General features: G+C 62.8%; 53 protein-coding genes (2 of these 53 cut by a window edge). 27 read left to right on the plus strand and 26 right to left on the minus strand.

From position 1 onward, the window contains the following. The 4 genes from M6G53_RS01500 to M6G53_RS01515 form a co-directional block, all read right to left on the minus strand. Positions 1–2,076, minus strand: the 5' portion of a protein-coding gene (locus tag M6G53_RS01500) for a molybdopterin cofactor-binding domain-containing protein (RefSeq protein ID WP_253328453.1). It extends 1,497 nt beyond the left edge of the window; only the first 2,076 of its 3,573 coding nucleotides appear in the window; it begins with the start codon at positions 2,074–2,076; its stop codon lies off the left edge, out of view. Next, the gene (locus M6G53_RS01505; RefSeq protein WP_253328454.1) at positions 2,069–2,611 is read right to left on the minus strand and encodes a (2Fe-2S)-binding protein; all 543 of its coding nucleotides are present in this window, start codon (positions 2,609–2,611) and stop codon (positions 2,069–2,071) included. The genes M6G53_RS01500 and M6G53_RS01505 overlap by 8 nt, the downstream gene beginning before the upstream one ends. Before the next feature lie 85 nt (positions 2,612–2,696). Continuing rightward, a complete protein-coding gene (locus tag M6G53_RS01510) occupies positions 2,697–3,170 on the minus strand; it encodes a MarR family winged helix-turn-helix transcriptional regulator (RefSeq protein WP_253328455.1) in 474 nt (157 codons plus the stop codon). 66 nt (positions 3,171–3,236) lie between these two features. After that, entirely contained in the window at positions 3,237–4,295 is a 1,059-nt protein-coding gene (locus M6G53_RS01515; protein WP_253328456.1) for a 2,5-dihydroxypyridine 5,6-dioxygenase, read from the minus strand. Positions 4,296–4,622: 327 nt separating this feature from the next. On the opposite strand from M6G53_RS01515, the gene M6G53_RS01520 reads away from it, so the two are divergent. The 5 genes from M6G53_RS01520 (at position 4,623) to M6G53_RS01540 (ending at position 9,425) form a co-directional block, all read left to right on the plus strand. Further along, positions 4,623–5,774 carry an FAD-dependent monooxygenase gene (locus M6G53_RS01520; protein WP_366519469.1) on the plus strand — a complete coding sequence of 384 codons (1,152 nt, stop codon included), beginning with the start codon at positions 4,623–4,625 and terminating at the stop codon, positions 5,772–5,774. Then, positions 5,771–6,565 (plus strand): alpha/beta hydrolase, encoded by a 795-nt coding sequence (locus M6G53_RS01525; RefSeq protein WP_253328458.1) that lies wholly within the window; start codon positions 5,771–5,773, stop codon positions 6,563–6,565. The genes M6G53_RS01520 and M6G53_RS01525 overlap by 4 nt, the downstream gene beginning before the upstream one ends. A gap of 15 nt (positions 6,566–6,580) precedes the next feature. Continuing rightward, positions 6,581–7,333 (plus strand): maleate cis-trans isomerase family protein, encoded by a 753-nt coding sequence (locus M6G53_RS01530; RefSeq protein ID WP_436286507.1) that lies wholly within the window; start codon positions 6,581–6,583, stop codon positions 7,331–7,333. A 9-nt stretch (positions 7,334–7,342) separates the two neighbouring features. Continuing rightward, entirely contained in the window at positions 7,343–7,972 is a 630-nt protein-coding gene (locus tag M6G53_RS01535; protein WP_253328459.1) for an N-carbamoylsarcosine amidohydrolase, read from the plus strand. Between the two features lie 142 nt (positions 7,973–8,114). Further along, positions 8,115–9,425, plus strand: coding sequence for an MFS transporter (locus M6G53_RS01540; RefSeq protein WP_253328460.1), 1,311 nt, complete (start codon positions 8,115–8,117; stop codon positions 9,423–9,425). A gap of 71 nt (positions 9,426–9,496) precedes the next feature. Here the strand turns inward: M6G53_RS01540 and dcp are convergent, their stop codons facing one another. Continuing rightward, positions 9,497–11,698, minus strand: a complete 2,202-nt coding sequence (gene dcp / locus M6G53_RS01545; protein WP_253328461.1) for a peptidyl-dipeptidase Dcp — start codon at positions 11,696–11,698, stop codon at positions 9,497–9,499. Between the two features lie 106 nt (positions 11,699–11,804). Next, entirely contained in the window at positions 11,805–12,719 is a 915-nt protein-coding gene (locus tag M6G53_RS01550) for a LysR family transcriptional regulator (protein WP_253328462.1), read from the minus strand. A gap of 103 nt (positions 12,720–12,822) precedes the next feature. On the opposite strand from M6G53_RS01550, the gene M6G53_RS01555 reads away from it, so the two are divergent. Then, positions 12,823–13,986, plus strand: coding sequence for an MFS transporter (locus M6G53_RS01555; protein ID WP_253328463.1), 1,164 nt, complete (start codon positions 12,823–12,825; stop codon positions 13,984–13,986). Here the strand turns inward: M6G53_RS01555 and guaD are convergent. Continuing rightward, the gene (gene guaD / locus M6G53_RS01560; protein ID WP_253328464.1) at positions 13,971–15,287 is read right to left on the minus strand and encodes a guanine deaminase; all 1,317 of its coding nucleotides are present in this window, start codon (positions 15,285–15,287) and stop codon (positions 13,971–13,973) included. The two genes, M6G53_RS01555 and guaD, sit on opposite strands and share 16 nt — an antisense overlap. A gap of 187 nt (positions 15,288–15,474) precedes the next feature. Between guaD and M6G53_RS01565 the strand changes: the two genes are divergently transcribed. The 6 genes from M6G53_RS01565 to ydfG all read left to right on the plus strand — a co-directional run bounded on the left by M6G53_RS01565 (position 15,475) and on the right by ydfG (position 21,254). Then, on the plus strand, positions 15,475–15,657 hold the full coding sequence (locus M6G53_RS01565) for a hypothetical protein (RefSeq protein WP_253328465.1): 183 nt from the start codon (positions 15,475–15,477) through the stop codon (positions 15,655–15,657). Positions 15,658–15,715: 58 nt separating this feature from the next. After that, on the plus strand, positions 15,716–16,240 hold the full coding sequence (gene fecI, locus M6G53_RS01570; RefSeq protein ID WP_253328466.1) for a ferric citrate uptake sigma factor FecI: 525 nt from the start codon (positions 15,716–15,718) through the stop codon (positions 16,238–16,240). Further along, positions 16,237–17,193: a ferric citrate uptake sigma factor regulator FecR gene (gene fecR / locus M6G53_RS01575; RefSeq protein WP_253328467.1), complete on the plus strand. Its 957-nt coding sequence runs from the start codon at positions 16,237–16,239 to the stop codon at positions 17,191–17,193. The genes fecI and fecR overlap by 4 nt, the downstream gene beginning before the upstream one ends. Positions 17,194–17,308: 115 nt before the next feature. Continuing rightward, positions 17,309–19,660, plus strand: coding sequence for a TonB-dependent Fe(3+) dicitrate receptor FecA (fecA, locus tag M6G53_RS01580; protein ID WP_253328468.1), 2,352 nt, complete (start codon positions 17,309–17,311; stop codon positions 19,658–19,660). 199 nt (positions 19,661–19,859) lie between these two features. Continuing rightward, entirely contained in the window at positions 19,860–20,381 is a 522-nt protein-coding gene (locus M6G53_RS01585; protein ID WP_253328469.1) for a GNAT family N-acetyltransferase, read from the plus strand. A gap of 123 nt (positions 20,382–20,504) precedes the next feature. After that, positions 20,505–21,254 (plus strand): bifunctional NADP-dependent 3-hydroxy acid dehydrogenase/3-hydroxypropionate dehydrogenase YdfG, encoded by a 750-nt coding sequence (gene ydfG, locus M6G53_RS01590; protein WP_253328470.1) that lies wholly within the window; start codon positions 20,505–20,507, stop codon positions 21,252–21,254. A 36-nt stretch (positions 21,255–21,290) separates the two neighbouring features. Here ydfG and M6G53_RS01595 read toward each other — a convergent pair whose 3' ends face one another. Further along, complete coding sequence (locus tag M6G53_RS01595) at positions 21,291–21,617, minus strand: YnfA family protein (RefSeq protein WP_004938563.1); 327 nt, start codon at positions 21,615–21,617, stop codon at positions 21,291–21,293. 148 nt (positions 21,618–21,765) lie between these two features. Between M6G53_RS01595 and M6G53_RS01600 the strand changes: the two genes are divergently transcribed. Both M6G53_RS01600 and M6G53_RS01605 read left to right on the plus strand, forming a co-directional pair. Continuing rightward, positions 21,766–22,134: a DUF1283 family protein gene (locus M6G53_RS01600; protein WP_019455910.1), complete on the plus strand. Its 369-nt coding sequence runs from the start codon at positions 21,766–21,768 to the stop codon at positions 22,132–22,134. 89 nt (positions 22,135–22,223) lie between these two features. Further along, positions 22,224–22,523 carry a DUF1161 domain-containing protein gene (locus M6G53_RS01605; protein WP_253328471.1) on the plus strand — a complete coding sequence of 100 codons (300 nt, stop codon included), beginning with the start codon at positions 22,224–22,226 and terminating at the stop codon, positions 22,521–22,523. A gap of 47 nt (positions 22,524–22,570) precedes the next feature. Here the strand turns inward: M6G53_RS01605 and M6G53_RS01610 are convergent, their stop codons facing one another. Beyond that, entirely contained in the window at positions 22,571–24,058 is a 1,488-nt protein-coding gene (locus M6G53_RS01610) for an MDR family MFS transporter (protein WP_253328472.1), read from the minus strand. A 295-nt stretch (positions 24,059–24,353) separates the two neighbouring features. Between M6G53_RS01610 and clcB the strand changes: the two genes are divergently transcribed. Next, positions 24,354–25,655, plus strand: a complete 1,302-nt coding sequence (gene clcB / locus M6G53_RS01615; RefSeq protein WP_253328473.1) for a voltage-gated ClC-type chloride channel ClcB — start codon at positions 24,354–24,356, stop codon at positions 25,653–25,655. Here the strand turns inward: clcB and M6G53_RS01620 are convergent. After that, on the minus strand, positions 25,652–26,044 hold the full coding sequence (locus tag M6G53_RS01620) for a helix-turn-helix domain-containing protein (RefSeq protein WP_253328474.1): 393 nt from the start codon (positions 26,042–26,044) through the stop codon (positions 25,652–25,654). The two genes, clcB and M6G53_RS01620, sit on opposite strands and share 4 nt — an antisense overlap. 69 nt (positions 26,045–26,113) lie before the next feature. Here M6G53_RS01620 and M6G53_RS01625 point away from each other — a divergent pair, with 69 nt between their 5' ends. After that, a complete protein-coding gene (locus M6G53_RS01625) occupies positions 26,114–26,608 on the plus strand; it encodes a DUF2938 family protein (protein WP_253328475.1) in 495 nt (164 codons plus the stop codon). Between the two features lie 5 nt (positions 26,609–26,613). Here M6G53_RS01625 and bioD read toward each other — a convergent pair whose 3' ends face one another. The 3 genes from bioD to M6G53_RS01640 form a co-directional block, all read right to left on the minus strand. Next, positions 26,614–27,279 carry a dethiobiotin synthase gene (bioD, locus tag M6G53_RS01630; protein WP_253328476.1) on the minus strand — a complete coding sequence of 222 codons (666 nt, stop codon included), beginning with the start codon at positions 27,277–27,279 and terminating at the stop codon, positions 26,614–26,616. A gap of 144 nt (positions 27,280–27,423) precedes the next feature. Beyond that, a complete protein-coding gene (mlc, locus tag M6G53_RS01635; RefSeq protein WP_253328477.1) occupies positions 27,424–28,641 on the minus strand; it encodes a sugar metabolism global transcriptional regulator Mlc in 1,218 nt (405 codons plus the stop codon). 139 nt (positions 28,642–28,780) lie between these two features. Then, positions 28,781–29,674 (minus strand): LysR substrate-binding domain-containing protein, encoded by an 894-nt coding sequence (locus tag M6G53_RS01640; RefSeq protein ID WP_253328478.1) that lies wholly within the window; start codon positions 29,672–29,674, stop codon positions 28,781–28,783. Positions 29,675–29,821: 147 nt separating this feature from the next. On the opposite strand from M6G53_RS01640, the gene M6G53_RS01645 reads away from it, so the two are divergent. Next, positions 29,822–31,090, plus strand: a complete 1,269-nt coding sequence (locus M6G53_RS01645) for an MFS transporter (RefSeq protein ID WP_253328525.1) — start codon at positions 29,822–29,824, stop codon at positions 31,088–31,090. A gap of 51 nt (positions 31,091–31,141) precedes the next feature. Here M6G53_RS01645 and M6G53_RS01650 read toward each other — a convergent pair whose 3' ends face one another. Together M6G53_RS01650 and M6G53_RS01655 are read right to left on the minus strand one after the other, a co-directional pair. Further along, the gene (locus tag M6G53_RS01650; RefSeq protein ID WP_436286508.1) at positions 31,142–32,428 is read right to left on the minus strand and encodes a glycoside hydrolase family 10-like protein; all 1,287 of its coding nucleotides are present in this window, start codon (positions 32,426–32,428) and stop codon (positions 31,142–31,144) included. A 128-nt stretch (positions 32,429–32,556) separates the two neighbouring features. After that, positions 32,557–34,353: a glycoside hydrolase family 3 protein gene (locus M6G53_RS01655; protein ID WP_253328479.1), complete on the minus strand. Its 1,797-nt coding sequence runs from the start codon at positions 34,351–34,353 to the stop codon at positions 32,557–32,559. A 332-nt stretch (positions 34,354–34,685) separates the two neighbouring features. Between M6G53_RS01655 and tus the strand changes: the two genes are divergently transcribed. Further along, a complete protein-coding gene (tus, locus tag M6G53_RS01660) occupies positions 34,686–35,624 on the plus strand; it encodes a DNA replication terminus site-binding protein (RefSeq protein ID WP_253328480.1) in 939 nt (312 codons plus the stop codon). On the opposite strand, the gene M6G53_RS01665 is transcribed toward tus, so the two are convergent. The 3 genes from M6G53_RS01665 to M6G53_RS01675 form a co-directional block, all read right to left on the minus strand. Beyond that, positions 35,614–35,982: a VOC family protein gene (locus tag M6G53_RS01665; RefSeq protein ID WP_253328481.1), complete on the minus strand. Its 369-nt coding sequence runs from the start codon at positions 35,980–35,982 to the stop codon at positions 35,614–35,616. The two genes, tus and M6G53_RS01665, sit on opposite strands and share 11 nt — an antisense overlap. Positions 35,983–36,071: 89 nt before the next feature. Then, entirely contained in the window at positions 36,072–36,761 is a 690-nt protein-coding gene (locus M6G53_RS01670) for a helix-turn-helix transcriptional regulator (RefSeq protein WP_253328482.1), read from the minus strand. A 1-nt stretch (position 36,762) separates the two neighbouring features. After that, positions 36,763–37,653, minus strand: a complete 891-nt coding sequence (locus M6G53_RS01675; protein WP_253328483.1) for a LysR family transcriptional regulator — start codon at positions 37,651–37,653, stop codon at positions 36,763–36,765. Between the two features lie 102 nt (positions 37,654–37,755). On the opposite strand from M6G53_RS01675, the gene M6G53_RS01680 reads away from it, so the two are divergent. Further along, positions 37,756–38,421 carry a peroxiredoxin-like family protein gene (locus M6G53_RS01680; protein ID WP_253328484.1) on the plus strand — a complete coding sequence of 222 codons (666 nt, stop codon included), beginning with the start codon at positions 37,756–37,758 and terminating at the stop codon, positions 38,419–38,421. Positions 38,422–38,462: 41 nt separating this feature from the next. Here M6G53_RS01680 and fumC read toward each other — a convergent pair whose 3' ends face one another. Continuing rightward, on the minus strand, positions 38,463–39,860 hold the full coding sequence (gene fumC, locus M6G53_RS01685) for a class II fumarate hydratase (protein ID WP_253328485.1): 1,398 nt from the start codon (positions 39,858–39,860) through the stop codon (positions 38,463–38,465). Between the two features lie 390 nt (positions 39,861–40,250). On the opposite strand from fumC, the gene manA reads away from it, so the two are divergent. Both manA and M6G53_RS01695 read left to right on the plus strand, forming a co-directional pair. Continuing rightward, positions 40,251–41,429, plus strand: coding sequence for a mannose-6-phosphate isomerase (manA, locus tag M6G53_RS01690; RefSeq protein WP_253328486.1), 1,179 nt, complete (start codon positions 40,251–40,253; stop codon positions 41,427–41,429). A gap of 141 nt (positions 41,430–41,570) precedes the next feature. Beyond that, positions 41,571–43,103 carry a YdgA family protein gene (locus M6G53_RS01695; RefSeq protein WP_253328487.1) on the plus strand — a complete coding sequence of 511 codons (1,533 nt, stop codon included), beginning with the start codon at positions 41,571–41,573 and terminating at the stop codon, positions 43,101–43,103. A gap of 44 nt (positions 43,104–43,147) precedes the next feature. On the opposite strand, the gene M6G53_RS01700 is transcribed toward M6G53_RS01695, so the two are convergent. Next, positions 43,148–44,299: a serine hydrolase domain-containing protein gene (locus tag M6G53_RS01700; RefSeq protein ID WP_253328488.1), complete on the minus strand. Its 1,152-nt coding sequence runs from the start codon at positions 44,297–44,299 to the stop codon at positions 43,148–43,150. 102 nt (positions 44,300–44,401) lie between these two features. Here M6G53_RS01700 and M6G53_RS01705 point away from each other — a divergent pair, with 102 nt between their 5' ends. After that, on the plus strand, positions 44,402–45,310 hold the full coding sequence (locus M6G53_RS01705) for a LysR family transcriptional regulator (RefSeq protein ID WP_253328489.1): 909 nt from the start codon (positions 44,402–44,404) through the stop codon (positions 45,308–45,310). A 26-nt stretch (positions 45,311–45,336) separates the two neighbouring features. Here the strand turns inward: M6G53_RS01705 and blaSRT are convergent, their stop codons facing one another. After that, positions 45,337–46,473, minus strand: coding sequence for an SRT/SST family class C beta-lactamase (gene blaSRT, locus M6G53_RS01710; RefSeq protein ID WP_253328490.1), 1,137 nt, complete (start codon positions 46,471–46,473; stop codon positions 45,337–45,339). A gap of 206 nt (positions 46,474–46,679) precedes the next feature. Here blaSRT and M6G53_RS01715 point away from each other — a divergent pair, with 206 nt between their 5' ends. Next, on the plus strand, positions 46,680–47,561 hold the full coding sequence (locus M6G53_RS01715) for a LysR family transcriptional regulator (RefSeq protein WP_253328491.1): 882 nt from the start codon (positions 46,680–46,682) through the stop codon (positions 47,559–47,561). Here the strand turns inward: M6G53_RS01715 and M6G53_RS01720 are convergent. Next, entirely contained in the window at positions 47,558–48,589 is a 1,032-nt protein-coding gene (locus tag M6G53_RS01720) for a Mal regulon transcriptional regulator MalI (protein ID WP_253328492.1), read from the minus strand. The genes M6G53_RS01715 and M6G53_RS01720 overlap by 4 nt on opposite strands. 223 nt (positions 48,590–48,812) lie before the next feature. Between M6G53_RS01720 and malX the strand changes: the two genes are divergently transcribed. Both malX and M6G53_RS01730 read left to right on the plus strand, forming a co-directional pair. Then, complete coding sequence (malX, locus tag M6G53_RS01725; RefSeq protein ID WP_253328493.1) at positions 48,813–50,432, plus strand: maltose/glucose-specific PTS transporter subunit IIBC; 1,620 nt, start codon at positions 48,813–48,815, stop codon at positions 50,430–50,432. Then, positions 50,425–51,606, plus strand: coding sequence for a MalY/PatB family protein (locus tag M6G53_RS01730; RefSeq protein ID WP_253328494.1), 1,182 nt, complete (start codon positions 50,425–50,427; stop codon positions 51,604–51,606). The genes malX and M6G53_RS01730 overlap by 8 nt, the downstream gene beginning before the upstream one ends. Before the next feature lie 32 nt (positions 51,607–51,638). Here M6G53_RS01730 and M6G53_RS01735 read toward each other — a convergent pair whose 3' ends face one another. Then, positions 51,639–52,007, minus strand: a complete 369-nt coding sequence (locus M6G53_RS01735; RefSeq protein ID WP_253328495.1) for an NUDIX hydrolase — start codon at positions 52,005–52,007, stop codon at positions 51,639–51,641. Beyond that, entirely contained in the window at positions 52,004–52,600 is a 597-nt protein-coding gene (locus M6G53_RS01740; RefSeq protein WP_253328496.1) for an NUDIX hydrolase, read from the minus strand. The genes M6G53_RS01735 and M6G53_RS01740 overlap by 4 nt, the downstream gene beginning before the upstream one ends. 97 nt (positions 52,601–52,697) lie before the next feature. On the opposite strand from M6G53_RS01740, the gene M6G53_RS01745 reads away from it, so the two are divergent. Continuing rightward, positions 52,698–53,453: a DeoR/GlpR family DNA-binding transcription regulator gene (locus M6G53_RS01745; protein ID WP_253328497.1), complete on the plus strand. Its 756-nt coding sequence runs from the start codon at positions 52,698–52,700 to the stop codon at positions 53,451–53,453. Positions 53,454–53,589: 136 nt separating this feature from the next. Beyond that, positions 53,590–54,588, plus strand: a complete 999-nt coding sequence (gene add, locus M6G53_RS01750) for an adenosine deaminase (RefSeq protein ID WP_253328498.1) — start codon at positions 53,590–53,592, stop codon at positions 54,586–54,588. Positions 54,589–54,620: 32 nt separating this feature from the next. On the opposite strand, the gene M6G53_RS01755 is transcribed toward add, so the two are convergent. Continuing rightward, entirely contained in the window at positions 54,621–55,625 is a 1,005-nt protein-coding gene (locus M6G53_RS01755) for a bile acid:sodium symporter family protein (RefSeq protein ID WP_253328499.1), read from the minus strand. A 74-nt stretch (positions 55,626–55,699) separates the two neighbouring features. Then, a protein-coding gene (locus M6G53_RS01760) for an oxidoreductase (RefSeq protein ID WP_253328500.1) crosses the window boundary here: on the minus strand, positions 55,700–56,265 show its 3' portion. The gene runs 475 nt beyond the window's last position; the window shows 566 of its 1,041 coding nt (coding positions 476–1,041); its start codon lies beyond the right edge, outside the window; it ends in the stop codon at positions 55,700–55,702.

The following is a 56,265-nucleotide window of genomic DNA, read 5'->3' on the forward strand; positions in this document are numbered from 1 at the left end:
CACGTCCACCTCCGGCACCTCCGGGAAGGTCAGGATCGGGTAAGCCCCCCATTCTTTGGCAGAGACCGTCGATTCCTCAAAGGTCACGCGCTCTTTCAACACCCGGCTGGTCGATTGCAACACGTTGCCGTGAATTTGGTGGCGCACGCCGTCCGGGTTGACCATCATGCCCGCATCGTGGCCGACCACGATGCGCGTCACCGCCACTTCGCCGCTGGATTTGTCGATCGCCACGTCGGCCACCCAGGCGGCCCAGGCCGCGCCAAAGCCGGGAAATTTGCTGTGGATGTAGCGGGCATAGGCAAAGCCGCGCCCGCGCAGCACGCCGTCTTCCGCCGGGGTCTGCATCGGTTCGGTATGCGGCGTCCAGCCGGCGCGCTCTGCGGTGCTGCGCATCAGCTCACTGGCGCGTTCGTCATGGATATAGCGCAGCCGGTATTCCAGCGGATCGACGCCGGCAGCGTGGGCCAGCTCATCGATATAAGATTCGTGGGCGAAGGTGTTCGGCAAGGCGGAAACGCCGCGCATCCAGGAGGCACGCACGATCGGCGCCATGTCCTCGATGCTGACGCGCAGCGCCGGATACTCATAAGGCGGCACCGAGGTGCGGTCGCCCATTTCATAGGCCACCGGCAGCGGCTCGACCCGGCTGGTCAGCAGCAGCGCCAGCGTCGGTGCGCCGTTGGAAGGATAATAGGTGCGAAAGTCGTAGGCGACCGGGTGCCCGGCGGCGTCCAGCCCGCCGTCCACCTCCATCAGCTGCGCCGTGCCCTTCGGTTCCCACACATGTTCTTGTTCGCGGGTCAGCTGCACCCGCACCGGCCTGCCCACCGCGCGCGACAGCAGTGCCGCGTCGGCGCAGACGTCATCGGCGCAATTGCGGCCATAGCAACCGGCCGCCTCCATGCGAACGATCTCGATCTGCGCTTCCGGGTATTCCAGCAGCCAGGCCAGATCGGCGCGCAGCAGGTGCGGGTTCTGGCTGCCTGACCAGACCTGCAGGCGCTCCGGCCGGTAGTCCGCCAGCGCGCAGGAAGGGCCAATCGAGGCATGCAGCTGATACGGCCACAGGTAGCTGCGGGTGAAACGCCTGTCGGCCGCCGCCAGCGCCGCGTCCACATCGCCGGTATCGTGCACCACCCGGGTCGAATGCGGGTTGTCGCGCAGCGCCTGCGCCACGTCGGTCATCTGCGGCAAATTGCGCCGCCAGTCTTTCCAGCTGACCTGCAGCGCCTGCGCCGCCTTGATCGCCTGCTCTTCGCGCTCGGCGACAATGCCGATGAAATCGCCGATCACCACCAGTTTGACGATGCCGGGAATATGCACGATCGAGGTTTCGTCCACCGCCAGCAGGCTGGTGCCGACAAATTCGCCGCTGTCGTACCCGGCATAGGGCGGCCGCACCACCCGGCCGTGCAGCATGTTCGGCAGGCGCATATCGTGTACGTAGGTGGTTTCGCCGGTCGCCTTGGCCGGGATATCGACGCGCGCGGCGCTGGTGCCCACCAGGCGATACTCCGCCTGCGGTTTCAGCGGCGCGTCGCCGGAAATCGACAGTTCGACATGACCGCCGGCCACCAGCTCGGCGTAGCTGAGCGCCTGCCCCTGCGGGCTGCGGATCACGCCCTCCTCCAGCGCCAGCTGTTCTACCGGCGCATCGAAGCGCTGCGCCGCCTGGCGCAACAGCCAACGGCGCGCTTCGGCGGCGGCGTTGCGCAGCGGCACGGCGGAGATCTGCAGCGTGGCGCTGGCGATGGTGGCGCCCTGATTCGGCGCGCGCGCGGTATCGCCCAACACCATTCGCACCTGATCCATGCGCAGGTACAGCTCTTCGGCGACGATCTGCCCGAGCGCGGTGCGCACGCCGGTGCCGAGATCGACATGGCCGTTAAAGGCATAGATTTCGCCGCTGCCGCACAGGGCGATAAACAGCCCTTGCTCCCTGGGCTTCAGCACCGGCGTTTGCCCTTTGGGCACCGGCCCCGACGGCGGTTGCACGCTGTCGACGATCAGCAGCACGCCGTCGCGCTGCAGCAATTCGGCCTGGCTCGGCGATGAGGGACGGGAATCAGTCATGAGCGTGGGCGTCCTCATCGCGGCAGAGAATGATGGCGCGCTGAACCGCACGCAGGATTTCGAGATGGGTGCCGCAGCGGCACAGGTTGCCGGACAGCGCCTGACGGATCTCCGCCTCGCTCGGGGCGGGATTGCGATCCAACAGGGCTTTGGTGGTCATGATCATGCCGTTGAGGCAGTAGCCGCATTGCGCCGCCTGCTCTTCGATAAAGGCACGCTGCACCGGGTGCGGGCGCTGGCGATCGCCAAGGCCTTCCAAGGTGACGATCGCCCGGCCGGACACGCCGCGCGCCGGGATCACGCAGGAGCGCGCCGCCACGCCGTCGATCAACACGGTACAGGCGCCGCATTCGCCCAGGCCGCAGCCGTATTTCGGGCCGTTGAGCGCCAGATCGTTGCGCAGTACCAGCAAGAGCGGCGTATCCGCCATCACCTGCGCATGAAGCTGTTCGCCGTTCACCGACAGCATCAGCGGATGCTCCGTCAGCGTGGTGTTCGCGCCTTCCCTGGGCGACTGCACTTCAGATATCGCCATTGTTCGCGTCTCCGCCTGCACGTGATGGTCTTATGGGCTGGCCTCTCGCCACCGACCACCAGGCAACCGACGTTGCGCGGGCGAATCAGCCGGTGGGCGGATCTTCCAGCATTTTATTCAGCAGGAATATCAGCGCTATCCGTTCGGCCGGGTTGAGCGTGCCGAACGTCAGCTCTGTAATTTTCGCCGCCTGCGGCACCGTTTCCGTCAGCAGCACGGCGCCGGCGTCGGTCAGGCCGACCACCACCTTGCGCCGATCCACCGGATCCGGCGTCACCGTGATCAGACCGCGCGCCTTCAGCCGCTCGACAATGCCACGTATGGTGGCCTGATCCACCGCCGTCACCTGCACCAGCTCGGTCAGCGAGCTCGGCCCCATATCGCGCACCGCGCACAGGGTGATGAACTGCACCGCCGTCAGCTGCGAATCGCCGACGTTTTGCTGGAAAATCGCCAGGTGGCGCTGATAAACCTTGCGCAGCAGGTGCCCGACTTGCTCGGTAAAATGATAATTTTCGGGTTGGCCGCTCACGGCTGACGGGTATTCGGGGGGCGTCATTGCGTTACTCTCACCATCTATGGAATCCACGAGAATAGTACAAACCCCCGCCGTTGGCAGCAACGATTAAGCCCGGCGCACGCGCGAGGCCTCCGGCGCCACCACTTCCCCGTCCGCCACCACCGTTTGCCCGTCGAGGCGGATGTCGCAGCGGCGCAGCGCGATGTCCATATGGCAAGGCGTTTTGCGCGTGCCGCCCACTTCGGTATTCGGCCCGGTGGAGAACAGGAAGTTGCCGTAAAACGCGCGCGCGTCCATGCACATACCGTCGTTCTTGTCGTACAGGCCCATCGCCGTCCACTGGGCGCGCGGCTGCAGGCCCCAGCCGATGTGCGAGATGCCGTACACCTCCGGATCGTCAAAGTATTTCATGTATTCGCGCAGGTATTCCGCCTCGAAACCGCCGTGAATGCGGGTAACGAACCCTTGTTCGATCTCCAGCGTGATGCGTTCGCGCGCGTAGCTTTTAAACGGCAGCAAGATATCGCCGACCTCCAGCACCAGCACCCCTTCCGCCTGCTCCTCATTCGGCCAGGTGAACAGGAAGCCGCTCGGCCAGTGATCCCAGCGCCCCGGTTCATCGGCATAGCCGTACTCGGTCACCGTCGGGTATTGCCCGAGCGGCGCGCGGAAATCGCTGCCGGCGGCGGAGGTCACCTGCATCCGCTTCGCCTGCTCCAGTACGGCGGCGGCGGCCAGCACCCGCGCCTTGTCCTCCGCGTTGGGCAACATGCGCGCCAGCACCTCCGGCGGCTCCACCGCCAGCAGGATGCGGGTGCCGGTTTTCAGGATCTGCTCCTGCTCCGGCGAATGCAGCAACATCATGGTATCGACGATCAGATCGGCAGACTCCAGCGCACGCTGCGCCGCCAGGTTGCCGGTCAGCGCGGTATCGCCGCAATAGGCGGTCATGTCGTTGCCCATCGCCCGCGGATGGTTGAACGCCGGCAGCTCGACGGCATACACCCTGGCGCCCAGCCGCAGCGCCGCGTCGGTCGCGGCGCGCACCGTGCGCGCATCGGAATAATGGCTTTTCAAAATCGCCACGCTCTGCGAAGCATCGACCTTCGACAGCGTAAGCACCTGCTCGAACAGCTGTACCAACTGGGTTTCATTGACCGCCATGGCCTGTCTCCTGTCTCGTCAAGGGTGTCCGACGCCCGCAAGGCGGCGGTGATTTTTTAAACAATTTAAAGTGAATGCGCTCATTTTTATCTAAGTCAAAAAAGCAAAGGAAAGCAAGCTGCGACTATCCATCATAAGAAAGTCCTATTTCACCCCTCTACAATCCTGTGATTAACATGAGTTTAACAGTAATGCGCCGTCAATTAGCGTGAGCAAGATCTGATTTAACACTTTTGCAACATTGCATTATCTAGCGCATACACTATAAATCGATCGTCCAGCCAGGCGTTGGGCCTACGCTGAAAAAAGCCAACTGACAGGGGAAACATGATGAGCAAACAACCACGCATCGCCGTCGTCGGCGCCGGGCTGGGGGGCGCCTCCGCCGCCGGGCTGCTGCAAAAAGCCGGCTTTACCGTCGATCTGTATGAACAGAGCCCGGCGTTCTCGCGCCTCGGCGCCGGCATTCACATGGGGCCGAACGTCCTGAAGATTTTCCGCCGGCTCGGTATTGAACAGCGGCTGGAGCAGATGGCGTCTCATCCCGATTTCTGGTTCAGCCGCGATGCCGAGAGCGGCGACTATCTCTCGCGCATCGAACTGGGCGGCTTTGCCCGCCGGGAGTACGGCGCTGCCTATGTGACGGTGCACCGCGGCGATCTCCAGGCGTTGCAGCTTTCCGCGCTGCAGCCCGGCACCCTGCAGTTCGGCAAATGCCTGAGCAAGATTGAAGATCGCGGGGACGAGGTGGTGCTGAACTTCGTCGACGGCACCTCGGCCCATGCCGACATCGTAATCGGCGCCGACGGCATCAATTCACGCATCCGCGAACATCTGCTGGGGGCGGAAGCGCCGACCTACAGCGGCTGGGTAGCCCACCGCGCGCTGATCCGCGGCGAGAAGCTGGCGAAATACAACCTGACGTTCGAAGACTGCGTGAAGTGGTGGTCGGCGGACCGCCATCTGATGGTCTACTACACCACCCAACGGCGCGACGAGTATTACTACGTCAGCGGCGTGCCGCACCCGGCCTGGGATTTCCAGGGCAGCTTCATCGACAGCAGCCGCGAAGAGATGTTCGAGACCTTCGCCGGCTACCACCCGATCGTGCAGGCGCTGATCGAATCCAGCGAGCAGGTCACCAAATGGCCATTGCTGAACCGCAAACCGCTGCCGCTGTGGAGCGAAGGCCGTCTGGTGCTGCTCGGCGACGCCTGCCACCCGATGAAACCGCACATGGCACAAGGCGCGGCGATGGCGATCGAAGACGCCGCCATGCTGACCCGCTGCCTGCAGGAAACCGGCCTCGGCGACTACCGCACCGCCTTCCAGCTGTATGAAGCCAACCGCAAGGAGCGCGCATCCAGGGTGCAGGCGGTGTCCAACGCCAACACCTTCCTGCGCACCCAGGAAGATCCGGCCTGGGTCTACGGCTATGACCTGTACGCGCAAGCGCTGAAATCGGAGAACGCCGCATGAGCACCTTCCTCTACGGCGCCCACGTTCACGCCAACGACATTCGCCAACATTACCTGCGCTACGGCGGCCAAGGCCCGGCGCTGATCCTGATCCCCGGCATCACCAGCCCGGCGATCACTTGGGGCTTCGTCGCCGAGCGGCTGGGGGAAAAATACGACGTTTACGTACTCGACGTGCGCGGCCGCGGTTTGTCGTCCAGCGGCCCGGAACTGGCTTATGACGCAGAGACCTGTGCGCAGGACATCAACGCCTTCGCCGCCGCGCTGAACCTGGCCAGTTACGCCCTGCTCGGCCATTCGATGGGCGCTCGCTTCGCCCTGCGCGCCGCCGTTTTGCAGCCCGCCAGCGTGCGGCGGCTGGTGCTGGTCGACCCGCCGGTTTCCGGCCCCGGCCGCCGCGCCTATCCCGGCCAATGGCCGTGGTACGCCGATTCGATCCGGCAGTCGCTGCCGGGCATGAGCGCCGAGCAGATGCGCGCCTTCTGCCCGACCTGGAGCGAAGAGCAGCGCCGGCTGCGCGCCGAGTGGCTGCATACCTGCTACGAGCCGGCGATCCAACGCGCCTACGACGATTTTCATCAGGTGGACAGCCACCGTGACTACCCGCAGCTGACCCTGCCGACGCTGCTGATGGCCGCAGGCAAAGGCGGCGTCATTCAGCCCGAAGACCGGGCGGAGATCCGCGCGCTGCAGCCGGAGATCGCCATCGTCGAGGTCGAGAATGCCGGACACATGATCCCGTGGGACGATTTCGACGGCTTCTTCCGCGCCCTGGGCGATTTTCTGGATTAACTGAGGAACACCGACATGAGCAACCACTACCGCATCGGCCAGATCGTGCCCAGCTCCAACACCACGATGGAAACCGAGATCCCGGCGATGCTGGGCGCGCGCCAGCTGATACGCCCGGAGCGTTTCACCTTTCACTCCAGCCGCATGCGCATGAAACACGTCAATAAAGAAGAGCTGGCGGCGATGGACGCCGAGTCCGATCGCTGCGCGCTGGAGCTCTCCGACGCGCGGGTCGACGTGCTCGGCTACGCCTGCCTGGTGGCCATCATGGCGATGGGGCTGGGCTACCACCGCGAATCGCAGGCCCGGCTGGCGCAAGTGACGAAAGACAATCAGGCCGCCGCGCCGGTTATCAGCAGCGCCGGCGCGCTGGTCAACAGCCTGAAAGTGATCGGCGCCAAACGCATCGCGCTGGTGGCGCCCTATATGAAACCGCTGACCCAGCTGGTGGTGGACTACATCCAGCACGAAGGCATTGAGGTCAAGGTATGGCGCGCGCTGGAGATCCCGGACAACCTCGACGTCGGCCGGCACGATCCGGCCAGGCTGCCGGGGATCGTCGCCGAGATGGATTTACGCGAGATCGATGCTATCGTGCTGTCCGCCTGCGTGCAGATGCCTTCGCTGCCGGCCGTCCCGACGGTGGAGGCCCAAACCGGCAAACCGGTGATCACCGCCGCCATCGCCACCACTTACGCGATGCTGACCGCGCTGGAGCTGGAACCGATCGTCCCCGGCGCCGGCGCCCTGCTGTCCGGCGCCTATTGAGGAGGCAGAATGAACGACACCCTCAGCGACAACTATCGCGGCGTCTGGGGCCAGCGCCTCGGCTTCGGCCGGCGCCCGGCGCTGCTGGCGATCGATTTTATGCAGGCCTACACCACCGAAGGCGCGCCGCTGTTCGCGCCGGGCGTGGTAAGCGCGGTCGAGGAAAGCCGCGAACTGCTGGCCAGTGCGCGCCGCACCGGAATTCCGGTGATCCACACCCACATCCGCTATCATGCAGGCCATTTTGCCGATGGCGGCCTGTGGGTCAAAAAAGCGCCGGTGATGAAGGACATGGTGGCGGGCAACCCGCTGGCGGCGTTCTGCCCGCCGGTGGCACCGCTGGCCGATGAGGTAGTGCTGAGCAAGCAATACGCCAGCGCCTTCTTCGGCACCGCGCTGGCGCCGCTGCTGGTGGCGCAAGGGATCGACACGCTGCTGATGATCGGCTGCTCCACCAGCGGCTGCATCCGCGCCAGCGCGGTGGACGCGGTGCAGCACGGCTTTCGCGCCATGGTGGTGCGCGAGTGCGTCGGCGATCGTCACCCCGGCCCGCACGAAGCCAACCTGTTCGACATCGACAGCAAATACGGTGACGTGGTGCACAAACGGGAGGCGCTCGACTACCTGAACCGGTTATAAATCAACGAGTCACCTGCAACGACAATAACGAAGGCGCAGACAGCGCCTCACGCGACCGCCCGAAACAGGGCGGCGCCCATGTAACGCAAACACAACAGGCGCCTCCTGCGGAGGCCACCACGCACCACCTGGAGACAACATCATGGCCATTGTCGATACCCCGCTGGCGGGGAAAGCGGACGCAGAATCGCTGCTGCTGTACCGCAAAATCACCTGGAAACTGATCCCGTTTCTTTGCCTGTGTTACCTGGCGGCCTACCTCGATCGCATCAACGTCGGGCTGGCCAAGCTGCAGATGGCCGATGCGCTGCAGCTGAGCGAAGCGGCCTTCGGCCTGGGCGCCGGGCTGTTCTTCGTCGGCTATATTCTGTTCGAGGTGCCGAGCAACCTGATCCTGCAGCGCGTCGGTGCCAAGATGTGGATCGCCCGCATCATGATCACCTGGGGGCTGCTCTCCACCGCCACCATGTTCGTCACCACGCCCACCCAGTTCTACGTCATCCGCTTTCTGCTCGGCGTGGCGGAGGCCGGTTTTCTGCCTGGCGTGCTCTTTTACCTGACGCTGTGGTTCCCGACCTATCGCCGCGGCCGCATCATCGCACTGTTCATGATCGGCCTGCCGCTGTCCAGCGTGATCGGCGGGCCGCTCTCCGGCTGGATCATGGGCCATTTCGACATGCGCCACGGGCTGCACGGCTGGCAGTGGCTGTTTTTGCTGGAGGGTATTCCCAGCGTGCTGTTGGGCGTGCTGACCTTCTGGCTGTTGCCTAATACCTACCAGCAGGCCAAGTGGCTGACGCCCGAGGAAAAACAGCGCATCGCCGACGATTTGGCACGCGACGACGCCGAGGCCAATCATGGCAAGCACAGCTTCCGCGACGGCTTCTTCAACCTGAAGGTGTGGATGCTCGGCGGCATCGACTTCGCCATTCTGCTCAGCGCCTACGCCATGGGCTTTTGGATGCCGACCTTCATCAAAACCGCCGGCGTCACCGACATCACCACCATTGGCTACCTGACGGCGATCCCCAGCGTCGCCGCCCTGCTCGGCATGCTGCTGATCGGCAGCAGTTCCGACCGGCTGCGCGAACGGCGCTGGCATATCATCGTGCCGTTTATCGTCGGCGCGCTGGCCATGGCCGGCAGCACCTTCTTCACCCACAATGCGCTGGCCACGGTGCTGCTGTTCTCCATCGCCCAGGCGGCGATCATCGGTGCGGTGCCGGTATTCTTCAGCCTGCCGGCCACCTTCCTGCGCGGCACGGCGGCGGCGACCGGCTTCGCGCTGGCCTGTTCGCTGGCCAACATCGCCGGGTTGGTGAGCAATTCGCTGATGGGGCTGGCGCTGGATCTGACCGGCAAGAGCGGCAGCGCGCTCTGGGCCTTCGCCGGCTGCCTGCTGCTCAGTTCGCTGCTGGTGGTGGCCCTGCCGGCCAAGGTGGTGAACCGCTGAAGTCGGCCAAGCCAAAAAAGACGAAGGGCGCATAACGCGCCCTTTTGTTTGCTTACCGGGAATGGCCGAACTTACTCGTCCTTCAGCCCGCGGTTGATCAGCATCGGTTCGATGCTCGGCGCTTTGCCGCGCCAGTCGATGTACAGCTTCTCCAGATCCTGGCTGTTGCCGCGCGACAGGATCATGTCGCGGAAGCGCTGGCCGTTTTCGGCGGTCAGGCCACCGTGTTCGGTGAACCACTGGAAGGCGTCGTCCGCCAGCATCTGCGTCCACAGATAGGCGTAGTAGCCCGCGGCGTAGCCATTACCCCAGATGTGCTGGAAATAGCTGGAGCGGTAGCGCGGCGGCACGTAGCTGAGATCGATCTTGTCTTTTTGCAGCGATTCGGCCTCGAACTTGTCCACGTCCTGCTGCGGCTGGTCGGCCGTGAGCATGTGCCAGTGCATGTCCAGCAGCGCAGCGGACAGCAGTTCGGTCATGCTGTAGCCCTTGTTGAACTTGTCGGCCTTCTTGATCTTGTCGACCAGTTCCTGCGGCATCGCCTCGCCGGTCTGGTAATGCTTGGCGAAGTGGCCGAACACTTTCGGATCGCGGACCCAGTGCTCGTTGAACTGCGACGGGAACTCGACGAAATCGCGCGCGGTGTTGGTGCCCGACAGGCTCGGGTATTCCTGATCGGCGAACATGCCGTGCAGCGCGTGGCCGAACTCGTGGAACATCGTGATCACGTCGTCATACGACAGCAGCGCCGGCTGGCCCAGCGCCGGTTTGGTGAAGTTGGCGACGTTGTAGATCACCGGTTTGGTGCCGTTGAGCTTCGACTGATCGACGAAGTTGCTCATCCAGGCGCCGCCGCCCTTGTTGTCGCGCTTGAAGTAGTCGGTGTAGAACAGCGCCAGCGATTTGCCGTCCTTGTCGAACACTTCATACACCTTGACGTCCGCTTGATAGACCGGAATGTCCTTGCGCTCTTTGAAGCTGATGCCGTACAGCAGGTTGGCGGCGTAGAACACGCCGTTGTTCAGCACGTTGTTCAGCTCGAAGTAAGGCTTGATCTGCGACTCGTCCAGATCGTACCTGGCCTTGCGCACCTGTTCGGCGTAGAACTGCCAGTCCCAGGCCTGCACCTTGAAGTCGCCTTTCTGCTGGTCGATCACCGCCTGAATGTCTTTGGCTTCACGCTCGGCGCGCGCAGTGGCCGCCGGCACGATGTTGCGCATAAAGCTCAGCGCGGCATCCGGCGTCTTGGCCATCTGGTTTTGCAGTTTCCAGGCGGCGTAGTTCGGGTAACCCAGCAGCCTGGCCTGCTCGGCGCGCACCTTGGCCAGACGGGAAATGGTCTGGCGGGTATCGTTGCCGTCGCCCTTCTCCGCGCGCGCCCAGGAGGCGTCGAACAGCGCTTTGCGGGTATCGCGATCTTTCAGGCTCTGCAACAACGGCTGTTGCGTGGTGTTTTGCAGCACCAGCAGCCACTGTTTCTCCAGCTTGCGTTCGGCGGCCGCCTGAGCCGCCGCCGCCAGCTCGCCTTCCGACAGGCCGTCCAGCTTCGCCGGGTCGGTTATCGCCAGCGCGCCGTTTTTACTCGCCGCCAGCAGTTTGTTGGTGAACTGGGTGCTCAGCGTCGCCGCTTCCTGGTTCAGCGCCTTCAGCTTGGCCTTGTCGGCGTCCGACAGGTTGGCGCCCGCCAGCTCGAAGTTCTTGTAGGTCACTTCCACCAGCCGGCGCGCTTCCGGATCCAGCTTCAGCGCATCGCGATCCTGATAGATGGCCTTGATGCGCGCGAACAGTTTGCCGTTGAGCATGATGTCGTCGTTCAGGGCCGCCAGCTTCGGCGAGGTCTCTTCATCCAGCTTCTGCAGCGCATCGCTGGTGTTGGCCGAGGTCATGGCGCCGAACACGTTCATTACCCGTGTCAGCAGCGAGCCGGCCTGCTCCAGCGCCACGAAGGTATTTTTGAAGTTGGGCTTGGCCGGGTTGTTGGCGATCTTCTCCACCTCTTCCCGCTTCTGCTTGATGCCCGCTGCGATCGCCGGCGCGTAGTCGCTCTCCTTGATCAGGTTGAACGGCGGCGCCTGGAACGGCAGACGGCTTTGATAGAAGAATGGATTTTGGGTCTTTTGCTTCTCGTGCTGATTGGCTTCACCGGTCACGGTAGCCTCCTTCGCCTGACCGCTGGGCAGCGCGCTATGGTCGGCGTGAGGTTGGGTTTCTGCTGCCTGTGCCTGCGAGCCCAGCGCCATGCCGATCGCCAGCACCAATGTGGATAAACGCATCAAATCGAAACTCCTCCATGTTCACGGAATAAGGTCTCGGGGAATCGCTCCCTCTGAGTCACCTCCTAGCTTAGGCGCAGTTGGCAGTTTGAGCAAAAACAAGTGATTAGCAGTTAACCGTCTCGCCAACCTGCTGTATCAGGAACGTCAGCAACGCGCGCGTTTTGGCCGGCAGATAGCGGCGGCCGGGGTAAACGGCATACAGCTGCAACGGCGCCGGCGGCAGTGCCAGCGGCACCTCAACCAAACCGCCGTCGGCCAGAAACGGCCGGCAGCCAAGTTCGGAAAGCATGGCGAACCCCACGCCGGCCAAGGCCGCCTTCAGCGCCATCTCTCCACTGTTGACGCGATAGCGCGCATTGACCGGGACGGTAACGAAGGTTCCGTCCGGGCGGATAAACTGCCACGGCATCCCCTTCAGCGCATCTACCGTGCTGATGCAGGGCAATTGCGTGAATTGTTCAATCGCCGACGACGGCGGCCACTGCGCCAGCAACGCCGGAGCGGCCACCACGATACAAGGGAAAGACGCCAGCGGCTGCGCCACATAGTCGCTATCGTCCAGCATGCCCCGGCTAATCATCACCGCCAGATCGACATCGTCGAGCAGCGACGTCATGCCAGCCAGGTTGGTCACGCAGCTGATTTCGATCTGCGGATGCTGCTGGGCGAACGCCGCCAGCGGCTCGCCCAACAGGTATGGCCCCACTTCATTGGGCACGCACAGGCGCAGCGGCCCGCGCAGCTGTTGCTGCCGCTCGCTGAGGGTTTGCGCGGTATGTTCCAGCGACGCCAACAGCGGCTGGGTGCGTTCATGCAACAGCTGGCCGTTCGGCGTCAGCCGCATCGAGCGAGTGCTGCGTTCGAGCAATCGCTGCTCGAGCTGGCGCTCCAGCTGAGAGATATAGCGGCTGACGTTGGAGGTCGGCATCGCCAGCGCCCGCGCCGCCCCGACGAAACTCCCCTGTTCCACCACCGCCACGAAAATGCGTAACAGGTTTAAATCCAATTTATCGCGCATGATTATCCCTGATTTGATAACAAACCATGCCATTTCTACCATCTAATCCCGATCAACGCCAAGCGCTACACTGCCGGCCTGACTCTGCAACCGATAGATGCTTATGACACCCACGAGAAAGCTGACGGCGATAGCGCTGGTCATCGCCTTTATTCAGTTCACCAATGCCCTGGAATACATGGTATTCAACCCGATATTCCTCTACATGGCCGCCGATTTTTCCGTGCCCGTCAGCTTCGCCGGCTATGTCAGCGCGGCCTATACGCTGGCCGCGGTGATTTCCGGCATCGGCGCGTTTTTCTGGATCGGCGGCGTTGAGAAGCGGCGCTTTCTGCTGCTCAACGTCACGCTGCTGGGCGTGACCACCTTATTGATCGCTACAACCCAGCAGTTTTACTGGCTGCTGGCACTGCGGCTGTTGGCCGGGCTGTTGGGCGGCACCACGATGGGCGTCGGGATCGGCTTGCTGCTCAACGCCGCACCAGCCGCGCTGCACGGCAGAATGTTGGCGACGGTGATCGCGTCCTTTTCGTTGGTGAGCATCGTCGGCATGCCGGGCATGCTGTACCTGTGCGAAGTAGCGAGCTGGCGCGCCGCGCTGGTGACTATCGGCGGGCTGTGTCTGCTGGCGGCCGTCTTGGTCGCGCTGTTCGTTCCCAGGGATGCGCCGCAGCCACGGGCTGCCACGCCCGTCGCGCTCGATCGCCGGTTGTTGCTGTTCGCCGCCGCCGCCGGCCTGACGCAGTTCAGCCCGATGCTGCTGATCCCGGTGCTGGCGCCGCTGCTCACCCAGCGGTTACAGGCGGCAGACGCGCATTTGCCTTGGCTGTTTCTCATCGGCGGCGTGGCCGGCTATCTGGCGACCGTGCTGGCGGGCCGCTGGCTGCAACGCTTTGGCGCCGTGACGCTGACGGTGGGCGCCACGCTGCTGCTGCTGGGCAGCCTATGGCTGGCGGCGCGCGGCGGCGATCGCGGCGAGCTGTTCATGGTCGCGTTTCTCGCGGCGGCCTATGCGCGGCTGGTGGCGATCTCCTCCCTGAGCATGCGCTGGCCGGACGATCGGCAGCGCGCCGCCTTCGGCGTACTGCAAACCGCCCTGATACACCTGAGCGCCACGGCGGCCTTCCTGCTCTCCTCCGCGTTGCTGAGCAGCGGCCTCACCCCGTTTAGCCTGCAACGCCTGTTATGGCTGTGCGCGCTGAGCGCGATCGCCGTCGTGCCGCTCAGCGTTTGGCTACAGGCGCGGCTGCGTCAACGCGGCGCCTGATAAACCACCTTGCCGTCTACATAGGTGCGATAAATATTGCGATCGTCCCCCAGCGTCATCAGCACGAACCCTTGTTCCGCCGACGTGGCGCTGTTGGCGTAGCGTAGCTGCTGCAGCGGCGTGACTGCCGGATCGAGCACCACGAAATCCGCCTCTTTGCCGACGTTGAAGTTGCCGATTTTGTCGTCCAGCGCCAGCGCGCGGGCGCCGCCCAGGGTGGCGTGATAGAACGCTTCTACGGCGGAGAGCCGGTAATGTTGCAACTGGCCGACCTTGTACGCCTCGCCCAGCGTGCGCAGCATATTGAAGGTGGTGCCGGCCCCCACGTCGGTGCCGATGCCGAGCTTCACCCGCTTACGCCAGGCCTGCTGCAGGTCGAACAGCCCGCTGCCGAGGAACAGGTTGGAGGTGGGGCAAAACGCGATCGCCGAGCGGGTCTCGCACAGGCAGTCCCACTCCTGCTCCTCCAGGTGCAGGCAGTGGGCGAACACGCTTTTGCCGCCGGTCATGCCGTAGCGGTGGTAAACGTCCAGATAGCTTTGGCTCTGCGGGAACAGCGCTTTTACCCAGGCCACTTCCTGCGGATTCTCGCTCAGGTGCGTTTGCAGCCAAACGTCGGGGAATTCTTCGCGCAGCCGCTGCACCTGTGCCAGCAGCGCCGGCGAACTGGTCGGCGCAAAGCGCGGCGTGATGGCGTAGCCGAGGCGGCCTTTGCCGTGCCAGCGCTCGATCAGCGCGCGCGTCTGGCGGTAACTCTGCTCCGGCGTCTCCAGCAGCGCCTGCGGCGCATGGCGATCCATCATCACCTTACCGGCGATCAAGCGCATATTCAGCGTTTGCGCCTGGCTGAACAGCGCATCGACCGACTGCGGATGCACGCTGCCGAACACCAGCGCGGTGGTGGTGCCGTTGCTCAGCAACTCCCGCAGAAAGAAGGCCGACATCTCGTCGGCGTGCCGTTCGCAGCCGTAACGGCTTTCGGTCGGGAAGGTATAATTGTTTAACCACCCCAGCAGTTGGTCGCCATAGGCACCAATCATTTCGGTTTGCGGGTAGTGGATATGGGTGTCGATAAATCCCGGCACGATCGGTTTGTCGCGATACTCCGTGACCGCAAAGCCCGGTGGCAACAGCGCCGCACCCTGCTGCCAGCTGCCGAACCAGACGATGGTGCCCTCGTTGAGCAGCAACAAACCGTCGGGAATGTGCCGCAGGCATTCGTCGAGCTGTTGCGGTTCCTCCACGCAGGCGGTGATATCAAAAAAATTGCCACGAATAGCCGTGGTGAATTGCAGTGCCATTATTTTCTTCCTTGTGACGACCGGCCAAGCTCACCCGCGTAATAATCTTCGCTGATGAAACAATGCCTTTATTACCCAAACTCAAAGACCGGGTTAAGCATAGCAAGCCGTGTGCCAACAGGCGGCCATAAAATAAATTTTCATTTAAAAACATAGATATATTAATTTAATCAAAGAAAACCAACTGATGAAAAAGAATAAAACGCGCGGCGGTCTTCAACGGCAGACCAATAGCAACCGTTTGCTTGCCGGAATAACGCCGCGCCGCTGCACCTTTACTGGGCAAGCGGATATTTTCGCGTCCGTAGCGGTTATTTCAACGCGATACAAAGGGGCCTGCCCTATTCCGCAGGCCACCCGACAAACTTGAAACGATAACCATTCTCAATTATCATCCGCGCATCTTTTTGACCAGCAATGCGAAAACCATGTCCGCCACCGCTTCTGCCCCGCACACCGCGCTGTCGCGCCTTTACGCTACCCATCACGCCTGGTTGCAGGGATGGCTGCGCAGGCGGCTGGGCTGCGCTTTCGACGCGGACGATGTGGCGCAGGACACTTTCATGCGCCTGCTGAAAAACGACGCCGCAGCGACCCTGCGCGAGCCGAAAGATTTTCTGGTCACCGTCGCCAAACGGGTGATGGTCGATCTGTTCCGCCGCAGAACGCTGGAGCGCGCCTATCTGGAGATGCTGGCGCTGATCCCGGCGGGCTATGCCCCGTCGCCGGAGCAGCGCCAGAGCCTGCTGGAAAACCTGCAGCAGATCGACGCCATGCTCGACGGCCTGGGGCCGAAAGTGAAGCAGGCCTTCCTGCTGTCGCAGCTCGAAGGCCTGGGCTATGCGGAGATCGCCGTGCGGCTCGGCGTGTCGGTCAGCTCGGTGAAAAAATACATGGCCAAGGCCACTGAGCATTGCCTGCTGTTCAGCCTGGAAAACGACGTTTTCTCATGAGCAACGCCATCACCCCCGAGCAGCGCCAGGCGCTGAAAATGGCCGCACACTGGTACGCCCTGCTGTGCGATGAGCACGTCACCGACCGCCAGCGCCAACAGTGGCAAGTCTGGCACCAGCAACACGACGATCACCGCTGGGCCTGGCAGCGCGTCGAAGCGTTGCAGAGCCAGCTGCAGGGCGTGCCGGGCAAGTTCAGCTACCGCGCTCTCGACCGCGCCGGCCGCCAGGCGGCGATCGATCGCCGCACTCTGTTGAAGAGCCTGCTGCTGTTGCTCGGCGTGGGCGGCGGCGGCTTCGTCTTCCAGTCGCCGCTCGGCCGGGAGCTGCGCGCCGACTACCGCACCGCCACCGGCGAGATCAAACCGATTGTGTTAAGCGACGGCACCCAGCTGGTGCTGAACACCGCCAGCGCGGTAGACGTGCATTACGACGATCGGCAACGGCTGATCCGCTTGCACGCCGGGGAAATCAGCCTGGTTACCGGACGCGACCCCCGGCCGCTGTGGGTGCAAAGCCCACAGGGCGCGATGCGCGCGCTCGGCACCCGCTTTTTGGTGCGCGAAAGCGGCGGCGAGACGCGCCTGACGGTGCTGGAGCATGCGGTCGAAGCGCAGCTGGCGCAGGACGCGCGGCAAACGCGCCGGGTGGAGGCCGGAGAACAGATCGGCTTCAGCGCCACGGCCTTCAGCGACAAGCACCCGGCTGCGGCGGAGGACGGCTGGCTGCACGGCGTGCTGAGCGTCAGCCAGTGGCGGCTGGACCGGGTGATCGCCGAGCTGGCGCGCTACCGGCGCGGCCACCTGAGCTGCGATCCGGCCGTCGCCGGCCTGCGCGTCAGCGGCAGTTTCCCGCTCAGCGATACCGATCGCGCCCTCGCCCTGCTCAGCCAGACGCTGCCGGTGCGCCTGCAGAGCTTTACCCGCTATTGGCTGCAAATCGTCCCCGCCTGAATCTTTTTAAATGAAAATGATAAAAAATCGCATTCTTGATTGTCCCTTTTGCTTCGCTCATCCGACTCCCAGGAAAACACTGCAGCAATAAATAAAAAATGATTCAGGAGAAGGTATGAACAACGCTTGGGGAAAGGGAGCGCCGGCTTCACTTTGGGGAAAACGGGCCACGCCGCTGGCCGTGGCCATTGGCCTGGCCTTCGCCGCACCGCTGACGGCGAGCGCCGCCAGCGCCGCTGCAACCTATCACATTCCGGCCGGTGAACTGGACGGCGCGCTGAACGCGTTCGCCGCTCGCGCCGGCATCGCGCTCTCGGTAGACGGCACGCTGACCGCCGGTAAGCGTTCGCCGGGCCTGAGCGGCAGCTACGGCGTCGATGACGGCCTGAACGCCCTGCTGGCCGGCAGCGGCCTGCAGGCTAAAGCGCTCGGCAACCACGGTTACACGCTGGCCAAACTGCCGCAGCCGCAGAAGGAAGAAGACATCACCGTGGTCGGTGACTGGCTGGCGGAAGGCCGTCAGGTAGACGTGTTCGAACATCCCGGCGCGCGCGACGTGGTGCGCCGCGAAGAATTCGCCAAAACCGGCACCACCACCGTGCGCGAAGCGTTGAACCGCGTGCCGGGCGTGGTGGCGCCGGAGAACAACGGCACCGGCAGCCATGATATGGCGCTGAACTTCGGCATTCGCGGCCTCAACCCACGCCTCGCCAGCCGCTCCACCGTGCTGATGGACGGCATCCCGGTGCCCTTCGCTCCTTACGGCCAACCGCAGCTGTCGCTGGCGCCGGTCTCGCTCGGCAATATGGATGCGATTGACGTGGTGCGCGGCGGCGGCGCGGTGCGCTACGGGCCACAGAGCGTCGGCGGCGTGGTTAACTTCGTCACCCGTGCCATCCCGAAAACCTTCGGCATGGAGGCCGGCATGCAGGGGCAGCTCAGCCCGACCTCGCGCCAGGATCACCCGAAAGGCACCGGTAACCTGATGATCGGCGGCACCGCCGACAACGGCCTCGGCGCGGCGCTGCTCTACTCCGGTACCCGCGGCAGCGACTGGCGCGAACACAGCGCGACCAAGATCGACGACGTGATGCTGAAAAGCCGTTACGCCCCGAACGAGGTGCACACCTTCAACAGCCTGCTGCAATACTACGAAGGCGAAGCGGACATGCCGGGCGGCCTGAGCCGGGCGGACTACAACGCCAACCCGTTCCAGTCGACGCGCCCGTACGACAAGTTCTGGGGCCGGCGCCAGCTGGCGAACTTCGGCTATCAGTATCAGCCGGATCAGCAGCACAAGTTCGACGTGCAGAGCTTCTACACCTACACCCTGCGCAGCGGCTATCTGGATCAGGGCAAAAACCTGACGCTGTCGCCGCGCGAATATTGGGTGCGCGGCGTGGAACCGCGCTACAGCCAGAGCTTCCGCTGGGGAGATTCGGCCCATGAGGTGGGCGTCGGCTACCGCTACGTCAGCGAATCCACCCACGAGCTGCGCTACACCAGCAAGGCCAGCACCGGCCGGCTGCCGTCCAGCGCCAGCCCGTACGATCGCGATACCCAGTCCGGCACCGAGGCGCACGCCTTCTATATCGACGATCGCATCGACATCGGCGACTGGACCATCACGCCGGGCATGCGCTACGAGTACATCAAGTCGTATCAGAACAACTACATCAAGAACAACCGCCTCGACGTCAGCTATAACGCGCCGCTGCCGGCGTTGAACGTGATGTATCACCTGAACGAATACTGGAACCTGTACGCCAACACCGAAGGCTCCTTCGGCACCGTACAGTACAGCCAGATGGGCAAAGCGGTCGACAGCGGCAAGATTGAACCCGAGAAAGCGCGCACCTGGGAGCTGGGCACCCGCTACGCCGGCGATGCGCTGACCGGCGAAATCGGGCTATTCCTGATCAACTTCAACAACCAGTACGACTCCAATCAGGTGACCGACAGCGTGACCGCGCGCGGCAAAACCCGCCACGCCGGGCTGGAAGGCAGCCTGCGTTACGATCTGTCGCAGCTGACGCCGAAACTGGACGACCTGACCGCCTACGCCAGCTACGCCTACGTCAGCGCCACCATCCGCGAAGACGGCGGCTACAAGGGCAATCAGGTGCCGTTCTCGCCGAAGCATAAAGGCACGCTGGGGCTGGACTACACGCCGGGCAACTGGGCGTTTAACCTTAACGGCGAATTCCAATCCCGCCAGTTCGCCGACAACGCCAACACCGTGGCGGAAAGCGCCGACGGCAGCACCGGCCGCATTCCCGGCTATATGCTGTGGGGCCTGCGCGCCGCCTATGATTTCGGCCCGGACATGGCCGGCCTGAATCTGGGCGTCGGCGTGAAAAACCTGTTCAACCACGAGTATTTCACCCGCGCCTATGACGACAATAACAAAGGTCTGTACGTCGGCCAGCCGCGCACGATCTATCTGCAAGGCTCGGTGAAGTTCTGATCCCCGGCGGCGGGCGCACCTCGTCGCGCTCGCCGTCTCACTTATAGCGTGACATTGTCACCAAACCCGTTCTTTCCATCTTGCCCAAGCGACGAAAAATAAGTCGCTTCTGCCGCCAATGCGCGTAATATCGACGATCCGCCCTGATTTATGGGCGCGATTTTTTGCCGTTCTGGCCTGAAAAGCGAGGGAAAATAAGATGAATCATAATGACCTTTCTCAGTGCCGCGTGGACACCGACCGTTTGTTGATTGCCCCCTTTACCGCAGCAGACGCCGACGATGTTTACCAGGCGATCACCCCCACTCTGACGCGCTTTATGACCTTTGAGCCGGAGGCGTCGCCGGAAGATTTCGCCAACGTCTGGCAAGGCTGGCTGCCGCTGATGCGCGAAGGTGAAGAAGTGATCTTCGTCGCCCGCCGGCGTGAAGACCGGCAGTTCGTCGGCGTCGGCGGCGCGCATAACCTGCGCAGCCACACCCCGGAGCTGGGCATCTGGGTAAAAGAGGGCCTGCACGGCCAGGGCTACGGCCGCGAAATCGTGCATGGCATCGCGCGCTGGGCCAGCGAGCGCTTTCAGCCGCCGCACTTTCTCTACCCGGTGGCCGAACAGAATACCGCCAGCCGCCGCCTGGCCGAGTCGCTGGGCGGCGTGCTGGCCGGCCGCTGCGAACGCATCAAGTATGACGCCGTGGTGTATCACTTGCCGCCTCAGCATTGATCCACACCGGGCCACGGCCCGGCTTGGCTTTTTTTCTCTGCGCCGCGATAACCGCTGCCACTGCCTGCGGGTTTGTGCTAATGATAGAGGCATGTAGGGTAAAAACAGTTGAGGAACAGCAACATGATTATTTTTGTTACCGGCGCCACCTCCGGTTTCGGCGAGGCCATCGCACGCCGTTTTATCCGTGAAGGCCATCAGGTGATCGCCGCCGGGCGCCGCCTTGAGCGTCTCGAAGAGCTGCGGGATGAGTTAGGCGAAGCGCTGCACATCGTGCGGCTCGACGTGCGCAACCGCGCCGCCATTCAGCAGGCGATCGAGGCACTGCCGGCCGAGCTGCGTCAGATTGACGTGCTGGTGAACAACGCCGGGCTGGCGCTGGGGCTGGAACCGGCGCACAAGGCCAACGCCGATGACTGGGAAACCATGATCGACACCAACGCCAAGGGGTTGGTGAACATGACGCGCGCACTGCTGCCGGCCATGGTCGAGCGCAACCTCGGCCATGTGATCAACATCGGCTCCACCGCCGCCAACTGGCCCTATGCCGGCGGCAACGTGTACGGCGCCACCAAGGCGTTCGTCAAACAGTTTAGCCTGGGCCTGCGCGCCGATCTGCACGGCACGCGCATCCGCGTGACCGATATCGAGCCAGGCCTGGTGGGCGGCACCGAATTCTCCAACGTGCGCTTCAAGGGCGATGACGGCAAGGTCAACAAAACCTACGAAGGCGCCGATGCGCTAACGCCGGAAGACATCGCCGAGTCGGTGTTCTGGGTCGCGACGCTGCCGGCGCGCGTCAACATCAACACGCTGGAAATGATGCCGGTCAGCCAATCCTTCGCCGGGCTGAACATCCACCGCGGCACCTGATCTCCAACGGCGGGGGGCGACTCCCGCCCTGTTTCCTCAGGCCGCGCGCCAGCCGGAAACGATGATCAGCATACCCGCCAGCGCCACCCCGGCGCCCACCCAGTCCAGCGCAGACAGCTTCACCCCGTCCACCACCCGCAGCCACAGCAGCGCCGTCGCCACATACACGCCGCCGTAGGCCGCATAGACCCGCCCGCTGGCCGCCGGATGCAGCGTCAACAGCCAGACAAACAGCATCAGGCTCAATGCCGCCGGCAGCAATAGCCAGGCGCTGCCCTGCTTCTTGAGCCAGAGATAAGGCAGGAAACAGCCGATAATTTCGGCGAGCGCAGTGGCGAAAAACAGCAGCGTGGTTTTTAACATCGGTCGCAGTTTTCTCTCGGTAAATTAAACGAATCGGCGCTTGGCTGGTGAATTCCAGGAACGCAGTGGTATATTTGTCACCACGCCTGCGGGCGAGGTAACGCCAGTGCCGCCATCATCAGGCGCACTCACTCATAAGGATGAAACGATGAAAACATTTTCGACCCAACGACTGCTACGCGGGATGCTGCCGGTCGCCATGCTGGCCGTCATGGGCGCCTGGCAGGCGCCTGCGCTGGCCGCCACCTGCACTCAGGGCAGCACCTGCGTCACCGTCGATGGCAAAGGCAGCGGCGCGATGAGCACCGAAGAAGCGCGCCAGAGCAAAGAGCAGTGGAATGATACCAAAACCCTGCGCCACAAGGTTAACACTCGCGTCGAGAAAGAGTTCGACAAGGCCGATCGCGCGGCGGATGACGAAGATCGCTGCAACGACAGCAACAATGTCAACGCCTACTGGGAACCGGACACCCGCAAATGCCTGGATCGCCAGACCGGGCGTCGGATTAATCCTTAATCCGCCTGCGGCGGGCGGGTAAACGTGAAACCCGGCCGCCGTTACTGCTATCCTGTTACAGGAAGTCCATTGTCTAAAAGGATGACGTGATGAAAAAAACGCTGATATTAGCCGCGGTGTTGCTGGCTGGCACGCCGTTGGCGGCCCTGGCCTCCTGCGAAAGCGTGAAAGCGGACATTTCGCAAAAAATCGTCAATAACGGCGTTCCGGAGTCCGGCTTCAAACTGGAGATCGTGCCTAACGATCAGGCCGATCAGGCTGGCGGGCAAGTGGTCGGCCACTGCGAAAACGACACCCAGAAGATCGTCTATACCCGCCTGAACAACGGCGACGACCGCGGTGACGCAGCGCAGACCGGCACCAGCCAGGACACCTCCAACACGCAGTAAGCCGCATCGGCTACCCAGGGCGCTCAGCGGCGCCCTTTCTTTTTCCCTTACGCCTGCTCCGCTTCTTCCTCTTCGCCCTGCGGCCGACAACGCGCCGGGATCAGCATCGCCGCCGCCAGCGCCAGCAGCGACACCAACGCCGACACCAGGAACACCCAATGCAGCGAAGCCGCCACCTGCTGGGTCAGCTGCGCCAGCGCTTCGCTCCCCATGCTCTGCCGCACCGCCGGCTCCATCAGCCGCTGCACCGGATCGTCAATCTCCGGCAAACGCCACTGCAGGTTGAGGTTCAGCGTGGCGCCCAGAATGGCGGTGCCGATGGCCGACCCCACCATACGGGTAAACACCGTACAGGCGGTGGCGATGCCGCGAATGCTGTAATGCGCCGCGTTCTGCACCGACACTAAAAACGTGGTGTTGCACAGCCCCATGCCGGCGCCGACCATAAACGCCGCCACCCGGCCCCACAGCAGGCCGCCGTTCGGCTGCAGCATCAGCAGGATCAGGCCGCCCGCCACCAACAGCAGCGCCCCCAGCAGCGCCGTGGCGCGATACGAGGTCATCAGCATCAAACGGCCGCTCAGCGTGCTGGCCAGCGGCCAACCGATCGACATCAGCGCCAGCGTGGTGCCCGCCTCCAGCGGCGAGCCGCCCATCACGCCCTGAATGAAGGTGGGCAGGAAGGCGCTGATGCCCATCATCGCCGCGCCGATCACCAGCCCGCCAATGTTACCGGCGACGATCACCCGGCTCTGCCACAGCGCCAGCGGGAACAGCGGTTCGACCGCGCGCCGTTCCTGGCGGACAAGCAGCGCCAGCGACGCCGCCGCCAGCGCGAGAAGCGGCACCACCCACCATCCCAGGCTTTCCATCTGCAGCAGCGCCAGCAGCAGCGCCGAAACGAACAGCGTCAGCCAGGCGGTGCCCGCCAGATCCAGCGCGTGCCGCCGCCGCTGCTGATGCACCGGCAGATAACGCCAGAGGAAGAACATCGCCAGCAGGCCGATCGGCAGGTTGACCCAGAACACCAGCGCCCACGGCAGATGCTGCACGATAAACGCGCCCAGCAGCGGGCCGATGATCGCCGACACGCCCCACACGCTCGACAGGTAGCCCATCACCTTCGGCCGCTCGGTGGCGCTGTAGATGTCGCCGATGATGGTGGAGGCGATCGGCATGATGGCGCCGGCGCCCAGCCCCTGCAATAAACGGAAGCCGATCAGCCAATACATGTCGGGGGCGAAGCCGCACAGCACCGAGCCCAACAAGAACAACGTGGCACCGAAGAAAAATACCCGTTTGCGGCCGTAGAGATCCGCCAACCGGCCATAGATGGGGATGGTGATCGCCTGCGCCAGCAAATAGACCGCGAACACCCACCCCAGCAGCGAGAAGCCGCCGAGATCGCCAATGATGGTCGGCATGGCGGTGGCGACGATGGTGGCTTCAATCGCCGACATGAACATCGCCAACATGCAGGCGATCAGGATCAGCGGGCGGTGGGCAATGGGTGCGGATGAAACGTTATTTGTCATGGCGTTATGCAGGGTTCCTGGCGTTTTTATTTTCCCTGAGTATATCAGCAAGCGCCTGCGACGCCCCCATTCGCCTTCACATCCCGCCGTTGCCGCCGGCGAATCGCACCAATTGGACTAATAGTTACATCGTAACGTTTTGCCGCCGTGTTTTTCACTTGCCGCACATCCCCGCACAGGGGCGCCTGCCGCCCCTGCCACGCCGCAGTTTGATAAAGATTCACTGGTCATCGGCCAGAGCGCCAAGCACAATGCGCTGATGACCCTTTGATTTTTCTCACGACGCCGCCCACGCATGAAAAGATTGGTCCACCTGCACCACTATCGCGCCCTGCTGCGCAGCCTGTTCATCGCCGTGTTTATCGGCGTCGCCGCCGCCCTGGCGGTGTGGCTGTTCCACCGTTCGATGATCGGCCTCGAGTGGCTACTGCTCGGCAATGCCGACGGTAGCCTGGTGGCCGCCGCCGCCGCGCTGCCAGGCTGGCGACGCGCCCTCACCCCGGCGCTGGGCGGGCTGGCGGCGGGCCTGTTGCTGTATATTCACCAACGCTACCGCCACCAGCGCCCGGCGGCGCCCACCGATTATATGGAAGCGATCGAGACCGGCAACGGCAAGCTGGACACCGGCGCCAGCCTGGTGAAGTGCCTGGCCTCGCTGCTGGTGGTGTCGAGCGGCAGCGCCATTGGCCGTGAAGGCGCGATGATCCTGCTGGCGGCGCTGGTGGGCTCGCTGTTCGCTCAGCGCTTTACGCACGAGAAAGAATGGAAACTGTGGGTGGCCTGCGCCGCCGCCGCCGGGATGGCCAGCGCCTATCATGCGCCGCTGGCGGGCAGCCTGTTTATCGCCGAGATCCTGTTCGGCACCCTGATGCTGGCCTCGCTCGGCCCGGTGGTGATCGCCGCGGTCAGCGCGCTGCTGATGACCAACCTGCTCAACGGCGGCCAGGCGCCGCTGTATCTGGTGGCGCAGCTCGCGGCCCCCCTGCCGACGCAATACCTGCTGATGGCGCTGGTCGGCGTGGTGGCCGGCGCCGGCGGGCCGCTGTTTTTATGGCTGATGACCGCCACCGGCCATGCCTTCCGCTCGCTGAGATTGAAGCCGCCGTTGCAGCTGGCGCTGGGTGGCCTGATCGTCGGACTGCTTTCGCTGCTGTTCCCGCAGGTATGGGGCAATGGTTACAGCGTGGTGCAGGCGCTGCTGATCGCGCCGCCGGGGGTGCTGCTGCTGGGGGCGATCCTGGTATGCAAACTGTTGGCGATCCTCGCCAGCAGCGGCTCGGGCGCGCCGGGCGGGGTTTTCACCCCGACGCTGTTCGTCGGCGCCGCGCTCGGTTCAATCATCGGCCAGCTATTTGGCCTGTGGCCGGGCATGGATACGGCGGTGCCGCTGCTGCTGGCGCTGACCGGCATGGCTACCCTGCTGGCCGCCACCACCCATGCGCCGATCATGGCGGCGCTGATGGTGTTTGAAATGACCGGCGAATACGCGCTGCTGCCCGGCATTCTGCTCTCGTGCGTGATCGCCACCACCGTGTCGCGCGGCCTGCGGCCGGTGTCGGTGTATCACTCGGCGCCGCCGCCCAAACGCGAAGCTTAGAACTCGCCCTGTTGCAGGATTTTCCTGAACTGCGGGCACTGCAGGTGCTCGGGTTCAGGGCAATCGACCAGATGGCGCAGCCCGTCGCGTACCTGCATCAGGCGCTGGATGTGGCGATCCAGCTCATCCGCCCGCGCCGCCAGCAGCCCGCGATCGAGCGCTATCTTGCCACGTTCGTCAAACAAGGCGCTCATCTCGTCCAGCGTAAAACCGGCCAGGCGCGCCAGCGCGATCAGCCGCAGTTGGTCGAGCACCCCGGCGGCGTATTGGCGGCGCAAACCGTGGCGGCCAATCGACGCGATCAGCCCCTTTTTCTCGTAATGCCGCAGTGCAGAAGGCGCGATCCCGCTCAGGCGCGCCACCGCGCCGATATCCAGTTCTTTTGTCATTGACTTGAAGCCGACTTTAAGTTGCACACTGTGCGCACATTATCACGTCACTGAGCCAAGGACACCTGTATGACCCCCGATCTGTTAGTGCGCATCCTGTTAACCGGCACCGGCGCCACCCTCTGCATGGATCTGTGGGCGCTGCTGCTGAGGCGGCGCTTCGCCATCCCCTCTCTCGATTATGCGCTGGTGGCCCGCTGGTTTCTCGGCATGTTCGACGGCCGCTGGTTCCACGCCACCATCGTTACGGCGCCGCCGCGCCGGGGAGAGAGAGAAATCGGCTGGATCTTGCACTACGCCATCGGCATCGCGTTCGCCTTTATCCCAATCGGTTTGGCGGGCAGCGGGTGGTATGCAAGGCCGGAGCCGTTTATCGCGCTGCTGAGCGGCTGGCTGAGCCTGGCGGCGCCGTTTCTGGTGATGCAGCCCGCACTGGGCTTTGGCGTGGCGGCGGCGAAAACCGCCCACCCGCGAAAAGCGCGGCTCCTCAGCCTGCTCACCCACACGGTGTATGGGCTGGGCCTGCTGATCGCCGCCCGGTTGTTGGCGGCGCTGTGCGCCTAGCGGGCTTACAGCAGCGTGGAGATATCGAGGTAGTGCGCCAGTTCGCGCTGCTCCGCGCGCGGCAGGTACGGGATCTCACCCAGCAACGGCGCGGGAATGCGCTGCTGCAGCGCCGCGATGGTTTCGGCGTAATGCGCCAACCCCGGGTTGATGCGGTTGGCCACCCAGCCCAGCAGCGGCAGACCGTCGTTGATAATCGACTGCGCGGTCAGCAACGCGTGGCTGACGCAGCCCAGCTTGATGCCCACCACCAGCACCACCGGCAGCTGTTCCTGCACCACCCACTCGGCGTAAGGCCGCAGATCGTTCATCAGCACCCGCCAACCGCCGCTGCCCTCCACCACTACCGTATCGGCTTTGGCGGACAGATCCCGCAGACCACTACTCATCACGCCATAGTTGATGTCCTCGGTCGCATGCGCGTGAAACACCTCATCCAGGCAGGTGATGGGGTTGATCTCCTCGTAGGCCAGCGGCAGGGTTGACGATGCCTGCAACACCAAAGCGTCTTTATTGCGGATGCCCTCGCTGGTTTCCTGGCAGCGTGCGGCGATCGGCTTGTAGCCGGCCACCGAACGGCCTTCGGCGGCCAGCGCCTGTATCAACCCGCGGGAAACCACGGTTTTACCGACGTCGGTATCCGTGCCTGTCACAAATAAACGCTTCAACATGAATAAAATGCCCCAGAATGCCCCGTTAACAATGTGTCGCCGCACCGGCGGCGAAGAAGTCTTTCGGAAAAATTCTAGGGGATGCTGCCACGTAGGGGCTTGAGGTAGCTCAATCTTTTGCGGGATTAATAAGAAGTTCTGATGTTAGCCCTGCAGCAGCTGCACCAGCAATGAACCGTTGTACAGCGCCTCTTTCACCAGCGCCGCGCCGGGCATGGTGCCCTGATTGAAGAACTGCGTGGATTCGACCTTGACCTGCTCGCTGTAGGCCGGCAGCGCCTGCTGGCGAATGCAGGAGGCGATGGCCGGGTGCAGGATCTCCGCCGCGCGGTTGAGCGGCGAGCCCACCAGGATCTTCTCCGGATTGAACAGGTTGACCATGATAGCCAGAATGCGCCCCACGCTGTGGCCGACGCCGAGAATGATGTCCCGCGCCAGCTGATCGCCGGCCAGCGCGGCATCGCACAGCGAGTCGACGGTCAGCGGCGTGCCGTGCAGGCTGGAGCTCATCGAGCCGCTCAGCCGCTGCTGGGCGATCTCCAGCATGTTCTCAATGCTGGCCACGGTTTCGAGACAGCCGTGGTTGCCGCAGTAGCAGCGTTTGCCGTAGGGATCGACCTGGGTGTGGCCGATCTCCACCACGCTGTGGCTGCCGGCGTGCAGCACATGGCCGCCGGTGATCACCCCGGCGCCGACGTTGTGGTCGATCACCACCTGAATGACGTTCTGGCTGCCGCGCGAGGCACCGTACAGCGCCTCGGCCATGGTCCAGGCGCTGATGTCGTGCTGCAGGTAAACCGGCAGGCCGGTGCGGGTTTCCAGCGCCGGGCCGAGCGGCATCTCCAGCACGTCGTAAAACGGCATGCGATGCACCACGCCGGACTGCACGTCGATTATGCCCGGCAGCGTGATGGCGATCGCCGTCAGCCGCTCCAGCTTGCTTTGGTGGCGGATAAAGAACTGGTCGACTTCGGTCAGGATGCGTTTCAGCAGCGGTTCAGGGTGTTCGGCCGCCAGCGGCAGCTGCTCCTCCACCACCAGTTTGCTGCTGAGATCGCGCAGCGCCAGCGTGATGCTGCCGCGGCTGATGCGGGCGGAAAGGTAGTGCCAGGCCTCGGTGTCCAGCACCAGGCCCACCGCCGGGCGGCCCCGGCTGCCGATTTCCTGGTACTCGGTTTCCTTGACCAGATGGGCTTCCAGCAGCTCGCGCACGATCTTGGTGATGCTGGCGGGCGCCAGCTGTGCGCGTTTTGACAGTTCGATGCGCGAAATCGGGCCCAGCTGATCGATTAGCCGATAAACCGCCCCCGCATTGGTCTGTTTGATTTGATCGATATGCCCAGGCTGCCCAACCGCAATCACAAACCTGCTCCTACTATTTTTCGCGCTTCTAAATAAAGACTAGAGGTTATGGTGGGGCTTTTGTCATACAGCGTCAACTATTTGATTCGTTATGTGATTTGCTGCACAAATTCCTCGCAATTTCAGCGTGAATTGATTTTTATTTGCCCAGCATCAACGCCATCAGCGCCTGCGCCGCGGCCGTCAGCGGCCGCCGGCGGTGATGCACCAGCCACACTTCGGTGGTGGCGTCCGGCTCCGCCAGCGGCAAATAGCGCACGCCGTCCACCCGCACCCGGGCGAACGAGGCCGGCAGAATCGACACCCCCAATCCGGCGGAGACCAGCCCGATGATGGTCATCGCTTCCCCCACTTCCTGGGTGATGTACGGGGTAATGCCGGCCTTGCTGAGCAACAGCAGTATTTCGTCGTACAGCGCGGTGCCCACTTCGCGCGAGAAGAACACGAACGGCTCCTGCGCCAGATGTTGAAACCGCAGCGCGCCGCCCGGCGTTTCCGCCAGCGGATGCCCTTCCGGCACCACCGCCACCAGCGGTTCGCGCAGCAGCAGCTGATAGTGGAGCGCCTCCGGCAGCCGCGTATTGCGCATCACCCCCAGATCCAGCTCACCGTTCAGCAGCGGTTCGATCTGCTGTTTGGTGTTGATTTCGCGCATTTTGATATGCACCTGCGGGGAGTGCTGGCGAAAGGCGCGCAGGCTGCGCGCCACCACGCCGATAAAGGGCGCGGAAGAGGTAAAGCCGATGGTCATTTCCCCCAGCTCACCGCGATCCAGACGCGCCGCCTTTTCCGCCGCCCGCCCGACCTGATCGAGCACCTGGTAGGCTTCTTTGAGAAACATTTCCCCGGCCTGGGTCAAACTGACGTTGCGGTTGTTGCGCGCCAGCAGCCGCGCGCCGACCATCTCTTCCAGCGCCTGGATTTGCTGGCTGAGCGGCGGCTGGGAGATCCGCAACCGTTCGGCGGCGCGGCCAAAATGCAGCTCTTCCGCCACGGCGATAAAGTAACGCAGGTGTCTCAGCTCGATATTCATATTTAAAAAGTCTTAATTTGAATTATTAATATATTAGACAAAAAATTCACCGCTCCCTATCATTTTGTTATCTGCAAAGTGTCTGTTTATCTCCCCGAAGTTCGGTAAGGAAACGCTGTGACAACCCCTGTGCGTTCTGCGGCCGCGATGCCGTCGACGCTGGCCGCCAACGATGATGCGGCCGCTGCGCCAAAAGTAAAACGTTCCACCCTCAACAACAAACTCCCCTATATCGAACGCGGCACGCCGCAGTTTATGCGCGTGACGCTGGCGCTGTTTTCCGCCGGGCTGGCGACCTTCGCGCTGCTCTACTGCGTGCAGCCGATCCTGCCGGTGCTGTCGCAAGATTTCGGCGTATCGCCGGCGGAAAGCAGCCTGTCGCTTTCGGTCTCTACCGGCCTGCTGGCTCTCGGCCTGATGTTTACCGGGCCGCTGTCCGACGCCATTGGCCGCAAGTCGGTGATGGTGGTGGCGCTGCTGCTGGCGGCGGTCTGCACGCTGATCTGCGCCTTTATGACCAGCTGGCACGGCATCTTGCTGATGCGCGCGCTGATCGGCCTGTCGCTGAGCGGCGTGGCGGCGGTCGGCATGACCTACCTCAGCGAAGAGATCCACCCCAGCTTCGTCGCCTTCTCGATGGGGCTGTACATCAGCGGCAACTCGATCGGCGGCATGAGCGGCCGCCTGGTGACCGGGGTGTTGACCGACTTCTTCTCCTGGCGCGTGTCGCTCGGGGTCATCGGCCTGTTCGCCCTCGCCGCCGCCTGCATGTTCTGGCGCATCCTGCCCGCCTCGCGGCATTTTCGCGCCAGCTCGTTGCGCCCGCGCACCCTGCTGATCAACTTCAAGCTGCATTGGCACGATAAGGGCCTGCCGCTGCTGTTCGCGGAAGGGTTCCTGCTGATGGGCAGCTTCGTCACCCTGTTCAACTACATCGGCTATCGCCTGCTGGCGGATCCTTACCACCTGAGCCAGGCGATCGTCGGCCTGCTGTCGGTGGTGTACCTCACCGGCTCCTACAGCTCGCCCAAGGCCGGCGCGCTCACCTCACGCTTCGGGCGCGGCCCGGTGCTGCTGGCCTCGATCGTGATTATGCTGATCGGGATTCTGATTACCGCGCTGCCGCAGGTGCCGGCTATCTTTATTGGCATGATGCTGTTCACCGCCGGTTTCTTCGCCGCCCACTCGGTGGCCAGCAGCTGGATCGGCCGCCGCGCGCGCCGCGCCAAAGGCCAGGCGTCGTCGCTGTATCTGTTCTGTTATTACGTTGGCTCCAGCGTAGCCGGCACCCTCGGCGGCGTGTTCTGGCACAGCTTCGGCTGGAATGGCGTGGCGGCGTTCATCAGCCTGATGCTGCTGCTGGCGCTGTTGGTGGTGCATTACCTGAAGCGCCTGCCGGAAGCGGCCCGCCTCTGAAAAGAAAAAGCCGCGGCGATTTGCCGCGGCTCGTCATGCCAGTGCCTGTGATTATTGGCCGGTTTTCCAGCGGGTGCGCAGGTACTCCACCGCCTTGTCCGTTTGCGGCTCAGTCAAATAACGTTGCCGGAACAGGATGGTTCCCCCCATCCCCGGCAGGCTCTCGTTGAGATCCAGCTGCCTTTTCAGTTCGGGAACGCCGCCGTCGACGCTCCAGGCCGGTTCGCTGGCGGCAGGCGTGCCCACTTTATACAGCGCCACCCCGGCATACAGCCGGACCGGCGTGCCCTTTACCACGTCGGCCCACCAGTGGGCCAGCACGTCGTAGCGGACAATTTCACGGTCAAAAGGCCAATACAACTGCGGCGCGATGTAATCGAGCAGCCCCAGTTTGACCCACTGGCGCGTATCGGCATAGGCCGTATCGTAAGATGGCGCGCCGGCCCGCGTCGCCGAACCGTCAGGATCGTCAGCCTGGTTTCGCCATACGCCCGCCGGGCTGACGCCAAACGCCACCGCGGGCTTCAATGCTCGGACGGTGGCTGAAACCTGTTTTATCAATTGCAGCGTGTTGTCCCTGCGCCAGGCGGCTTTGTCTGCAAACCCTTTGCCGTATGCGCGATACGTTCGTTCATCATCCAGCGGCGATTGCGGCGTTTCGTAATAGAAATAATCGTCAAACTGAATGCCGTCGACCTCATAGTTTTTGACAATTTCAGTCACCACGCTGGTGATCCAGTTGCGCACATCGGGCAGACCGGGATCGAGCACGAAGCGCTCGTTGGCGGTGCGAATCCAGTCGGGATGCAGCGCATAGACGCTGGCCGGCGGCGACTGCAGCGTATGATTGAGTGCATCAATCGTTTGTGGGCGGGTATTCATGGAAACCCGATAAGGGTTCAGCCAGGCATGCACTTTGATGCCGCGCCGGTGCGCTTCTTGCAACATAAAGGCCAGCGGATCGTAACCCGGATCCTGGCCCACGGTGCCGGTCAAGACTTCTGACCAAGGCAAGATGTTTGAGCGCCACAGGGCCGTGCCGTCCGGCTTAACCTGAAAATATACCGCGTTAATCCCGGTTTTCACCATCTCGTCCAGCGCGTCCGTCAGCCCCTGTTTCTGCAGGCGAACCCGCTCTGGCGCGCTTTCCGCTTTCAGGGAGGCCGCCGGCGGCCAATCCAGGCCAATGACCGTGGCCAGCCAGATGCCCCGCATCGGTGTTATCGGCGGCGTCGGTTGCGGGGGCTTCTCCGGTTCGGGCGGCTTGGCGCACCCGCTCACGCCCAGCATGGCGGCCATCAACAGCCATCCGCCTAATTTTGTTGCGCCTGTCGGCATTCTGGTTCTCCTTGCGTGAGTGACGGTTATCCCATGTCGTTGCGTGCAGAGCAAGAAACGGCCCGCTTTCTCAGTGCTTTTCGCTGCCGGCGTCGCCCTGTTCAGACGACGCCGGTGTCCTCATTCCATTACCAGCTCAGCCCCGTGCCGCGAGGGAACGCCACCTTGCCCGTATTGGTTTCCACATCGTAGTCATGCCAGGTGTTGACCGGCAGTTTGCCCTGCGGTTTGATTTTGCCCGTCAGCACCTGCGCCAAAGAGACCATCGAAGGGCCACGCCACACGCCGCTGTCATAACCGTAGTAGGAGTAGGTGGCGACGGCCGCCTCCACCTCTGCGGCATAGTTCACGATATCGTAAGGGGCGCGCAGTGAGAGGTGAACGCGTTTTTTCCCCTGTTCGGCGGCGTATTTCAACCAGCCCGGATAAGGGCTGCTGTCATTGCTCGCTCCGGTTGCAGAGGTAACGACCCCATCCTGTTCAGCCGGCGTAAAGCGGGTTGAAAGGGTTCCGAGCAAGAACACGTCGCAGCCGGCAATATGTTCCCTGACCTGGGCGTCGCTCAGCGCCGTTTCCTTCGCGGCGACGACGTTCTGATACCCCTCCTGCGCCATCACACGCGCAATGCCGCTGGCCTGCTCGCCCCACGGCGTCAGAATAAAGTAGCGCAGCGCCTTGTCCTTGAACGGCAACAGGCTGTGGCGGTTGATCACCACGGTAATAGAACGATCGGCGATGCGTTTTTCCAGCTTGTGCGCTGACGACGCAACGTCGTTGGAACACGGCTTCTCGCTATGCCCCATCAGGCTATGGCGTAATTTCAGGCGCAAAATTCGCTCGACCGAGGCATCGATATCAGCTTCGTTGAGATGCCCGGTTTTCACCCTATCCGCAAGGTAACGGATCAGATCCGGCAGCAGGCTCGACTGGGCCGGCGAGGCCATGCTGACGGGCATCAGGGCAATGTCCACCCCGGCGGCAAAGACGTTTTCAGCCGCCGCTTGCTGGCTGAAATGCTCGGCAATCGCGCCCATATCCAGCGCATCTGAAATCGTTACGCCCGCATACCCCAACTCATTGCGCAGGATCTGGGTCTGAATTTCATGCGACATGGTGGCGGGCACCGTGATTTTTTCACCGCTGCGGGTGTCTATCTGGCGGTTATCCAATGCCGGGTACTGAATATGCGCGGTCATCACCATATCCGGCGCCGCGCAGCGATCGATGGCCTGCTTGTAAGGGGCGATATCGATGGCAAAGGCCTCTTCCCGCGTGCGATCGACGCGCGGCAAACCGGTGTGCGAGTCGGTGGAGGTGCTGCCATGGCCGGGGAAGTGTTTATACGCGGTGATCAGCCCCTGGTGTTTCATGCCCGCCACCATCTTCTCTGCCAGACGAGAAACGGTGTTCTTATCATCGCTGAAGGCGCGAACGTTAATCACCGGGTTGAACGGGTTGGTGTTGACATCCACGACCGGGGCAAAGTTGGTATTGATATGCAACGCGCGCATATCCTGGGCCATCAGCTTGCCCTGTTCAACGGCGAGCTGTTCATCCGCGCCCCCTTCAATCGCCGCCGCCAGCGCCATATTGCCGGGGAATGAGGCATAGTCGCCGCGCGGCAGCCGGAACACGTTACCGCCTTCGTTATCCGTGCCAATAAACAAACGAATGCCCGCGTGGGTTTTCATCGCGGCATACCAGGCCGTCAACGTTTTGATCTGCTGCTTGTCTTTCAGATTATTGGCAAACAGGATCACCCCACCCACGTGGTTATCCGCAATCAGCTTGCCAATGGCTTCATCGGGAACGGTCATATCCTGATTGCTGCTACCGTTTTGATCCCAGTAGCGAAAATCCAGCATGATTTTTTGCCCGATCTTCTCTTCCAGCGTCATGTTTTTGACTTTCTGTTTAATATCCACAGTAAACCTCCGTTTAAAGCACCCGTTAATGACAGAAGAAAAGATACCCCGAAGGGCGCATAGCGTCCTGCCATTCTGTTTGTTCCAGCGATTGGACAACGGCGAACGGAAAATGGATTAAACAAAATACAAACGAACAGGAGAAAATCCATCAATGAATCAAAATACTACGTATACCGGGTGTATGGCGTGCCCTGCCGCCAGAGGCCGCTATGGCGCATTTTCCGCTGCCAAGGCGGGTGGGCAGTGAAGCTACCCCCGGCTCAGGGGCCGATGTTGCCCCCAGTCCGCCATTCTTCTATAGTATGTTGTAACTAATATAGGAGCGCGCGATGAGCAGATACGATGTGATTGGCCGGATGAACGCCTGCTTTACCGAGCTGGAGCAGGCGCTCGGCGCGCTGCAGCAGCAGATCGCCCCACTGCGATTGCTGGCGGCGCGGGTGTTCAGCCTGCCGGAGGTTGAAAAAGGCCAGGAACATCAGGCTATCTCGCATATCGCGGTCGAACAGCATGTGGGGCAAGCGGCGCGCGATCTGGCGCTGGAGCACTATCAGCGGCTGTTCATCCACCATAACCGGGAGAATGTCAGCAGCAAGGCCGCCGTGCGCCTGCCCGGCGTCCTCTGTCTGGCGGTGGAGCAGCCGGAGTATCAGGCGCTGCAAACGCAGCTGGCGCTGATCAACCGCCTGAAGGGCGAACTGGAACAGATTATCACCGTCGATTCCGGCCTGGCGCCGGAGCAGCGTTTCGAATTCGTGCACACCCATCTGCACGGGCTGATTACCCTCAGCGCCTATCGCACCCTCACCGCCCTGACCAATCCCGACTCCGTGCGCTTCGGCTGGGCCAACAAGCACATCATCAAAAACGTCAGGCGGGACGACATCCTGACGCAGCTGGAGAAAAGCCTGAAAGCCGGCCGCGCGGTGCCGCCGCACAGCCGTGAACAGTGGGCTGCCCTGGTCAGCCGCGAGATAGACGACGTCAGCCGCCTGCCGCAGCACGCGACGCTGAAAATCAAGCGGCCGGTCAAAGTGCAGCCCATTGCCCGGGTGTGGTATCAGCAGCAGCAAAAGCAGGTGCAGCACCCCTGCCCGCTGCCGCTGATCGCCCTGTGTCAGGTGGAGAGCGGCGCGGCGGTGCCGAAAATTGGCGAGCTGCTCAACTACGACGCCGACACGGTGAAACACCGTTACAAACCCGACGCCCGGCCGCTGCGGCTGCTGGTGCCGCGCCTGCACCTGTATACCGACGATGCTACTCGCTGAGGGTATACACCCGCAGGCGATGGCCGTCCGGATCGCGCGCCACGAAGGTGTAGCCGAATTCCATCTCGGTCGGCGTTTGCTCGATAGGCAGCCCGAGTTCACGCCACTGGTTATAGCGCGCCTCGACCTCTTGCGGGTCCTGGCACAAAAAACCCAGTTCACCGCCGCCGCCGGTCAACGTAGCCGTCGGTTTTACCCCCTGTTTGGCCCACATCCCCAGCTTGAAGCCGTTGTTGAGCATGAACAGGGCGAAACCGGGGGAAAGTTCCACCGGCGCCTGCCCCAGCAAGCGTTGATAAAAGGCGGCGCTGTTCAGCGGGTTGTCGACGTAAAGCAGAGTCATGCTGGGAAGAGTCATCGGTCTGTCCTCTGGGTGATGGGAACCGGCCGGTTCCCGATAGGTACAGACTAAGGCGTGCGACTGACAGTTTATGGCAGCAGCAAACGTTATTGCTCTGCAATGCCCTCACTGAGGCGCCACTCTTTCAGCAGTAGCCGCCGGCCTCGCGGATAACGCTGTTCCAGCGGCGTGGCGGCCTGAATGCGATCGAGACGAAAATGGCGCACGGCCTGGCGCAGCTCGCACCAGGCGACCAGTATCTGGAACTGGTCGAAAAAGCCCAGCGCAAAGGGCCACAGAAGGCGTTCGCTGCGCTGCCCCGCCAGATCGAGATAGTCGATATGCAGCTTGCGCTCGCGGCGGATGGTGTCGCGGATCAGCACCCGCATCTCATCCGCCACCGGCGGCGTCTGAGCCGGCGCGATCAACAGCGTGTTGGCCTCCAGCTCTTCCCGGAGCGCAGGCGGCAGCACGTCGGCGATCTTGGCCAGCGCCTGGCGCGCCGCGTTCGCCAGCTGGCTGTCGCCGCGGCGGCTAACCCAGCGCATGCCCAGCACCAACGCTTCTGTCTCCGCCTGCGAGAACATCAGCGGCGGCAGCATAAAACCGGGGCGCAGCACATAGCCGACGCCCGCCTCACCGGCGATCTCCGCCCCCTGCTGCTGCAGCGTGGCGATATCGCGGTACAGCGTGCGCATGCTGATGCCCAGCGACTGTGCCAACGCATGGCCCGCCACCGGATAACGGTGGCTACGCAGCAACTGCATCAGATCGAGTAAACGTTGCGCACGCGACATGTTACGGCTCCCTGCATAACGCGGTTTGGACAAAATCGGCAAAGGCCCGCGCCTTGGCCGAAACGAAATGACCGCCGGGGAACACCGCCCACAGCGCCAGCGGCGGCAGCTGCCAGTCCGCTAATGCCGCGATCGCCGCCCCGCTTCGCAACTCTCTGCGGAACATGCCTTCGCTGCCGATAGTGGGCCCGAACCCCGCCAGCACCAGCTCGCGCACGCACTCCGCCGCATTGACCCGCATGCGCCCCGGCAGCCGCAGCGCATGCTGCTCTCCTTCGCGGCTGAAGCGCCACGGCTCGCCGCCGCCACGGCGATGGTAAATCACCATCTCATGCTGCAACAGATCTTCCGGCCGCTGCGGCATGCCGGCGGCGGCAAAATAGCCGGGCGTACCGATCACGCACTGCTTCACCTCACCCAGTTTGCGGGCGGTAAAGCCGGAGTCTTCCAGTTCGCCGACGCACAGGGCGATATCGATGCCCTCTTCAATCAGCGACAGGTTGCCGTCATCCAGTAGCAGATCGACGCTCAAACGCGGGTTGGCACGCATAAACGCCGTCAAATCAGGCAAGGGAACGATGCGGGCGAACACCGCCGCCGAAGCGACCCGCAGCCGGCCGCTCAGCGTCTCGCCGGTGCTCTGCACCAGCGCTTCGGTCTCCGCCAACTCATTCAGGATACGCCGGGTGCGTTGATACAGCTGCTGCCCCGCATCCGTCGGCTGCAGGCCGTGGGTCGAGCGCAGCATCAGGCGTGTGCCGAGCTGCTGTTCCAGCCGCGCCACCGCTTTCGATACCGCCGGCTGCCCCACGTGTAGCCGCGCCGCCGCTGCGGTAAAAGAACCGCTCTCGTAAACGCAGGCATAGGTTTCGTAATCGGCAAATTTACCCATGACATTCCTTAATGGAATAACGATTAGCACTTATTGCAGTCTACACGCGCTCTTCCAGAATGGACAAGATGAACGCCTCCCTCATTTTCGCCAGGAAAACACATGACACTGCAAAATAAACTCGATGCCTTCAAAGCGGAGTTCGAAGCCGGCAAACTGCCGTTCACACTCACAGAACGCGAGCACGCGCTGCTGCGTGAAGCGATCCAAACGCAGGTCGCTTCCGGCATCGCCGAACGCGCGCTGAAGGTCGGCGACGCCGCGCCCGGCTTTACCCTGCCGGACGGTGAAAACCGGCTGTGCGCTTCTGCGGCGCTGTTGGCGAACGGGCCGCTGGTGGTCAGTTTTTATCGCGGCATCTGGTGCCCCTACTGCACGCTCGATCTGCAGGCGCTGCAGGCCGCACTGCCCGTCATCACGCAACGCGGCGCGCAGCTCGTGGCCATTTCACCGCAAGACCAGGCGCATAACCGCCAGGCCGCGCGCGATCACGATCTCACTTTTCCGCTGCTCAGCGATGCCGGCAACCGTCTGGCGGCCCAATTCGGCCTGCGTTACCGCTTGCCGGACGCGTTGATCGCCCTGTATCAACAGCGGCTCGGCCTCAGTCTGGCGCAGTTCAACCAGGATGACAGCTGGACGCTGCCGCTGCCGGCGCGGTTCGTCATCGCCCGTGATGGCCGCATCGCCTATGCCGAAGCGCACGCCGATTACACCCGGCGGCCGGAGCCACAGGCGCTGTTGTCGGTATTGGAAAGATTGGCTTGAAAAGACGGGGCGCAACCGCGCCCCGTTAAAACATGAAGTGATTACTTCTGCATGCTGCCGACCATCGCTTCCGGCCGCACCCACTCGTCGAACTGCGCTTCGGTCAGATAGCCCAGTTTCAGCGCCGCGGCTTTCAGCGTCAGCCCTTCCTTGTGTGCTTTCTTGGCGATTTCCGCCGCCTTGTCGTAGCCGATGTGGGTATTGAGCGCCGTCACCAGCATCAGCGATTCGTTCAGCAATTGGGTGATGCGATCGCGATTCGGTTCGATGCCCACCGCGCAGTGCTCGTTAAAGCCCTGCATGCCGTCGGCCAGCAGGCGAATAGACTGCAGGTAGTTGTGGATCACCATCGGGCGGAATACGTTCAGCTCGAAGTTGCCGGAAGCACCGCCGATGTTCACCGCCACGTCGTTGCCCAGCACCTGGGCGCACAGCATGGTCATCGCTTCGCACTGGGTCGGGTTGACCTTGCCCGGCATGATCGAGCTGCCCGGTTCGTTCTCCGGGATAGCAATTTCGCCAATGCCGCAGCGCGGGCCGGACGCCAGCCAGCGCACGTCGTTGGCGATCTTCATCAGCGAGGCCGCCAGCCCTTTCAGCGCGCCATGCCCCTGCACCAGCGCGTCGCAGGTCGCCAGCGCTTCGAATTTGTTCGGGGCGGTGACGAACGGCTGATGAGTCAATTCCGCCAACGCTTTAGCCACGCGCACCGCATATTCCGGATGGGTGTTCAGGCCGGTGCCGACCGCCGTGCCGCCCAGCGCCAGCTCGGCAATGTGCGGGATGCTGTCCTCGATATGTTTCAGGTTGTGCGCCAGCATCGCCGCCCAGCCGGATATCTCCTGGCCCAGGGTCAGCGGCGTGGCGTCCTGCAGGTGGGTGCGGCCGATTTTGACGATGTCGCGGTAGGCTTCGGCCTTGTCGCGCAGCGTCTTGTGCAGCACTTTCAGCTCGGGGATCAGGTGTTCGCGCAGCGCGATCACCGCCGCCACGTGCATCGCGGTAGGGAATACGTCGTTGGAACTTTGGCTCTTGTTGACGTCGTCGTTCGGGTGCACCTTGCGTTCTTCGCCGCGCACGCCGCCCAGCAGCTCGCTGGCGCGGTTGGCCAACACTTCGTTCATGTTCATGTTGGTCTGGGTGCCGGAGCCGGTTTGCCAGATTGACAGCGGAAACTGGTCGGCGTGGCGCTCCGCCAGCACTTCGTCGGCGGCTTTAATGATGGCGGCGCCCCGCTCGGCCGGCAGCAGCCCCAGATCCACGTTCACCTGTGCGGCAGCGCGCTTGGTCAACGCCAGCGCATGGATCAGTGCGGTCGGCATCTTTTCGCTGGAAATGCGAAAATGCGCCAACGAGCGCTGGGTCTGCGCGCCCCACAGCTTATCGGCCGGTACTTCAATGGGGCCCATGGAGTCTTTTTCAATACGAACGCCTGCCATCATTGTCTCCTTAGCATAATGCCTAAAATTATAGGGTTAGGCCGACGCGCTCCCCCCCGTCGGCATGCACTCCCAGTATAGTGACATAATAACTATTCGCATTAAGAGAGTTGTCTCACAGCACGTTTCAACTCTTTATCTATTAATAATACGGTTATTTGCCAACGGTCCCCCCGCCGCCACCGCGCCATTTGAGGCGCCAATCGTTCTCACGTTATACTTTGGCCACATTGCCGGGCGCGGCGCTATCCGGCGTTATTTTGATCGCGCCCATGATTTTACCGGCCGATGCAGGCGTATGATGGCCGTCGGCACGGATTGAGTTAATCACACAAAATCAGTAAGTTATTGGCCGACAATACGGCAATGACGCAAAGGACGTTTACCGACATGCAAAAAATGACCAACGCGGTACAAAATTACGCCTGGGGCAGCCACGATGCGCTGACCCGTCTTTACGGCATCGCCAACCCCGCTAATCAGCCGATGGCCGAACTGTGGATGGGCGCCCATCCCAAGAGCCCTTCCCGCGTGCCGGGCACCGATGGCGAACTGCGTTCGCTGCGCGATGTGATCGATGATGACCAGCCAAAGCAGCTGGGCGCCGAGGTCGCCAGCCGCTTTGGCGAGTTACCTTTCCTGTTTAAAGTGCTGTGCGCCGATCAACCGCTGTCGATCCAGGTTCACCCGAGCAAAACGGCGGCCGAGATTGGCTTCGCGAAAGAGAATGCCGCCGGTATCCCGCTGAACGCCGCCGAACGCAACTACAAAGATGCCAACCACAAGCCCGAGCTGGTGTTCGCCCTGACGCCGTTCCTGGCGATGAACGGTTTTCGCGAACTGGCCGATATCGTTTCCCTGCTGCAGCCGATCGCCGGCGCGCACCACGATATCGCCGCCTTTCTGCAGCAGCCGGACACCGCGCATCTGGCTACCCTGTTCGCCAGCCTGCTGACGATGAGCGGCGAGCAAAAGTCGCTGGCGCTCGGCGTGCTGAAAGCCGCACTCAACAACCAGCAGGGCGAGCCCTGGGATACCGTGCGCTTTATCGCCGGTTTCTATCCGGACGACAGCGGCCTGTTTTCACCGCTGCTGTTGAACGTGGTGCGGCTGGCACCGGGCGAAGCGATGTTCCTGTATGCCGAAACGCCGCATGCCTACCTGAAAGGCGTGGCGCTGGAGGTGATGGCCAATTCGGATAACGTGCTGCGCGCGGGCCTGACGCCGAAATTCATCGACGTACCCGAACTGCTGGCCAATCTGCAGTTCCGCCCACAGCCGGCGTCCGGCCTGCTGACCCGGCCGGAGCAACGCGGCAACGAGCTGTTTTTCCCGATCCCGGTGGAGGATTTCGCCTTCTCGCTGCACGATTTGGCCGTCGTGCCGCAGGCGCTGGCGCAGCGAAGCGCGGCCATCGTATTCTGCGTCGCCGGCGAAGCGACGCTGGAAAAATCCGGGCAGCGCCTGACGCTCAAACCGGGCGAATCCTGCTTTATCGGGGCCTTCGAGTCCCCGGTCAGCGTCAGCGGCAGCGGCCGTATCGCCCGGGTTTATAACCAGTTGGCCTAACCGTTGATAATTTTCAGCAAATTGCTTGCTGAAAGCGAGTGCTGCCCCCACAATTAAGCGCCTGCGGGCGTTTTTTGTCGGCCCGTATTTGCCCCCTCCCTCACAGCGGAGGGTTATAAGAAAAAAGGATGAAACAGAGCTATGAAAAAATCGTTAGTCGCTGTCAGCGTCATTGTGGTTCTTGGCGCAGCATGGACCGGGGCATCCTGGTACACCGGGAAACTGATCGAGCAGCACATGGGCGAAGTCGTGGACAACGCCAACGGCCAGCTGAAAGCTTACCTGCCGAAAGCCGGCGTGAAGCTGAGCTATGAAAATTACCAACGCGGCCTGTTCAACAGCCAGGTACGTCTGGTTCTGCGCTCCGACGGCAGCGATGCCGCCAACGGCGCGGAACTGAAGCCCGGTGATGAAGTGGCCTTCCTGGAAACCATCGACCACGGTCCGTTCCCCTTCGCTCAGCTGAAGAAATTCAACCTGCTGCCGAGCATGGCGTCGGTGCATACCCAGCTGGAAAACACCCCGGCGGTAAAAGGTCTGTTTGAGGTAACCAAAGGCAAATCGCTGTTTACCGCCGATTCGCGCATCTCGTACAGCGGCGATACCGCGTCCGCCATCGACATTATCCCGCTGGAGTACCAGAAGGATAAATCCTCGCTGAAATTCAGCGGCGCCACCCTCAATGCCGACGTTTCCAGCGATCTGAAGAACCTCGTGCTCGACGCCAACAGCGATAGCATCGTGGTGAGCAGCCCGAACGCCTTCGGCCAAAACGAACAGATCACCTTCCAGGGCTTTAACCTGAAAGGTAACAGCAACGAGAGCAAGTTCGGCGTTAAGCTCGGCGATCAGACGCTGACGCTGAAGCAGTTCAAACTGGCTATCGACGGCAAAGACGCCGTGGCGCTGGACGGTTTCAACCTGGTGAGCAAGTTCGGCGAGCAAGGCAGCAGCAACATTGGCGGTCAGATCGACTACACCATGGACGCGCTCAAGGTCCAGGGCAACGACTTCGGCGCCGGTAAACTGACGCTGAAAATCGACAACGTGGACGGCAAAGCGCTGAAAGACTTCGCCGATAGCTACAACCAGCAGGCCATGGCGCTGTTGCAGCAGGGTGAGAACCTGGATCCGGACGTCTACGAACAGCAGACTACCGAGATGCTGCAAAAGAACCTGCCGCTGCTGCTGAAAGGCAACCCGACCCTCAGCATCGCCCCGCTGAGCTGGAAAAACGGCAAGGGTGAAAGCACCTTCACGCTGGATCTGGCGCTGACCGATCCGAGCCAGACCGGTTCTCCGGCCGAATCGCCGGACCAGATGGTCGCACGCGTGGTGAAAAAGCTGGATCTTAGCCTGACCATTCCGGAAGCGATGGCTACCGAAGTGACCGCGAAAACCGCGCTGTTGCAGGGTTACAATGAAGAAGACGCGCAGAAACTGGCGCAGCAGCAAGTGCAAGGCCTGGCGGCGATGGGCCAGATGTTCAAGCTGACCACCCAGAAAGACGGCGTGATCGCGAGCAAATTCCACTATGCCGACAATCAGGTTGATCTGAACGGCAACAAGATGTCGTTGCAGGAGTTCATCGGCCAGTTCGGCCTGCTGGGCGCCCCGGCGGAAGACGACGAACCGGCGCAGGATGCACAGCCTGCTCCGGCACCGGCGCAGTAACCGCCTGAAAGCATGAAAAGGGCCCCTTCCGGGGCCCTGTTTATTTACACCGCGTAAACCGCATTGCGGATCTGCTGCGGATAGTGGCCGCACATGCCTTCGAACGCCGTATTGGTCAAGACCACCACGCTCAGCTGCGCCTGAGGATCAAAGAACCAGCTGTGACCATAAACCCCGCCCCAGGCCTGCGTGCCCGCATGCTGCGGCGTATCTGCCGCTTCGGCATCCACCAGCAGCGCCCCGCAAAATCCCCATCCCCAACCTGGCCCTTGCGTTTGCGCTTCGGCACCGACGTGCGGACTGTGCAGCAAGGCCACCGTTTCCGGCTGCAGAATGCCCTGTCCGCCGGTGCGCAGTACCTCCACCAACCGCAGCACATCATCGGCGTCCCCCACCATGCCCGCGCCACCGGAAGGAAAGGCTGCGGCGTCAAACGCGCGTGCCGGCGAGAATTCGACCTCGGCGCCCATTCCCTCCGGCAGCGCCACCCGCACGCTTTCATACATGCGCTGCGGCCCTTGCGGTGTGTTGTAATAAGGCGTCGCCAGGTTTGCGGCGTCCGTCGCATAAAATGCGGTATTGCCCAATCCCAACGGCTGCGCCACCCATTCGATAAACAGCTGCGGCAGCGGCATACCCGCTGCCCGCTCCAGCACGGCACCGAGCACGTCGATCGCCAGCGAATAGGCGAAACGCGCTCCCGGTGCCGACAGCAACGGCGCCTGGGCCAACAGCCGCAGGTTTTGCTCCAGCGTCAGCGTCGACAGCTCCACGCCGTCCTGAATGCCTAATCGGTGATAAATGCCCCCCTGCGGCTGATTCAGCCGGTAATCCAGCCCGGCGGTATGGCTCAGCAAATGACGGATTTTGATCGCCGGGCGACGGCCATCGGCCAGCGCCGGGGTAAACCACGGCAGCCACTCGCTGACCGCATCGTCCAGGCCCAGCATGCCCCGTTCAATCAGGCGCAGCGCTGCCAGCGCGGTATAGGGCTTGGAAACCGACGACAGCCGAAACTGCGTTTCCCGCCGCATCGGCCGCCGTGCCTCGCGATCGGCATCCCCTGCCGCCCCGGCGTAGCAAATCTCGCCCTGCCGCGCCACCAGCACCACGCTGCCGACAATGCGCCCTTCGGCCATCGCCTGTTGATCGATCGCCGCGATCCGTTCTGTTAACGCCAGATGTTCAGCCGACATGATTCTCGTCTCTCTAAAGGAAAGTAAAATCAGTCTAGAAGGTTATTCATAAAATTAAATAGGGCATAATTTAATGAATCATTAAGCACAGGTTAGCAATCTATGAGTTCACTCCTGCAGCTGCTGCCCTATTTCGAAGCCGTCGCGCGCCTGGGCAACTTTACCCGTGCGGCCAGCCAGCTCGGCGTCACGCCACCGGCGGTGTCGCAAAACATTCAGGCGCTGGAGAATCAGCTGGGGGTACGGCTGTTCCACCGTACCAGCCGCTCGGTGCGCCTCAGCGACGAGGGCCGGATGTTCTATCAGAAAGTGTCGCCGGCGATGAACCAGATCGACGTGGCGGCGGACGACGTGCGCACCCTGGGCGCTCAGCCGGCGGGCCTGCTGCGCATCACGCTGCCGCAGCTGGCCGCCACCTTACTGGTGATGCCGCACCTGGCGGCGTTTCAGCGGCGCTATCCCGAAGTGCAGCTGGAGCTGTTTACCGAAGACCGCTTTTCCGATCTGGTGCTGGGCAGCTTCGATGCCGGCATTCGCATGCACGCCATGCTGCCAAAAGACATGATCGCCGTGCCGATCGACAACGGCCAGCGACGGGTGCTGGTCGCCTCGCCCGACTATCTGGCGCGTTGCGGCGTTCCGGCCACGCCGGACGATCTGCCTGCTCACCACTGCCTGCGCTACCGTTTCCCCGGCAGCGGCAAACTTGAACCCTGGTATTTTAGCCTGGGCGACGATGAACGCGCGCTGGACGTCAGCGGCAGTTTGATTTTTAACGAAGATCGGCTGATCAAAGATGCGGCGTTGGCGGGCCTGGGTATCGCACAGCGTTTTCAGGGCACGGTGTTGCAGGCGCTGGCGCAGGGGCAACTGGTGGAAGTGCTGCCGGGTTACGCCAGCGAAGCGTCGGGCTTTTTCATCTACTTTCCCGCCGGCAAGCATCTGCCACTCAAGCTGCGCGCCTTTATCGATTTCATGCGCGAGCGGCGTGAACGGCAGCATCGCGGGTAGGGGCGCCCCGCCGGCGCCCCTACCCGTCAGCGCTTATCCAGCGCCTGCACGATGCGGTAAGTCGCCTCGACGCGATCGTCGTTCGGGAACCACTTGTTGGCCAGCATCACCACGGCGATATTCTTCGCCGGGATAAATACCGCGTAGGTGGAGAAACCGCCGGTGGAGCCGGTTTTGTTATACCAGCCGGCGCGCAATTCCGGCTGCGGCGGCGTGATGGCGGTGGCCGGCGTGCCGTTCATGATCATCCCGGCGTTGTTGCCTTCAATCAAACGCGACAGTTTCACCGGATACGGGTAGTTCTCCCACATCAGATCCTGCGTGAACGCGCCCGCCTTGTAATAACCGACGTGCGTCGCGGCCAGCGCGTCGCGCCACGGCTGCGCTACCTTCACCTGCTGCAGGTTGGCGTCCAGATAGCGAATCAGATCGCGGGCGTTGGACTTGATGCCGTAAGACTCGGCGTCCAGCGGGCCGGGATTGACCCGCACCGGCTTATCGTCCTTGCTGTAACCCTGCGCATAGTTGGCCATCTGCGCCGCCGGTACCTGCACGTAGGTGTGGCTCATGCCCAGCGCCGGCAGCATCCCCTGTTCCATCGCCTGGATAAACGGCTGATCGAGGCTCTTGGCGGCGATCATCCCCAGCATGCCGATGCCGAGGTTGGAATAGACGCGGTAGCTGCCCGCCGGGTGTTTCGGCTGCCAGGCCCGGTAGTAGGCCATCAGTTGGGCGTTGTCGGTCACATCATCCGGCACGAACAGCGGCAGGCCGGAGGTGTGGGTCGCCAGATTCAGCAGGCTGACGCCGTCGAAGGCGCTGCCGCGCAGTTCGGGCAGGTAGTGGCTGGCCGGGTCTTTAAACGACAGTTTGCCCTGCTGCTGCGCATAGACCGCCAGCGTCGCGGTGAAGGTTTTGCTCAGCGAGCCCACTTCGAACAGCGTCTGCTCGGTGATCGGTTTACCGGTCTGCTTCGAGGCGACGCCATACGGGTAAATCTGCTGTTTGCCGTCGACCGACACGGCGATCGCCATGCCCGGCACGCCGTATTTTTTCATCAACGGCTGAATAACGGCGTCGATATCCTGCTGCTGCGCGGCGTGCGCGGTCGGCAGGATCAGTGCGGCGATCAGCGCGGCCGCCAGGCGGTTCATTTTCGTCATGATAGAGGCTCTTAGGTTGCAGGGCATCGGCCGCGGCCAAAAGTTTTTATTGGCGTTATATACGGCGCTTTCCCTGATGGATGATGTCATTCCTTTACGGCTGCCGTGACACTCTAAGCAGCCGCGCCAAATATCGGATTTTGTCGCCGGGTTGACAAGCGATAATAATTTCAGCCAGCATAAAGAAAAACTTATGGCTATCGACAATGCGTAATCGACTTCCCCTCAACGCCCTGCGGGCGTTCGAATCCTCCGCTCGTCACCTGAACTTCACCCGCGCCGGCCTGGAGCTGAGGGTGACCCAGGCCGCCGTCAGCCAGCAGGTGCGCATGCTGGAAGAACAGCTGGGCATTCAGCTGTTCCGCCGTCTGCCGCGCGGGCTCGATCTGACCGAAGAGGGCCAGGCGCTGCTGCCGGTGTTGAGCGACGCCTTCGACCGCATCGAGGCGGTGCTGCAGCAGTTCGAAGGCGGGCATTTCCACGAGGTGCTGACGGTAGCGGTGGTCGGCACTTTCGCCGTCGGCTGGCTGATGCCGCGGCTGGCGGCGTTCCGCACGGCGCACCCGTTTATCGATCTGCGGGTGCTCACCCACAACAACCTGGTCAATCTGTCGGCCGACGGCATGGATTTCGCCATCCGCTTCGGCGAAGGGCTATGGCCCGCCACCTGCAATATCAAGCTGTTCGACGCGCCGCTGACGGTGCTCTGCCCGCCGGCGGTCGCCGCGCGCCTGCGCACGCCGCAGGATCTGCAGCATGAGCTACTGATGCGCACCTACCGCAAGGATGAATGGGAGCACTGGTTCGCGGCGGCACAGGTGACGCCGTGGCGGATCAACGGCCCGGTGTTCGACTCGTCAAGGCTGATGGTGGAAGGCGCGATCCAGTGCGACGGCGTGGCGCTGGCGCCGGTCAGCATGTTCCGTCGCGAACTGGCGGCCGGCGTGCTGCAGCGGCCGTTCGCCGCCGAGGCCGCGCTCGGCGCCTATTGGCTGACCCATTTGAAATCGCGGGATCTGACGCCGGCGATGAAAACCTTTATCGGCTGGATCCGCCGGGAGGCGGAAGAGGAACAGCAGCAGGGCTAGGCGGAACCGCGCCGGATCAGCGTCGGCGGCAGAATGACGTTCTGCGCCGGCAGGTCGGCGTCACCGATGCGCTGCAGCAGGCGCGCGGCGGCGCTGCGCCCCACTTCCCGCGCCGAGCTGGAGACGAAGGTCAGCGGCGGTTCGGTCAGTTCGGCCTCCGGCACGTCGCCGAAGCCGATCAGCGCCACCTGCCGCCCGTAGTAGGCGTCGACTCCGTCCGAACCGATGCTGCGGCCGCTGCGCGCCAGGCCAAAATAGGCGCCGAGCGCCACCGATGCCTTGTGGCAGACGATGGCAGTAATGTTCGGGTAATGGCGCAGCAGCAGCTCCGCCGCTTCCGCCGCCTGGCGCTGCCGGCAATCGCACTCGACGATCCATTCGCTGCGAAACGGCAGGCCGTACTGGAGCAGCGTGGCGCAAAAGCCACCCAGCCGCTCGGCGCGCGTCAATGAGTCGCTCTGACCGCCGAGGTAGGCGATTTGGCTGTGACCGCGCTTGATCAAAAATTCGGTGGCCAGCTTGGCGGCCTGCATGTTGTCCGGCCGCACCACGTCCACGCCATCGAGACCGCTGGAGCGCGCCACGCAGACCAGCGGTACGCCCTGCTCGGCCGCCTTCTCCTTCAGGCCCGCCGCCGCGCGAATGCCGCCCGCCAGCACGATGCCGTCGACGCCCTGCGCCAGCAGCGCGTCAAACGCCCGCTGCAGGCCCTGGCCATCGCGCCCGCTCTGCGTCAAAAACAGCAGCTTGTCATGCGCCTCCAGCGCTTCGCTCAGCCCGGCGGTCATTTCGGCATAGAAGGGTTCGCAGATGTCGCGCAGAATAAGGCCTATCACCCCGGATTCCCCGCTCCGCAACGTCGCCGCCTGGCGATTGCGCACGTAGCCCAGCAGCTCTATCGCCTGATTGACCTTTTCGACGGTGGTCGGCGAAATGCGCCCCTTGCCGCTCAACACCAGGGAAACCGTGGTGACCGAGACGCCCGCCTGCTGCGCCACGTCGGTGATGGTGATCTTTTTGATGCTCATAGTCTCTGCGAACCCGTTCCTGGGCAACCCGCGCCGTAATGATCAAGGGTATACCGAATCCGTTAGCTCAGTAAAACGTTTTACTGCCCGCCGCATTGTCGCCAAAAACCGGGCGGCAGATTTGTGATTGGCGGCGCATTTTTGCTAGGTAAAACGTTTTATCTTCTTTTTACCTAATCAGAAGCCCCCTTTTTGCTCGTCTTTACGCCAGGAGAAGTCGGTTATGTCCGCAGCCAACAAACCAAAAATCACCCTCTGGGAGTTCTTCCAGAGCCTGGGCAAAACCTTCATGTTGCCCGTCGCCTTGCTCTCTTTCTGCGGCATCATGCTGGGGATCGGCAGCTCGCTGAGCAGCCGCGACGTGATCGCCCTGATGCCGTTTATCGGCCACCCACTCTTCCAACTGGTCTTCACCTGGATGAGCAAGGTAGGCTCCTTCGCCTTCAGCTTCCTGCCGGTGATGTTCGCCATCGCCATTCCACTGGGTATGGCGCGCGAGAACAAGGGCGTCGCCGCCTTCTCCGGCTTCGTCGGCTTCGCCGTGCTGAATCTGGCCACCAATTTCTACCTGACCGCCGCCGGCGTGCTGCCCACCAGCGATCCGCTGGTGCTGAAGGCCAACAACATCCAGAACATTCTCGGCATTCAATCGATCGATACCGGCATCCTCGGCGCGGTGATCGTCGGTATCATCGTCTATCTGCTGCATGAGCGTTTTCACACTATCCGCCTGCCGGACGCGCTGGCATTCTTCGGCGGCACGCGCTTCGTGCCGATCGTGACCACCCTGGTCCTGGGCCTGTGCGGCCTGGTGATCCCGCTGATCTGGCCGTGGTTCGCCGCCGGCATTACCGGCCTGGGCCGCGTGATCAACGGCGCCGGCATCTTCGGCCCGATGATTTTCGGCACCGGCGAACGCCTGCTGCTGCCGTTCGGCCTGCACCACATTCTGGTGGCGTTGATCCGCTTTACTGAAGCGGGCGGCACCCTGGAAGTGTGCGGCCACAGCGTCAGCGGCGCCCTGACCATCTTCCAGGCGCAGCTCTCCTGCCCGACCACCACCGGCTTCGCCGAAAGCGCCACCCGCTTCCTGTCGCAGGGTAAAATGCCGGCGTTCCTCGGGGGCCTGCCGGGGGCGGCGCTGGCGATGTATCACTGCGCCAAACCGGAGAACCGCCATAAAATCAAAGGGCTGTTGATTTCCGGCGTGGTAGCTTGCGTGGTTGGCGGCACCACCGAGCCGATCGAGTTCCTGTTCCTGTTCGTCGCGCCGTTCCTCTATCTGATCCACGCACTGCTCACCGGGTTGGGTTTTACCGTGATGGCGCTGCTGGGCGTGACCATCGGCAACACCGACGGCAATATCATCGACTTCGTGGTGTTCGGCATTCTGCACGGCACCGCCACCAAGTGGTATCTGGTGCCGGTGGTGGCCGCCGTCTGGTTCGTCGGCTATTACGCCATTTTCCGTTTCGCCATCCAGCGCTTTAACATCAAAACGCCGGGCCGCGACGGCGACGGCGCCGTCAGCCAGAGCGCGCCGAGCGGCGCGGTGGGGAAATCCGGCTACAACGCGCCGGCAATTTTGGCGGCGCTCGGCGGCCCGGACAACATCATCACGCTGGACAACTGCATCACCCGCCTGCGCCTGTCGGTCAACGACATGAGCCGGGTGGACGACGCGGCGCTGAAGGCCAACCGCGCCATCGGCGTGGTGCATCTCAACGATCATAATCTGCAGGTGGTGATCGGCCCGCAGGTGCAATCGGTGAAGGATGAATTAGACTCACTGATAGCCACGGCGCACCCTGCCGTGGCGCTGCAGGGAGCCACCCATGTTTGATTTCGCCACCCCGATCGACCGCCACGGCACCTGGTGCACCCAGTGGGACTATATCGCCGACCGTTTCGGCAGCGCCGATCTGCTGCCGTTCACCATCTCCGATATGGATTTCGCCACCGCGCCGTGCATTCTCGAGGCGTTGCAACAGCGCCTGCAACACGGCGTGCTGGGGTACAGCCGCTGGCAGCACGAGGATTTTCTCGGCGCGCTGCGCCACTGGTATCAGCAACGTTTCAACGCCGCCATCGACACCGCGACGGCAGTATACGGCCCTTCCGTTATCTACATGGCGGCGCAGCTGATCCGCCAATGGTCCGTACCGGGCGACTACGTGGTGACCCATACTCCGGCCTACGACGCCTTCTACAAGGTGATCCTCGCCAACCAGCGCCAGCTGCTGGCCTGCCCGCTGCAAAAAGCCGGCGACGACTGGCGCTGCGACATGGCGCACCTTGAGGCCTTGCTGGCGCGGCCACAGACCAGGATCCTGCTGCTGTGCAGCCCGCATAACCCCACCGGCAAAGTGTGGCGCCGCGACGAGCTGCAGCAGATGGCCGAACTGTGCGAGCGCCATGACGTGCGCGTGATCAGCGATGAGATCCACATGGACATGGTCTGGGGGGAACACCGCCATACGCCGTGGAGCCAGGTGGCGACCGGCGACTGGGCCCTGCTGACCTCCGGCTCCAAGAGTTTCAATATCCCGGCGCTGACCGGCGCCTACGGCTTCATCAGCGACGACGCCAGCCGCGAAGCCTATTTCCAGCAGCTCAAGGCCCGCGACGGCCTCTCCTCGCCGGCGGTGCTGGCGGTGGCCGCGCACGTGGCCGCCTATCGCCACGGCGAACCCTGGTTGGATGCCCTGCGCGACTACCTGCAAGATAATCTGACCTACGTCGCCGAGCGGTTGGAGCAGGCGTTTCCCGCGCTGGGCTGGCGCCCGCCGCAGGCCACCTACCTGGCCTGGATCGATCTGCGGCCGTTGGCCGTTGACGATCGGGCGCTGCAGCAGGTGCTGATCGAGCGCGAAAAGGTGGCGATCATGCCGGGCTTTACCTACGGCGAGGAAGGCCGCGGATTCCTGCGCCTCAACGTCGGCTGCCCGCGCAGCAAGCTGGAAGCCGGCATGGATAAGCTGATCGCCGGATTGAGGTTGGTGCTGGACGCACAATAGCGCGAGGGGGCGAGCCTCTGCCCGCCCCTTGATTACCCCTGAACAGGCGGGATTTCCTCCAGGCGGCGATAGACCGTCAGGCCCCGTTCGCTGGCCAGCCGCACGTCGTTATCGGCCCCCGCAGACGCGCCTTCGATGCGATACACCGCCTGACACTGCGCAATCAACCGGTGGGCTACCGGGTAAAGAAACGCCTCGCTCACCGCATCGCCAACCTGAGTGGAACCCGCCGCCGCCGCCAAAGGCAGCGCCAGCCACTCGCCGATCACCGGCACGTGCCCCCGCTGGTAAACCGCCAGCGCCGCCTGTTCCAGGCGTGCCAGATTGGCGGCGATACGCTGCGGATCGCCATCGGTGCCGCTGCGATAGGGGCCGGCGATCAGGATTTGTTGGGCTTTCATTGGCTGTCCTCCAGCGTTCGGTTCAAGGCGACAAACTGCAACAGCATGATGGTCTTGGCGTCAACGATCGTGCCCTGGCGAACCGCCTGCAAAGCTTGCGCCAGCGGCAGCTCGATCACCTCCAGATCTTCCCCCTCCGCCGCCACCCCGCCACCCTCGTTGATGCGGTCGCCCGCCTGGTATTCACCGACGAAAAAGTGCAGCTTCTCGGTGACCGAGCCTGGGCTCATATAAGCTTCGAACACCTTCTCCACGTTCTGCACGAAATAGCCGGTTTCCTCTTCCGCTTCGGCGCGAATGCGCGCCTCCGGCGACGCGTTGTCCAGCAAGCCGGCGGCGGCCTCAATCAACATGCCGTCATGGCCGTTGACGAAGACCGGAAAGCGGAACTGGCGCGTCAGGATCACCGTTTGCGCCTGCCGGTTGAACAGCAAAATCACCGCGCCATCGCCGCGATCGTAGGTCTCACGGCTCTGTCGCTGCCAAACGCCGTCGCGCCGCAGAAAATCAAAGGTGGTTTTTTTCAGCAGGTACCAGTCATCGGACAACACCCGGGTTTCGACAATGCGAACCCTGTCTTTGGTGGCTATCATCGGTTTACTCCGCCATAGGAAGGAAATTGATACTATCGTGCAATTTCGTGTATGATCAAGATATTTCGTGCAGTCAAAATTTGAGAGGAAAATGCCCATGTTGACCAGCCAGCGCAAGAAAATCATCCTGGAAAAACTGGCCCAGGACGGCCAGGTGTTGGCCAAGCAGCTCAGCGAAATGTTTGGGTTGTCGGAAGATACTGTCCGGCGCGATCTGCGCGAACTGGACGCCGAGGGGTTGCTGCAGCGGGTACATGGCGGCGCCCTGCCGGTTTCCTCTGCCATTGCCAGCTTCGCCGAGCGCAATCAGTTGGAATCCGGCGCCAAACGCGCGATCGCCAAAGCCGCGGCGGCGCTGATCGCCCCCGGCCAGGTAGCGATCATCGACGGTGGCACCACCTCTGCAGAGCTGGTCCGGCAGCTGCCGCGCAACCTGAACGCCACTATTGTCACCCACAGCCCCAGCGTCGCCGTGGGCCTGGTCGATCACCCCACGGTCGAGGTGATCCTGATCGGCGGCCGGCTGTACAAGCATTCGATCGTCAGCGTTGGCGCCGCCGCGGTGGAGGCGATGTCGCATATTCGCGCCGATATCTATTTTATGGGCGTGACCGGCGTGCACCCCACCGCGGGGCTGAGCACCGGCGATCTGGAAGAGGCCTACATCAAGCGGGCGCTGGCGGCCCGCGCGGCGGAAACCGTGGTGCTGGCTTCAGCCGCCAAGCTTAACGCCGCCTCGCAGTATGCGATCGGTGACATTACGCTGGCGCATACCATCATCGTTGAACGCGCCACCGACGACGCATTGATCGCACCGTTGCAGCAGGCGGGCGTCAGCGTGTTGAAAGCCTGATTCACGACCATAATGCGATACACCTCGCATTATTTGTGATGTAAGTCACTTTTTTATGCAACGAGATGGCAAGTTTCATTCATTTGTTTTTATACTGTTCTGCACTTTACCTACGATAAATTAGCGAGTGCCCAGCATGATCGATCCCCGCCTACCGCTTACCGACATTCACCGCCATCTCGACGGCAACATCCGCGCGCAGACCATTCTCGACCTCGGTCGCCAGTTCAATCTCGCCCTGCCGGCCAACGATTTGGAGAGCCTGCGCCCGCACGTGCAGATCACCCACGCCGAACCGGATCTGGTCAGCTTCCTGCAGAAACTGGACTGGGGTGTGGCGGTGCTGGGCGATCTGGACGCCTGCCGCCGCGTGGCCTATGAAAACGTCGAAGACGCCGCCAACGCCGGCCTGCACTACGCCGAGCTGCGTTTTTCCCCTTACTACATGGCGATGAAGCACCAACTGCCGGTTGCCGGCGTGGTGGAAGCGGTGATCGACGGGATCCGCTCAGGCTGCCGCGATCGCGACATCGACATTCGCCTGATCGGCATCATGAGCCGCACCTTTGGCGAGGCCGCCTGTCTGCAGGAATTGGAAGGGTTGCTGGCGCACCGCGACGGCATTACCGCGCTGGATTTGGCGGGCGATGAGCTGGGCTTCCCCGGCAGCCTGTTCCTCAACCACTTCAACCGCGCGCGCGACGCCGGCCTGCGCATCACCGTGCACGCGGGCGAAGCCGCCGGCCCGGAAAGCATTTGGCAGGCGATCCGCGAGCTGGGCGCCGAGCGTATCGGCCACGGGGTGAAAGCGGTCGAAGATCCGGCGCTGATGGATTTCCTGGCGGAACACGGCATCGGCATCGAGTCCTGCCTGACCTCCAACATCCAGACCAGCACCGTGCCTTCGCTGGCGCAGCATCCGCTGGGCACCTTCCTGCGTCACGGCGTACTGGCGTCGATCAACACCGACGATCCGGCGGTTCAGGGCATCGAGATCGAGCACGAATACCGCGTCGCCGCGCCGCAGGCCGGGCTGACGCCGGAGGAAATCCGCACCGCGCAGGAAAACGGCCTCAAGCTGGCGTTCCTCAGCGAGCAGGAAAAACGGGCGCTGCGCGCCAAAGTTCAGGGTTAACGCTCTTGATGGGCGCGATCATGCGCCCATCGTCATTTGGCTGCCAGCGCTTCCGCCTCGGCCCGCTGTTTGGCGGTTTTACGCGCATAGCGCTGCGCCAGCACCGCGCACACCATCAGCTGCACCTGGTGGAAAATCATCAGCGGCAGCACCATGGCACCCACCGCCGCGGCCGGAAACAGCACGTTGGCCATCGGGATGCCGTTCGCCAGGCTCTTTTTCGAGCCGCAGAAGACGATGGTGATCTCATCGGCGGTATTGAAGCCCAGCCAACGCGCCGCATAGGTGTTGATCACCAGCACCACCGTCAGCAGCACCAGCGACATCACCAGAATGGTCAGCAGCGACCAGCCGTCGATGCGGTGCCAAATCCCTTCCACCACCGCCGCACTGAACGCGGTGTACACCACCAGCAGGATCGACGAACGGTCGGTCAGGTTGATCAGCTTGCGATGGCGATCGACCCACTTGCCGATCAGCGGCCGTGTCAGGTGACCGACCACGAACGGCACCATCAGTTGCAGAATGATTGAACCGATGGCGTGCAGCACGTCGGTATTGCCGCCCTGGGTATGCATCAGCGCCCCCACCAGCAGCGGCGACAGGAACACGCCGAGAATGCTCGACGCCGAGGCGCTGCAGATCGCCGCCGCCACGTTGCCGCCCGCGGCCGAGGTAAAGGCGATGGCCGATTGCACCGTGGCCGGCAGTGCGCACAGGTAGAGGAAGCCGAGATAGACCGTCGGCGTCATGATGCCCGGCACCAGCAGGTTCATCGCCAGCCCAAGCAGCGGAAACAGCGCAAAGGTGCTGAGGAACACCAGCAGATGCAGCTTCCAGTGGCTCATGCCGGCGACGATCGCCTCGCGCGACAGCTTGGCGCCGTGCATAAAGAACAGCAGCGCAATGGCGGCGGTGGTCAGGTGTTCAAAGAAGGTTTTCCAGATGCCTTCGCAGGGGAACAGCGAGGCGACGATCACCACCAAAATCAGGACCAGCAAAAATTTATCAATGCGCAAACGCTGCAACCAGGACATGAAACGGATTTCCTTGCACGTAAAGTCGTAAAAAGGCCCGACGTTGCGCCGGGCCACTGGAGAAACGGGCGGTATCAGGCCACCGGCAGCGCCTGCTGCAGCCGGGCCGATTCCAACCCCAGTTCAATCAATGCCATCACCGCGATGGCGTCGGCGGCCGGCACCGGGTTTTCGCCGGTGCCGGCGATCGCTTCGCGCACCGCGGCGTAATAAGCCGGATAATTGCCGGGAATGTTGAGCAGCGGTTGCTCCGCCAGCAGATCGCCACGTGACAGCGTCACCACGCCGTCGCGCATGTCATAGCCCCAATCGGCCTGCGGCAGGCGCTCGCCGGCCTTCAGCCGGTCTTCCTGCGGATCCAGGCCGTATTTGATATAGCTGCCGTGGGTGCCATGCACCACGTAGCGCGGGCTCTCCGCCGCCGCCAGCATGCTGGCGTGCAGCACCACGCGACGATCGCCATAGCTCAGCAGCGCGTGGAAATAATCCACCGCCTGCGCCCCCGGCCGCAGCTCCCCCAGATCAACGAACAGCCGGTCGGGCTTGCCGAAGAGTTGCAGCGTCTGATCGAGCAAATGCGGCCCCAAATCGTACCAGATTCCGCTGCCGACGCCGCCTTGTTCGCGCCAGCGCTGGCGCA

It is taken from the genome of Serratia nevei (assembly GCF_024160145.1).
Taxonomy (GTDB): Bacteria; Pseudomonadota; Gammaproteobacteria; order Enterobacterales; family Enterobacteriaceae; genus Serratia; species Serratia nevei_A.

Coding starts and splice junctions, on each gene's coding strand:
- M6G53_RS01505 (WP_253328454.1), bottom strand. CDS start 2,611: ATGGCGATATCTGAAGTGCAGTCGCCCAGGGAAGGCGCGAACACCACG.
- M6G53_RS01510 (WP_253328455.1), bottom strand. CDS start 3,170: ATGACGCCCCCCGAATACCCGTCAGCCGTGAGCGGCCAACCCGAAAAT.
- M6G53_RS01515 (WP_253328456.1), bottom strand. CDS start 4,295: ATGGCGGTCAATGAAACCCAGTTGGTACAGCTGTTCGAGCAGGTGCTT.
- M6G53_RS01520 (WP_366519469.1), top strand. CDS start 4,623: ATGATGAGCAAACAACCACGCATCGCCGTCGTCGGCGCCGGGCTGGGG.
- M6G53_RS01525 (WP_253328458.1), top strand. CDS start 5,771: ATGAGCACCTTCCTCTACGGCGCCCACGTTCACGCCAACGACATTCGC.
- M6G53_RS01530 (WP_436286507.1), top strand. CDS start 6,581: ATGAGCAACCACTACCGCATCGGCCAGATCGTGCCCAGCTCCAACACC.
- M6G53_RS01535 (WP_253328459.1), top strand. CDS start 7,343: ATGAACGACACCCTCAGCGACAACTATCGCGGCGTCTGGGGCCAGCGC.
- M6G53_RS01540 (WP_253328460.1), top strand. CDS start 8,115: ATGGCCATTGTCGATACCCCGCTGGCGGGGAAAGCGGACGCAGAATCG.
- dcp (WP_253328461.1), bottom strand. CDS start 11,698: ATGCGTTTATCCACATTGGTGCTGGCGATCGGCATGGCGCTGGGCTCG.
- M6G53_RS01550 (WP_253328462.1), bottom strand. CDS start 12,719: ATGCGCGATAAATTGGATTTAAACCTGTTACGCATTTTCGTGGCGGTG.
- M6G53_RS01555 (WP_253328463.1), top strand. CDS start 12,823: ATGACACCCACGAGAAAGCTGACGGCGATAGCGCTGGTCATCGCCTTT.
- guaD (WP_253328464.1), bottom strand. CDS start 15,287: ATGGCACTGCAATTCACCACGGCTATTCGTGGCAATTTTTTTGATATC.
- M6G53_RS01565 (WP_253328465.1), top strand. CDS start 15,475: ATGAAAAAGAATAAAACGCGCGGCGGTCTTCAACGGCAGACCAATAGC.
- fecI (WP_253328466.1), top strand. CDS start 15,716: ATGTCCGCCACCGCTTCTGCCCCGCACACCGCGCTGTCGCGCCTTTAC.
- fecR (WP_253328467.1), top strand. CDS start 16,237: ATGAGCAACGCCATCACCCCCGAGCAGCGCCAGGCGCTGAAAATGGCC.
- fecA (WP_253328468.1), top strand. CDS start 17,309: ATGAACAACGCTTGGGGAAAGGGAGCGCCGGCTTCACTTTGGGGAAAA.
- M6G53_RS01585 (WP_253328469.1), top strand. CDS start 19,860: ATGAATCATAATGACCTTTCTCAGTGCCGCGTGGACACCGACCGTTTG.
- ydfG (WP_253328470.1), top strand. CDS start 20,505: ATGATTATTTTTGTTACCGGCGCCACCTCCGGTTTCGGCGAGGCCATC.
- M6G53_RS01595 (WP_004938563.1), bottom strand. CDS start 21,617: ATGTTAAAAACCACGCTGCTGTTTTTCGCCACTGCGCTCGCCGAAATT.
- M6G53_RS01600 (WP_019455910.1), top strand. CDS start 21,766: ATGAAAACATTTTCGACCCAACGACTGCTACGCGGGATGCTGCCGGTC.
- M6G53_RS01605 (WP_253328471.1), top strand. CDS start 22,224: ATGAAAAAAACGCTGATATTAGCCGCGGTGTTGCTGGCTGGCACGCCG.
- M6G53_RS01610 (WP_253328472.1), bottom strand. CDS start 24,058: ATGACAAATAACGTTTCATCCGCACCCATTGCCCACCGCCCGCTGATC.
- clcB (WP_253328473.1), top strand. CDS start 24,354: ATGAAAAGATTGGTCCACCTGCACCACTATCGCGCCCTGCTGCGCAGC.
- M6G53_RS01620 (WP_253328474.1), bottom strand. CDS start 26,044: ATGACAAAAGAACTGGATATCGGCGCGGTGGCGCGCCTGAGCGGGATC.
- M6G53_RS01625 (WP_253328475.1), top strand. CDS start 26,114: ATGACCCCCGATCTGTTAGTGCGCATCCTGTTAACCGGCACCGGCGCC.
- bioD (WP_253328476.1), bottom strand. CDS start 27,279: ATGTTGAAGCGTTTATTTGTGACAGGCACGGATACCGACGTCGGTAAA.
- M6G53_RS01640 (WP_253328478.1), bottom strand. CDS start 29,674: ATGAATATCGAGCTGAGACACCTGCGTTACTTTATCGCCGTGGCGGAA.
- M6G53_RS01645 (WP_253328525.1), top strand. CDS start 29,822: ATGCCGTCGACGCTGGCCGCCAACGATGATGCGGCCGCTGCGCCAAAA.
- M6G53_RS01650 (WP_436286508.1), bottom strand. CDS start 32,428: ATGCCGACAGGCGCAACAAAATTAGGCGGATGGCTGTTGATGGCCGCC.
- tus (WP_253328480.1), top strand. CDS start 34,686: ATGAGCAGATACGATGTGATTGGCCGGATGAACGCCTGCTTTACCGAG.
- M6G53_RS01665 (WP_253328481.1), bottom strand. CDS start 35,982: ATGACTCTTCCCAGCATGACTCTGCTTTACGTCGACAACCCGCTGAAC.
- M6G53_RS01670 (WP_253328482.1), bottom strand. CDS start 36,761: ATGTCGCGTGCGCAACGTTTACTCGATCTGATGCAGTTGCTGCGTAGC.
- M6G53_RS01675 (WP_253328483.1), bottom strand. CDS start 37,653: ATGGGTAAATTTGCCGATTACGAAACCTATGCCTGCGTTTACGAGAGC.
- M6G53_RS01680 (WP_253328484.1), top strand. CDS start 37,756: ATGACACTGCAAAATAAACTCGATGCCTTCAAAGCGGAGTTCGAAGCC.
- fumC (WP_253328485.1), bottom strand. CDS start 39,860: ATGGCAGGCGTTCGTATTGAAAAAGACTCCATGGGCCCCATTGAAGTA.
- manA (WP_253328486.1), top strand. CDS start 40,251: ATGCAAAAAATGACCAACGCGGTACAAAATTACGCCTGGGGCAGCCAC.
- M6G53_RS01695 (WP_253328487.1), top strand. CDS start 41,571: ATGAAAAAATCGTTAGTCGCTGTCAGCGTCATTGTGGTTCTTGGCGCA.
- M6G53_RS01700 (WP_253328488.1), bottom strand. CDS start 44,299: ATGTCGGCTGAACATCTGGCGTTAACAGAACGGATCGCGGCGATCGAT.
- M6G53_RS01705 (WP_253328489.1), top strand. CDS start 44,402: ATGAGTTCACTCCTGCAGCTGCTGCCCTATTTCGAAGCCGTCGCGCGC.
- blaSRT (WP_253328490.1), bottom strand. CDS start 46,473: ATGACGAAAATGAACCGCCTGGCGGCCGCGCTGATCGCCGCACTGATC.
- M6G53_RS01715 (WP_253328491.1), top strand. CDS start 46,680: ATGCGTAATCGACTTCCCCTCAACGCCCTGCGGGCGTTCGAATCCTCC.
- M6G53_RS01720 (WP_253328492.1), bottom strand. CDS start 48,589: ATGAGCATCAAAAAGATCACCATCACCGACGTGGCGCAGCAGGCGGGC.
- malX (WP_253328493.1), top strand. CDS start 48,813: ATGTCCGCAGCCAACAAACCAAAAATCACCCTCTGGGAGTTCTTCCAG.
- M6G53_RS01730 (WP_253328494.1), top strand. CDS start 50,425: ATGTTTGATTTCGCCACCCCGATCGACCGCCACGGCACCTGGTGCACC.
- M6G53_RS01735 (WP_253328495.1), bottom strand. CDS start 52,007: ATGAAAGCCCAACAAATCCTGATCGCCGGCCCCTATCGCAGCGGCACC.
- M6G53_RS01740 (WP_253328496.1), bottom strand. CDS start 52,600: ATGATAGCCACCAAAGACAGGGTTCGCATTGTCGAAACCCGGGTGTTG.
- M6G53_RS01745 (WP_253328497.1), top strand. CDS start 52,698: ATGTTGACCAGCCAGCGCAAGAAAATCATCCTGGAAAAACTGGCCCAG.
- add (WP_253328498.1), top strand. CDS start 53,590: ATGATCGATCCCCGCCTACCGCTTACCGACATTCACCGCCATCTCGAC.
- M6G53_RS01755 (WP_253328499.1), bottom strand. CDS start 55,625: ATGTCCTGGTTGCAGCGTTTGCGCATTGATAAATTTTTGCTGGTCCTG.